This window comes from Oceanospirillum beijerinckii DSM 7166 (assembly GCF_000422425.1).
GTDB lineage: Bacteria > Pseudomonadota > Gammaproteobacteria > Pseudomonadales > Halomonadaceae > Oceanospirillum > Oceanospirillum beijerinckii.
This window is the reverse complement of sequence record NZ_AULT01000043.1, coordinates 1-57671: the sequence shown is the minus strand read 5'-3', so window position 1 is coordinate 57671 and position 57671 is coordinate 1. Positions and strand designations below refer to the sequence as shown.

The following is a 57671-nucleotide window of genomic DNA, read 5'->3' as shown; positions in this document are numbered from 1 at the left end:
CCGCTCGACGACCTTCGTTAAATTGCTGCGCAGGAGCAGGAGAGTAACCTTTTACATCATGAGACCAGGCAATGGATGGCGTCAGATTGACACCAGAGAATACATCACTGTAACGCAGGTTGGCACGTGCACGATAACCCCAGGCAAAGTCGGTGACAAAACCATCGCCCACCCCCGGTGCGGCAGTACCAAATACGGAGTTACGACCATAACGGTGCCCGCCTTCACTGGCATCATTAAAGTCATTGATATAAGTCATACCCGCTTCAGTCACCAATGTCAGACGACTGGCACCCAGCACCTGATCAAAAAATTTCAGCGCAGTGGCTTGTAGTTGCACCACATCGTATTTATCAAAACCTTCAACTTCATCACCAGGAGCAGCAACGGCCAAAAGATCATCTACGGCACCCGCACCAGTAATACCATCGGTCAGCAGACTATAAAGTAGGTCATTACCATTAATTTGAATCGGCATATCCGGGCGATAGCTCATCTCACCAGATACAGCCCAGGAACCCAGATTTGTTGCAGCAGTTAAGCCCAACACCTGAATATCTTCCGGGAAGGCGATCTGGTAGGAACCGTCAAAATCCAGATCCATATCCCCTGTTACGGCTAAAGAGTTAAACCCGGTATTCGAACGATAGCCATTAATATAAGGTGAACGGCTGTGATAATTCAGGTAGTAGGCGCCAAACTCGGTATCCACATCTTCTGCGTAATAACGCAGAGCAAAACCAAATTGACCAGAATCTTTAGGCGTATTATCCACCTGACGACTCAGTTTAGCGCCTGGCACCATCAGGCTCTGCGCATCCGGCAGGCTGGAGGCGAAGGTTACGCCGTTACAGCCATCAGCAGCAAAGTCGGCGGTAGAGAAGTAGGTTCCACAACCATCAATCTCGGTTTTTGCCCACTCCAGCTGATAGAAACCTTCCACACTCAGGTTATCGGTCAGCCCCATATTGGCAAACAGCATATTAACCGGCAGCAAACCTTCTTTAATCTCAGCACCAGGACGGCGGAAGGCAGAGACATCAACAGGGTTAATAGAATTTACACCACCTTGAATAAAGGTACTTTCACCCCAGCTGACCACCTGTTTACCCAGGCGTACGTCCAGCGGTTTATCACCGATTTCAAAGGAACCATACACAAAGGCATCCAGTAGCTCAGCCCCCGAGAATTTGGCAAAGTCACTGAAATTATCATCGTTCAGTGCGGTATTCGCTTCATAGTTGTTGCCTAAGTGGCCATGAGCACGTTTACCATCTTTCATCTCTGCATCGTACCAATACTTACCACGGATAAAGGCACCGTAGTTCTCATAGGTCAGCTCAAGATCATGTACCCCCTTGATAATCTGAGAAAAAGTTTCACCCTTTTCAAAGTTTTGAGTGGCATCATCTGAGGTATTACTACGGCCTGCCGTACCACCGTTACCGGGGGCATAGAGATCCTTAGACGCATCTTCCATTCGCCAGCTGGCACCTGCTGAGATTTGAGAAGTCAGAGTACCTTCCACTTCACCTAGAGTGAAGTCAAAAGCTTGTGCGGGAGCACTTACCAAAGTACTGCTAAACAGAACCGCAGCAATCGCGGCATTTAGCTTACTCTTCGTCATTCCGGCAGAGCGGGCATTCATGCCCTGAATATTGTTTTTATTATACTTCATAGATTGTCCTACCTAATAAGGCATTCAGCTCGTTGGTTTTGTTGATGCCAAAACAGACACCTTGCTCTATACCAGGCAGTGTAAAGCCTGCGTCAGATAAGGCTGTTTTGGTTGCTGTGCCAGCATGGTATGTCAGCTGAATGCGTAGACTGGAATCCCTGCGCGCCAACTTCGTATCATCAGAAATGGCGTAAAAAGATAAGACAATGCATCTAAAGAAAAACCACAACTTGCTTAGTTAATTGATAAATAAGATAAAAGCAACTTATCTTTAGCTGATCACAATAAGTTATCTGCTGTGATTTAAACTCTTCCACCCTCTATCACTGTCTGTTCAAAGATAACTAAACCGCTTTTACTTAAGTGGCTGATGGACACACCTCTCAGTACTCAAGTTCATTTAATCATCTGATCAATCAGGTCAGTACAAGAACCGAGCATCGCTTAACAAAAACAACAAGAGTGGAACCATGTCGATAGAGAACTATGACTACATCGTGGTAGGAGCAGGCTCAGCCGGTTGTGTAATAGCCAGCCGCCTATCGGAAGATCCCAATATCCGGGTGTGCTTACTGGAAGCCGGTAAAAAAGACAGCAATGTGCTGATTCATGCCCCAGCAGGCGTAGCCGCCATGTTGCCCACCCGCATCAATAACTGGGCCTTTGAGACAGTGCCACAAAAAGGTCTGAATGGACGCAGGGGTTATCAACCCAGAGGCAAAAGCCTGGGTGGCTCCAGCTCACTTAATGCCATGATGTATGCCCGAGGACACCGCTGGGACTATGATCACTGGTCTGAACTGGGTAACCCCGGTTGGAGTTACGATGAAATCTTGCCTTACTTTATCCGCGCCGAACATAACGAAGTCATTCAGGATGAGTACCACGGCAAAAACGGCCCACTTAATGTGACGAATCTGCAATGCCCCAGCCCACTCAATCAGATCTTTATTCAAGCCAGTGAAGAAAACGGCATTCCCTTTAACCCGGATGTGAATGGCGCAGAACAGTTCGGCGTGATGACCACTCAGGTAACACAGAAAAACGGTGAACGCTGCAGTGTCGCCAAGGCCTATCTAACACCGAATCTGGATCGCCCCAACCTTACTGTGATTACACGGGCATTAACTCATAAGGTTTTGTTTGATAAGGATCTCAGTCATGCCTCAGATAACGGCACACTACCAAAAGCGATCGGGATTGAATTCAGTAAAAAGGGGCAAACACGTCAGATATTCGCTCATAAAGAAGTGATTCTAAGCGCTGGAGCATTTGGCTCTCCACATATCTTAAAACTCTCCGGTATTGGCCCTTCAAAAGAGCTACAACAACATAATATCCCTCAAGTACATGATCTGCCTGGCGTGGGTGAAAACCTACAGGATCATATTGATCTGGTGCATGTTTACCGCGCCCGAAGCGACGGTAGTACTTTTGGTTACTCCTTGAACTGTTCTGTTTCAATGGCGAAAGCTATCCCGCAGTGGCAGCTAAAGCGCCAAGGTCGGGTGACCAGTAACTTTGCCGAAGGCATTGGTTTTGTAAAGTCAGAGCCTGAGCTAGAAGTACCGGATCTGGAGCTGGTATTTGTTGTAGGCATGGTCGATGACCATAACCGCAAGCTACGACTGGGCCATGGTTTTAGTAGCCATATCACTGTGTTACGCCCGAAAAGCCGAGGCAAGGTGACTCTGGCCAGTAATAGTCCCAATGACAGTTTATTAATTGATCCGAACTTCTTTGCCGATGAAAAAGATCTGCACCTGATGGTGAAAGGCTGGCACTTACAGAGAAATATTCTGGAAGCCAAAGCCTTTGATCGTTATCGCGGTAAACCTTTATACCCTGTCAATGCCAACGATCCTGAAGCCGTGATTGAAGATATCCGCAACCGGGCAGATACTCAGTATCACCCGGTTGGCACCTGCAAGATGGGGCCGGATTCAGATCCTCTGGCCGTGGTCGATCATCAACTCAGAGTAAAAGGCACAGAAGGCTTACGTGTTGTGGATGCCTCTATCATGCCAACCTTAATCGGTGGCAATACCAACGCCCCCACAGTGATGATTGCTGAAAAAGCGGCAGAACTCATCAGAACGAATACCCTAAAACACCGAATCTGAAGAGAAACAATATCAACCATGCTCTGTAGTAAGAATTGTGCTCACTGTGCAATTCTTACCCGCTCCCTTAGCCTGATACAGATGCTCATCCGCCTTAAGCAATATGTCGTGCAGTTCAAGAGACTTGATGATACTACCAAGAGGTGAAGAAAATGTAATTGCACCAACACTGATGGAAACGGACAGCTCCCCGTTATCAATGACTATAGGTTTATCAGCAATACACAACCGTAAGCGCTCAAAAGTATCCTGACCATTGAGCTGGTTACCACTGAAAGCGATTAGAAACTCCTCGCCCCCAATCCGAGCAACAATATCGTAACTGCGCATCAGCTCCTTCATTCTGCCCGCAATTTCCCGTAACACTATATCACCGGAGAAATGACCGTAGGTATCATTGATCGTTTTAAAGTTATCAACATCACAAATAGCCACATGTAGTTCATCTCCAGAGCGTTGCGCCCGGGCAAACTCTTTTTCCAGCATATCAAAAGCCGCTCTGCGGTTTAACAGCCCGGTCAGATCATCATAATTAGCCTGATGACTTAACCTTTGTCGTACAAGATTCAGCTCATGATGCAGATCCAATGTTCGCTTAGCCACCTTGATACGGGCAACCAACTCAGTCACCTTAAACGGCTTACAGATATAATCATCTGCACCTTGCTCCAGTCCCTCAACAATATCCTCCACATCATTACGCCCGGTAATCAAGATAGTATAAGGCGGTGTCATAAATTCCTGTTGCTGGATTCGCTGACAGAGCTCAATACCGTTTAAAACCGGCATCTCCCAATCGATCAGCATCAAACAGGAATCATCCTGCTCTAAGCTGCTTTGCAACAGCGCCCAGGCTTCCTCACCATCGGCAGCTAACAGCGGCTCATAACCTTGTTTAGATACGATCCCTGTCAATATCATCTGAGTGGTTGGATCATCATCCGCGATTATGACTTTCATGCATCTATCTCTTGCTGTTTTTTCTCTAAAGCCTCTGTCAGCTGCTGGAAACAGGATTCCATTTCAGCCAGCAAAGCACCTAATTGCGCAACGTCCGGTCGATCAGTTTTACTCAAGGTTTCAATCTCACAAGCCAGTTGATTCAGGCGCATTCCCCCAACGTTTGCCGAAGCGCCTTTAATTTTATGCGCCTGCTTACAGACCGTCGTATACCTCCCATCCTGAAAGGCTTGGTTCAACATATCAAAGTTATTGGGCATATCCGCCAGGAATGTCGTAATCACCTTATTAATCAAAACATGATCGTTCAGTAACAGACTGGTTAAGTGAGCTTCATCAAAGATCTGACAACCTTCTTTCGGATCCTTGGTATTGTCATCCTTCACCTCTCCCCCCATCTCGGCCTCAGAATCGGTCTCAATGCCAGACTCAGATGTCCCGTTTTCATCTGCTTCAGTAAATGCACTGTGTGAGTTCGTCGCACTGGAGTTCACTGTATCCGGCGCTTTCTCCTCTGATAGCCAACGTGCCAGCACCGTCTCAATAGCACTTAAAGTCACCGGTTTGGCGATATAATCATCCATGCCAACCGCCAGGCATTTCTCTTTATCTCCCGCCAGGGCATGTGCTGTCATTGCGACTATCGGCACCTCATGATTCAGTACTCTGCTCTGCTCACTTCGGATCAGTTGTGTTGCCTTATAACCATCCATGACGGGCATCTGGCAATCCATCAACACCAGATCAAAGTGCTCCTTGCTTAACCGGTCTAAGGCTTCCTGGCCATTGCCCGCTTCACAGGTCTCGACACCCAAGCGCGCCAGCATCTCCTGAGCCACTACCAAATTGGTTGGATTATCTTCCACCAGCAACACCCTGCACCGCCGATCAATACAGGTGCTCCTGACATCCTGCTTAGGCAGAGCTTCAACGGCTTGACTGGCCTGGTTCAGTACTGAATCCAGTTGCCTTAGGGAAATAGGTCGATATAACTGATGGTTAAACAGGTTCGATAGATCAGTCACCTCATTCTGTTGACTATAAGGCGTGATCAGGATGCGGCAGGTCACATCGCTCAACCATTGAGCCAGAAAATGAGGTTTTAAATACAAGGCTTCGGCGACACTGGTGTCAACCAACAGCACATTGAAACGATATTGCCGCTTTTCTATAGCGGCTAACTCCGCAAGCCCTGAGCACACCTGATAATCCACGTCGTTACCTTCAAACCACTGCTCAACCAGATCAGCAGAGGCACTCGGTGCCCTGAAGTACAATACAGACAAACCTGACAATCCGTTACCGCCCACCTGATCTTCCAGCAGCAGATCACTTACAGCAGGTAGCACCAGACGAACAACAAAGGATGAGCCATGCCCCTCCATACTGGAGACGGTCAGTGTACCGTCCATCATATTCACCAGCTGATGAGAGATCGCCAGCCCTAAACCTGTGCCACCATATTGTCGCGTGATCGATGTATCAGCCTGAGTAAAACGCTCAAACAGGTGGCTCTGCTGCTCCAGGCTCATACCGATCCCCGTGTCTGACACTTCAAAGCACAAATACATCAGATCATCTTTATGCTCTACAGTGCACGATACGCTGACCTGACCGTGATGGGTAAACTTAATCCCATTGCTGACAAGATTGCTCAGGATCTGCTTTAAACGATCTGGATCGCCATGAACCAGAGAGGAAGACAAAATATTAGCGGGGCATAGCAACTCTACCCCCTTCTCTTCGGCCGCCAGCACAAACTGGTTGCCCAAACCTTCCAGCAGATCCAGTAGATCAAAATCTGTGGTATTTAAATCCAGCTTACCCGCTTCAATTTTGGAGAAATCAAGAATATCGTTAATCACTGTCAGCAGACTATCAGCACTGTCTTTTGCCACGGTTAGCATCTGCCGATTTTCAGGGCTTTGCTGGTCATCCAGCATTAAATCCAGCATACCGATAACACCATTCAGCGGCGTTCGAATCTCATGGCTCATATTTGCCAGAAATTCGCTTTTCGCCTGACTCGCCTCCTCTGCCCGCAACTTCGCTTCCTGTTGTAACTGCTCAGATCGAATCAACTTTTCATTAGCCAGCGACAGATCCTGAGTGCGTACCGCGACCTGATGTTCAATTTCATGAGTATGACCGGCAATAATCAGCATAAACCAGCCCAGCAGACCGGAGAAAAGTACTCCTCCGGCCAATAGAATATGTACTCCCCAAGGCTGGTAAATATAGGCATTTGCACTGACCTGAACTAACCACCAGTGCCTTGCACCCACATTCACCCGGTGGATCTTATACATAGGGAAAGCATCCAGCTCTAAGGTATGCTGAGCCAAAATATCACCCTGAGAGCGCATCTGTTTGATCAATTCGTTACGTTGATCCGCTGTAAGGCCCTTGCTGTAGAGCAGTGCTTTTTCCTTATCGGCTTCAGGATCAATCAAAGCAATACCTGTATTGGGCAAAACCCACTCACCAAAAGCCAAATCAGCCAAATCATTAACCCTGATCACAGCAGTGGCATAACCTAATAGCTGATCATGCCCTAATGAAGCGACAGACTCTACAACCGGCAGGAACATGAGTACACCGGCCTGACGGCCTTGCTCCTGAATTAAAGAGATCGGTTCTGTCGGGTAAGCCTGGCGGCTCTGCCACGCCTTATCCAATGCAAAGCGGCGATCCTCCTGGGAGTACACGTCATAACCCAACGCCTTACGATTGTTGCCTAGAGGCTCAATAAAGCTGACCACTACGTGCTGATTACGCGGCGTTGCGGGTTGCAGGACCTTGTTCTGATTACGCTCGGTTACACCAAAATGTATATCGCTATCAAACGTCTGATACAGCTGGTTCATACGTGCTGAAAATGTCTCAAGCTGAGTACCCGGTACATTAAGATTCCACGACAAACCGTGCAGCGTTGGATTACGCTTCAGAATATCCTGAGTAAACACATGGAACTGTTGGGGCGTGAGACCCGGGGCACGGGTCTGTTGAGATATGGATGACTGAGCGTTTGAAGATAAGCCTTCTTCAGCAGAAGACTGAGTCTGTTGACTTAGGATAAAACCGGACATGCTGTATAGCACGTTGGACGCATCATGTAGCCGGGCCGTCAATGACTGCGCGAGCAAATCAGAGTTATTAACAAACTCATTGTGCTGCTTCTGCTTTTCCACCTGAGTGGCCAACACACTGAATAGAATGGTAAATAGTGCGATACCGCTTAAGACAGAAAGGATAAATCGCCCTTTCAGCAAAGGCGCCTTAGCATAACGGGCGAAAAGCACCAACAACCAAGGGATAACCAGAATAATGCCGATAGAATCGCCTGCCCACCAGCTGAGCCAATTAACCCATATGGCCTGGCCAGACAGGATGCCGAATTGCCATAGCACAAAGTTACTGAGCGACGCATTGACCAGTGTACTGACTAAGCCACCCAGCAATAGAAAACGGACAACTAACGCAGGCCTTTGATAAGCAAAAGGAAAGCCAATAAACCGACATATCAGCCAACGCCCGACCAGTGCCTGGAGCATGGCATTCAAACCAATTAATGCCGGTATCTCAAACAGCCACACACCTTGCTCAGGATCTGAGGCGATATAGATATTGATTAAGAAGGAGCCAAGAAACACCCCTGGTAACGCGCGCAGGCCAAACGCCAGCACGGCCCCTAGTGCCAGGCCCGAAGCAGGCCAGATCACAGTGGCAAAGCCAGGGGGGATGGCGATCAGCTGGCCGATATACCCCAGCAATCCATAACCAATGGCTGTCAGCAGAACCACCCGACCGGTGAAAATTTGGCTCATAAGTCACTCATCTTAATAGTTTTTAACTATAAAAATACCACATACACACAAAGAGCTTTTAGTCTTTTACGCTACGCCTTTAGGTGACCCTAAAGTCGCTTTTAGTGATCTCTATGGAGCATACAGATAATAAGTTGGCGTCTAAAGAGTCTTTGTACTGGTTTTGCCTCTTTATGATTAACACCATCGCCTAGCTGCTTCGGGCTATTACCCCTGCAGCCTGCAAAATAATGATAATAATTAGGTTATACCAGCATGATTAATCTCCGCCATTACTCTCTGGCTATCAGAGGGCTTACTGGGAAATGCGTGGATGCTCAATTGATAACACAAGGCTTATCAGAAACGGGCAGTCAAAGCATCGAAAAACAACAGCACTCATCATCTCTTCCTTTTAACCCTGAGAAACCTTTTTTTCTCCCCTTGATCCTTCAAGGTCAAATGATTCAAAGCTTTTTCCGGGCCGCGAGTCGGCCGGTATCAAAACTTACTTCCGCTTTGATACTCGCCAGCTCTTTGACCCTGCTTGCCAGTGGTTTAAGTCATACGCCCGGTTTATCCGATCTTGTGGGACTACACGCCCACGCCAGCACCGATCGTATTGGCCTCGCTTCCAGCCAATCCACTAAAGCTGAACGGGCGTTAATGCTGGACATTACCCTGGCAGGCGACGCTCTGATCGCGGCAGGAGATCGCGGTTATATCCTACGCTCTATGGATCAAGGCCAAAGCTGGCAGCAAATACCAACACCGGTCAGCGTGGCATTAACGGATCTGTTTTTTGTTGATGATCAATACGGCTGGGCTGTGGGTCATAGTGGTGTGATTCTGCATACTCAGAATGGCGGCCAAAGCTGGCAGTTGCAAACCGATGGTAAACGTACCAACCATCGTGTGGTGCGCTATTACCAGCAAAGCGTCGAAAAACTGGAAGAACAGATCAATCAACTGTCTGGCGATGCACAGGAGGAAGCAGAGATTGCCCTCGAAGCACTGCAATTTAAACTGGAAGATGCCGAAGTGGCGTTGGAAGATGGCCCGAGTACCCCTCTGTTAAGTGTCTGGTTTAATAACCGTCAACAGGGCTGGGCTGTGGGCGCCTACGGCATGATGCTATCCACTCAGGATGGCGGGACAAACTGGCAGGTACACAACCTGAAGGTGCCCAACCCGGATGGCTTCCACTATAACAAGATAGCGGCTCTGGATAGCCGAACCCTGTTAATGGTCGGCGAAGCAGGCACCCTGTATCGCTCTGATGATCAGGGACAAAGCTGGAAGGCACTGGACTCACCCTATGAAGGCTCCTTCTTTGGTTTTCAGCTTCTGCCCGATAATCACCTGGTGGCTTATGGTCTGAGAGGCAACGCCTTTATCTCATCGGATCGTGGCGATAGCTGGTCACAACTGATACTGCCCGGCCATGAATCTGTTATGGCCTCTCTGGTCCATAATCAACACCTGATTCTGTTAAGTGGCTCCGGTTCTCTCTGGCATACACCGATTTCAAACCTCACTGACTTATCGAACCTGGATGAGTCCTCAAACCAGTTTGCTAAATATCCTCTGTCACGGGCTCTGCCCATTAGTGCGGCCTATAGCAGTGGTCAGGATCAACTGACGCTGGTGGGTTTTGGTGGTATCCGCACCTTGGCGTTTGATCCCCTATCAGTTCAGAGCGGCAAGTCGGCTCAGAAACCTAAATCAACCACAGAGGAGAATCAGTGATGAGTAAACGTGACGATCTGATCGACCATCATATTATGCATCCTCTGGAAGATTCAGAGGCGATTGTTGAAAAAGCACTGTTTAGTGTGCGCCTGCCGATTCTTTTATTGTGTTTGGCTCTGACGGCATTTTTTGCCTATCAGGCCAGCCAGATGAAGGTAGCGGCTAGCTTTGAAAAGATGATTCCCGCTAATCATCCTTATATCGCCAACTTTCTTGAACACAAAAAAGACCTCAGTGGTTTAGGTAATTCCCTGCGTATCGTGGTAGAAACCACTGAAGGGGATATCTTTGATAAAGCGTTTCAGGAAACCCTGAAGCAGATCAACGATGAAGTTTTCTTTATTAATGGCGTTGATCGCTCAGGTCTGAAGTCGATCTGGAGCCCTAATGTCCGCTGGACTGAAGTGACAGAAGAAGGTTTTGTCGGCGGCACCGTCATTCCCAAAACCTACGACGGCTCTGAGGGTAGTCTGCAACAACTGAGAGACAATGTATTTAAATCTGGTACCGTGGGCTCTCTGGTCGCCAATAACCTGAAGTCCGCCATGATTCTGGCACCACTCTATAGTGTGGACCCAAAAACCGGCCAGAGCATCGACTATCAGCAACTTTCACAGGATATTGAACGTCTGGTGCGGGATAAATACCAGCACGGCAATATCCAGATCCATGTCACCGGTTTTGCCAAGGTGGTAGGGGATCTGATTGAGGGGGCGGTGCAAGTCGCCCTATTTTTTGTCGCGGCTATCGGTATCACTCTGGTGCTGCTGTATCTGTATGCCCGCTGCTGGCGCGGTACTTTGATTCCGCTGTTGTGTTCCATTGTGGCAGTGATCTGGCAACAAGGCCTGCTGCAAAGCCTGGGTTATGGCCTGGACCCTTACTCCATGCTGGTGCCTTTCCTGGTGTTTGCTATCGCGGTGAGTCACGGGGTGCAGGTGGTCAATGCCATTGCCCTGGAAACCGGTAAAGGCACCGATAAGGTCTGGGCGGCCCGTAAGGCTTTCCGTGCTTTATATATCCCTGGTTTTATCGCCCTATTCAGTGATGGCCTGGGTTTTGTCACCCTGATGATTATCGATATTGCAGTGATTCAAGACCTGGCTATTGCAGCGAGTGTGGGTGTGGCCACCATCGTGCTGACCAACCTGATTCTACTACCGATTCTGCTGTCTTATAGCGGTGTAAACGGTAAGAACGCACATAGAGATAGCCAAAAACAAGAGCAGCCTTGGGCTCTGTTAAATCAGTTTACCCAACCAAAACCAGCCGCCACTGCAGTACTTGTCGCCATTGCTGCTTTTGCCCTGGGTTCTTACTACAGTCAGGATCTGAAGATTGGTGATCTGGATGCCGGTGCGCCGGAGCTGCGTGCCGACTCTCGTTATAACCAAGATAACCACTTTATCACCAGCAACTACTCCACCAGTACCGATGTCTTTGTGGTGATGGCAAAAACCGCCGATGCTCAGTGTGTTAGCTATCAACCCCTGGCGGATATCGAACGCTTCCAGTGGCATATGGAAAGCACAAGCGGTGTCCAGTCTGTCGTGTCTATGGTGGATGTGGCCAAGCGCGGTATTGTCGGCATGAACGAGGGTAGCCTGAAATGGGCGACGCTGATTCCTAATCAATACGTACTGAATGCCGCCACCAGTGGTAAGCATGTACCACCGGGAATGATCAACGGAGCCTGTAATCTGGTTCCTGTAGTGATCTATCTGGACGATCACAAAGCAGAGACTTTAAGTGCCGTAGTTGCCAGCGCTGAGCAGTTTATCCAGCAAAATCCTGATATGGCCGTTGAGTTTAAGCTGGCCGCCGGTAGCGCAGGTATTGAAGCCGCAACCAATATGGTAATTGACAGCGCGCAATACGAGATGCTGGCCTGGGTTTATGGTGTCGTGAGTCTGCTGTGCTTTATCACCTTCCGTAGCTGGCGTACCGTGGTATGCATTATCGCACCGCTGGCCCTGACCTCTGTGCTGTGTCAGGCATTGATGACAGCTCTGGGTATCGGCGTAAAAGTCGCGACTCTGCCTGTGATCGCACTGGGCGTGGGTATCGGTGTGGATTACGGTATCTATATCTATACCCGTCTGGAGGAGTTTTTGAAACAAGGTTTACCCCTGAGTGATGCCTACTATCAGACTCTGAAGAGTACTGGTAAAGCCGTCGCGTTCACAGGTCTGACACTGGGTATCGGTGTCGCCACCTGGACACTGTCTCCCATCAAGTTCCAGGCCGATATGGGCATTCTGCTGACCTTTATGTTTGTCTGGAACATGCTGGGCGCACTGATTCTACTACCTGCACTGGCTCACTTACTGTTGAAAAAATCTGAACCGGTAAAAAAGCCACTGCTTGAGGCAGAGTACAGCGCTTCTTAATTTCAGAAGCGATCTTAGCCTCAAGCAAAGTGAAGTATTTATGACCATTATTCAAAAAAGGTCTGATCAGAATGGAATTACAACAGCATTAAAAAAGCGGAGGGTACGCCGATAGGTCGCCTTGTACCTAAAGACCTTGAGGCGAATTAGGGCGGTAGTAATACCGCTCTTTTTTTATCTTTAACCGCTAATTTTATCTTTAACCACTGGGCACCGCATGATTAACCAATAAAACCTGATAATTATCAATCAACACAGACCGTATGCTTAATAGCAAACATTGCACTGTTGTGACTAATCCCGCACTATTTCTTTAGCAATTTCTAAAAACAATAAAAGAAATAAAGGCTTATTTATGATCAAAACCGCCACTACCGTTTGCGGCTGGGTAATTGCCATCTCCAGAGCACTGGAAGAGTATGGTGTCGACAGCACGCCTCTATTTCAACAGGCTGGTCTTGATCAGGAAAAGCTGCAAGACCCTAATACTCGCTTTGAGGTAACAAAAACCTCCAGGCTGTTCCAGCTTGCTGCCGAAGCCAGTAACGACCCGCTATTCGGCTTGAATGTCGGACGTATGATGCGTCCGACATCATGGCATGCGTTGGGCTTTTCCATCTGGGCCGGTAACAATATTGAAGAAGGTTTGCTCAGGGTTGAGAAGTACTTCAAGGTTTTTACCAACTGTGCTTACGCTCGTTGTACCCGCTACGAGGATAAAATTCGTCTGTGGGGAAAAACCTATCCTGCCTATACACCGATCCTGGGCGATCAACAATACGAAGCCTTCTTAGCGACAGTCGTTCTGACCTGCCGCCATATTTACCCCGGTCGCTTTAAACCCATGGGCATTGGCCTGCCACGTAAAGAGCCGCTGGAAGATATGGGGGCCTTTGAACGTATGTTTAAATGTCCCATAGAGCTGAACCAGGAAACTATCTGGCTGGATATTGATCTGCAAACAGCGCTGGAACCCCTGCCTACTGCAAACCCGGAGCTGGCTCAGAAAAACGACCAGATCTGTGCGGAGTATATCGCCCGCTTTGACCGCAGTGATATCGTTAACCGGGTTTACTATCGTCTGCTGGAAGTATTACCTGAAGGTGAGCCGGATATGGAATCCGTTGCCCGTTCACTCAATCTCAGCACCCGCACATTACAGCGCAAACTAAAGGAACAGGGCAGTAGTTATAAGCAACTGGTGGATGATGTTAGAAAGGAACTGGCACTGCTCTATATCCGTCAGTCCCATATTCCCATTGCCGAAATCAGTTACCGCCTGGGGTTTTCCCATGTCAGTAACTTCTCCCGTGCTTTTAAACGCTGGACCCAGATGGCACCGGCAGAATGTCGGGCACAGTACGAAACCACCGCAAACAGCACACTATAACGCCTTGGAAAGTTTTTGATAATCAACTATGACGCTCAGTCAGTCACTGGTTCAAAATGATTGAAAATAAAAACCTCCAATTCATCCAGAGGTAAGGGACGGGAAAACAGGTAGCCCTGAAAACGATCACAACCGAAGCGACGTAGCATCTCAGCCTGATGCTCCGTCTCAACCCCTTCAGCCAACACAGTCATGCCATAGTTTTTACCAATTGCGATAATATTCTGTACTAACTTTTGATCTGCTTCATTCGCACACAGGGTATCGACAAAACTTTTATCAATTTTCAGTTCATCCATCGGCAGGGTGCGTAACATACTCAGTGATGAGAAGCCGGTACCAAAATCGTCCATCGAGATATGACACCCCATCTCATGTACCTGGGACAATAGCGGCAAAATATAACCCAGATCTTCAATAAACAGGCTTTCGGTAATTTCCAGAGTGATCCGGTCAGGACTCATATCCGTTTCAGCCAGGCAATCCTGTAACTGAGTCAGAAAGTTAGGCTGCATAAACTGACGCAGTGAGATATTAATAGAAAGATCCAGCTTACAATCCAGCTTTTGCTGCAGTGCCTTTATTTCCCTTAATGCTGTCAGAGTAATGAACTCACCCAACGCAGGCATCAGGCCTGCATTCTCTGCAACGGAGATAAACTCGTCCGGCGGAACAAAACCCAGGCGCTTATTATTCCAACGCACTAAGGCTTCTACACCAAATACCTGGCCATCCTGTGTCACCTGAGGTTGATACACCATATGCAGCTCATTAGACTCCAGCCCCTGACGCAGCTCCTGCTCCATAACAACCTTATGCAGATAATCATCTTGCATGGTACAAGCAAAGAAACAGACACTGTTCCTGTATTTTTTCGCCTCGTACATCGCAATATCGGCTGCTCGTAGTAGCTGATCCAGGTTATCACCGTGTTCAGGATACTGAGCGATGCCTATACTCACCCCCAGAGTAAAGCTAATACCATTCACCTCGTAGGGGCGGGAGAGAGAATCAATGATCATCTGGGACTGTTCCTGCAGATGCGCATCATTGATACAGGGGTTTAGCGCAATAAACTCATCACCACCTTGACGTACCAGAACCACATCATCGGGAGTAACCGCCGTTAAACGACGTGTCAGCTCTTTTAGTACATGATCACCAAAGCCATGACCAAGGCTGTCATTGACACTTTTAAAGTGATCCATATCGATATAGAGCACACTAAAAGCAGGTGCGTCAGGTCTAATCCACTGATCGATATTTTGTTGCAGGTAGCCCCGATTGGGTAAGCCGGTCAGCTCATCATGGGTTGCCTGATAGATCAGCGCCTGACGTCTTTTCTTCTCCGCGTTAGCAATAATGCGAAATAATAGATAAAGCACAAACTGCGAGGAGATAAACAAGACCAGATAGATCAGCACGACCTTGGTAAAATCAGCCACGACCTGAGACTGCTCTATCTCAGACAATACCCAAAGCTCATAACGACTATCATACTTAGCAACGCCCTGACTCACCTTGTCATTGTAAAAGACCTCAAAGTCATAGGCCTGCTCACTGGCCTTAATCTGCTCAGGCGTTAAACCATAGTTTTGTTCCAGTTGCTGCAACACTTTTTTATAGATAGGTTCAACAGAGAGTGAATAAAGACGTTGGAAGTCATCCTGATCAGTGGATCGAAACTGGATATAACGGTCAAATCCCCGAATCAGCGATACCTGGTTGTATTCTCCCAAATGGAGTTTGTCGCTAAAGAAGCGGCTCGACCCCTTTATGCGAAAGCCTGCGGCAACCACTGCGATTACCTCTCCCGTTTCATCCCGTATCGCCTTACGGACAGGAATCAGCCACTCATTTAAGCCTGACATAAAGTAAGTTCGGCCTAACACCATTTTGTCGCTATTCACAGCGTGAATAAAAGAGTCTCGAGTAGTTTCCTGTTCCAACATATTAGGTAACAGGTGCAGAGGGGTATCCGTACTGATATAGGTTATCTCGCCCTGCGGTGTCAGTAACCCCACACCCACCAAATCAGGATTTAGATGTAAGATTTTCTTAAAGGCTTGATCGTCTGCCCGGTTAATGGCAGATCCATCAGGTCGGATCAACTCCCTACCCAAAATATCCAGCACCATCTCCTGATGGACAAACAGTGAATAACTGGCACTGGACACCAGCTCAACCAGATTATGTTGTTGCTTACGGTAATCATCATTCAGGGACTGCCATTTTAGATAAGACACCAGTAGCAAAAAACCAAAGCCACCCAGAATCAGCATCCCGAATAGTGTCCAGATATTTTTCCGTAGCAGGCTCATAGCAGCTATCCATCCTCATAATCGCCCTGAACTAACGTCCACTGCTCTGCTTTTTATATTCCTTCTACCCATAGGTAGGTCACAGGCTAACTTACTGAAGGAAAAAAGCTTAGTCCAGACTAAAGAGCAAAAAACCTAAACTTTCTCCGGCTTACCCCATGTACCAGTGTTTTCCTTCATCTTATTATCACCTTTATCTGACTAATCACTAAGCTGTCACATTATGCAAAGAAAATACAGCTTTAGTAATAATTGAGTAACAAACACTTGTACCTTCCGCTCTTTATTAGTAGTTTCAAAGATAGAGTCACCTGATTTAAATCGGCCATATTTAAGGAGAAAATGATGACGGATCCCGCTGAAGCAAAAGTCGACCCAATTGCCGAACAGCAGCAGGCACAGCCCGTGGTCAAGCCCAGCAATCACCCTCTGGATGAGGTTTCTGAGATGCTGACACCACCGCCACCTCTGGGTAATACGACCAAGCGTCCCCGCAAACGCAATCTGCCTCTTGTGAGTAGCTATCCCTACAGCAAGAGAATGGGGCGTGCTGAGTACGAAGCCCGTAAGCAAGAGCTGCAGATCGAGCTGCTGAAAATGCAGAACTGGGTGAAAGAAACCGGCCAGCGCGTTGTCATTTTGTTTGAAGGCCGTGATGCCGCCGGTAAAGGTGGCACCATCAAGCGTATTATGGAGCACATCAACCCCCGTGGTGCGCGTATTGTCGCTCTGGAAAAACCCTCTGAGCAGGAAGCCGGTCAGTGGTATTTCCAACGCTATATCAACCATCTGCCAACACAGGGCGAGATCGTACTGTTTGACCGATCCTGGTATAACCGCGCAGGTGTCGAACGTGTGATGAACTTCTGTTCTTCCACCGACTATCTTGAATTTATGCGTCAGGCACCGGATCTGGAACGCATGTTGGTGCGTGACGGTATCCATCTGTTTAAATTCTGGTTCTCTGTCAGCCGTCAGGAACAGCTGCGCCGCTTCCAGGCTCGCCGTCTCGACCCTCTGAAACAGTGGAAATTGAGCCCTATCGATTTGGCCTCTCTGGATAAATGGGATGCCTATACTGAAGCCAAAGAAGCGATGTTCTTCTACACTGATACGGCTGATGCCCCTTGGACGACCATCAAATCTGATGATAAGAAACGAGCCCGTATCAATGCCATGCTGCACATCCTGAACAGTATGCCTTACCCGAACAAAAACCTAGATGTGGTATGTCCTCCTGACCCTCTATTGGTAGGACGCGCAACTGATGTCCATGAAGTGGATGAGAAGGTTCTGAAGAAAGAACCGAAAGTCCCGGTTATTAATGAACCGATTACTGATAAGACAGTACCGGAAGTTGAAGAAAAGGCTGGGGCTGAATCATGAGCCAGGAATTACAGCAGAAAGCCCAGGATGTCGTCTCAGCCTTCAAACAGCAGTTGAGCAAAAGTGGGATTGAGCATGTGGGTCAGCACCATTTCTCAGAGCTGCAGCTCTTGATTGAGTCCGCTCTGACCAGTGTGAGCCTGCAACAGATGGAGCACACGGCAGATCGTGTTCAGAGTCTGGCTCAGCAACTGAGGCAAGAGGTCCAACACAGTAAACAGTTCTGATCCTTTCAGACACACGCGTGATACCCAATGCCCAGGGAGCCTTGCTCCGTGGGCATTTTCGCAGTATCAACGGGAAGATGCCTGCCAATGCTTTAAAGTTCATTAAAAGCGCATTGAAGACCTGTTAACAGCAGCTGCTAAAGCGTCACCACTCTCACAGCCAGAGCGATAAAAATCACCCCACTGACTTTATCAATCAAAGCTGACTTGCGTTGCAGCACACCGATCCACTTGGAGTGTGACAGTACCATCGCCACAATGCAGTACCACAGACCATCAATACCCGCTGCCGTAGCCAACATAATCAGCTGATCGGTCAAGGTTTGACCACTGGAGACAAACTGCGAGAACAGCGCGATAAAGAATACTGCCAGCTTAGGGTTCAGCAAAGAGATCGAAATACCATCACGAGCCGCATCCATTAATGGAGCCTGTTGTTTATCCAGTGCCAACTCACCACCCCCACTGGAGCGAATCGCCTTAAACCCCATCCAGGCCAGATAAGCCGCCCCGGCATAAGTGATGACCTGGTACAGTACCGGTGTTTTTGTCACCAGAATTGCTAAGCCCCATATCGTTAACACAGCCCAGATCCCCACACCTACCGCATGGGATAATGCTGCAAAAATGCCGTGCAAACGGCTGTTTACAATCGTATGGCGTAAAACCACTGCCAGGCTGGGTCCAGGAGACATTGCCCCTAAACAGCAGATCGCAACCAGTGACAGCCAAACCGTAAATGTCATTGTCAGTCCCTCAAATCAAACCTGAATACACAAAACACGTTGTAATGATCGTCAGTGTAATCCCTCTCCAACCATGCGAGAAATGCAATATCACACTGCAACACATGAAATTAATGCATACCCAAATCAGTCATCTTCCTGGATAAAAACACTTGACCCAATAATCTGAGCTTATCGGCCCGTATTGACTCAGACCAAAAACCAAGTGATCTATTTATCCATCGCCTGAGGTGAAAAGATCGACTGCCGGATCTGTTCAGCAATGCACAAACGCACCCACTGGTGAGCAGGGTCCTGATGATGAACCCCATGCCAGCAAAAGTGATAGTGATTCTCGGGAGAAACCATCGGCAGATTACAGTAAGTCACCGAAAAAAAGCGTCTGGCGTTATGGGCGATATGTTCCGGCAATATCAACAAGGCCTGGCTATCAGAAACCACCTGAAATGCAGCAGAGAAGAAAGGTACCTCAAACAGAATACGGCGACTCAATCCCTGCTGAGACAAGGTGCGATCAAAGAAAGAGTCCTTATCACCACCGCTGTTAATATGTACGAAGGGATAATCTAACAGCTCAGCTAAGTTTAAATCCTGCTTTTGTGCCAAGGGATGATCCTCAGCCATTAAACACACAGACCGGTCCTGCCCTAAAGCGATACCATGCAGGTTTTCCGGTACCGCAGGTATCATCGTCGAGATAAAATCCAGTGGTAACTGCCCCAATTGTTCCAAATCCTGACTTTGCAGAACCTGATAGATAATGTCTACACCGGGTGCTTGCTGCTGCAGACGTTGTAACACTTCTGGAAAGATAAATTGAGCCACGTAGTCAGTACAGGCAAAGCGAAATCGTCTCTGACAAGAACTGGGGTCAAAGCCTTCTGAGTCAGATAAGCTACCCACATCAGCCAGAATACGCTGCACTTTGGGCAGCAAGACCTGAGCACGGGCACTGAGCAGATAATCATTGCCTTCACGGATCAACAGCGCATCATTGAAGAAGTCCCTTAATTGCCCCAATTGACGACTCATAGCCGATTGAGTCAGATGCAAACGGTTGGCAGCCTGCGTCACATTTCGGCTCTCCAGTAACACTACCAACGCCCTGAGTAAATTAAGATTTAACCGTTCCACTTTTCAACTCGACCTGTTTCAATCTGATTAGACCTCTCTATAACATAATGCCAGCATTATACGACAACAGCATGCAACACCGGATGAGCACCATAACCTGCTAAAAACAGAAAAGAAATTGAGCAATATCAGCTTTAAAAGAAAAAGCTAAAACAATCGATTCAAATACATCTATGTTAGGTTTAATATATCCAGCCAAGCGATTAATTAAGATCAAAAACAATCAAAACATAGCCCCTGGTGATTGATTATGCGTGTTGTACTCTGCTGTCTGTTTTCGGTCCTGATACTGCCCTTTTCACTGCTTTTAGCTGACAATAGTTATGCAGAGGAAAAAGCACTGATCGCTTTTGCCCAGGATACCCTGAAGAATGATTTTCGGCGGGCTCAGGTAATGGAAGCCAAACAAGCCGCTCAGGCGCATAACAATATGCGTTTTACCTATTCCGACGCTCAGGGACGTACCTCACTGCTGATTCACCAGATTGAGCAGTTTATTTCCCGTCAAGTCGATATTCTTATTGTCGGCACTAATGACGCTCAGGCCGTCGTGCCCGTAATTAATAAAGCCCATAGCGCTGGCATCAAGGTCATTATTCTGGACCGGGGTGTCGATACAGATCAGTACACGACCTTTATCAACTCCGATAACCGGGAAATAGGTGCTATCGCCGGTCGTTATATCGCTGAACAACTGGAAGGCAAAGGGCGCGCTTTGCTGTTAGAAGGTATCTTAACCGCTGATGTAACCCAGCAACGTAGTGAAGGTTTTCTTAAGGTGATGCAGGATTATCCTGATATTAAAGTGATTCGTCGTACCGGTAACTATTTACGTAAGGATGCGCTCATCGAAATGGAAAAGCTACTGGCAGAAGGAATTCAGGTTGATGCGATCTTTTCTGAAAGTGACAGTATGCTAAGCGGTGTACGTGCCGTACTGACTAAACACCAGATTGATCCAGGCTCCATTATAATGATCGGCTGTGACTATATCTCTGAAGCACAAGCGGCTATTCGAGCCGGTAGCCAAACCGGCTCTGTCTATTTTCCTTTAGGAGGAAAAGCCGCCATTGATGCTGCTGCCCGACTTTTAGCAGGAGAAACACTCCCAAAACACCTGCAAATACCCGCCGACCTATTGGTCACCCGTCAGAATGTCAATCACGTTCAGCCCGTGTTTTGATACCCCTATTAATCATCTGGTTTGATGATAAAAGGATATACAGATGGGATAAGTAACGTAGGCCCGATAATGAATCTTAGTTTTAAGGCACAACGTGATTTCTCCATTCTGCCATAATGTTACAGAGCAGGCATGAGCTTACAGAACATGAAAACAATAAAACTGAATAAGCGTATTAAAAGCCTCTCCACCCGCGTTGCTGTATTAGTTACTCTGGGTGGTACCTTGGTGCTGTCCGCTCTTGGCTTCTACTTTGATCAGTTTTTACAGCACAGTTTTAAAGATAATGCTCAAAGTCGGGTACAACACGCCTTTGAACGCCTGGCCTTTAATATCAGTCAGGTAGAGTTTAACCTGCAGGAGGGCATCAGCTTTATCCGCAACCATGAACCCACCCTGGCTTCCATCGCATTAATCAACAACTACGAAGATAAAAACACCTATAACACCTTCCTATTGGATGAAGAGAAAAAGGCTCTCGCTGAAGAACTCCTAAAACGGGTCAAACTCTCTTTTAACGACACCATCGCCCTGTATAACCAGAACAGCGAATTGATCGCCTATGTCGCCCGGGATCATCAGGATTATCATCTGAACTTTATCTCCTACGACAATAGCCAGATACAGTTGATGCGCCGCTGGGAATACCAGTCTGAGTATCAAAAAACGCCTTTGGATAAATTAGAAAAAGATGTCATGGCACTCCGGCACCAGATGTTTTATGACAATAAAGAGGTCGAGGAGAAAATTCTGGTCACCTACCAGAAGCGTGAACATGCACTGGATATGCGCTCTCATATGAGTATTCGCTTATCGCCCAATCAGCCTCAAACCGCTCATATCGAAATGTCCCGTATCCTGGACGAGGACTTCTTCCGCCAGTTGTCAGAAAACCTGAATGTCAACCTGACACTGTCACAAGCACTGACATCTGGCAGTTTAATCTCTGGTGACCTGTTTCCTGACAGTGGCTCACAAGGCCCTTCTCGACCACTGCGAATACAGGAAAGTTCAGAGGCCTATCATGCCAGCCTGAAGATCGATAGCCTGGATGGGCCTGTCTACCTCACTGCCAGTTTGGCGCGAGGCGATATTAAACAGATTCTGGAAGCCAGCCAGCAACAGTTTTTACTGTTGTTACTGTTGGCTGCTGTCTTTAGCCTGTTGTTTATCTACCTGATTATTCACCGAAGTCTGCAGCGCCCTCTACATGCTCTAATGGAGCAGATTGAGCATATTGAGCACAGGGACTACCGTCATGCAAAGCAACTCACAACCGGTGATGAACTTGAAACAGTATCGGCCAAACTGAATCAGCTGGCGCGCAGCGTACAGGAGCGGGAACAGGACCTGGTTAACTCCAAAGCCAAACTGGAATACATGTCCAACCATGATGTACTCACCAACCTGCCCAACCGACGTTTTTTTGCCCATCGCTTGGAGTATTCCCTCAAACAGGCACAGAGCAAACAGACCCAGCTGGCGGTTATGTTTATCGACCTGGATCAGTTTAAACAGGTGAATGATACCCAAGGCCACCATATTGGTGACTTATTATTAACCCAGGTCGCTGAGCGCCTGCGCAGTTATGTTGGCCGACAAGATACCCTCGCCCGAATCGGCGGAGACGAGTTTAATATTCTGATAGAAGACCTGACCAGCTGCCAACAACTGGCCATCATTGCACAAAAATATATTCAGATGTTCTCTGAACCCTTCACAGTACAAGGACAGGAGATCACCATCTCCTCCAGTATCGGTATCGCACTTTATCCTCGGGATGGCACAGACTCTGTTGACCTGATCAAAAACGCTGATCTGGCGATGTATCAGGCCAAAGAGCAGGGACGTAATAACTTCTGCTTTTTCTCCGATGATCTGTTCGAACAGTTAAGCGAAAAAACCGAGATGACTTACGAACTGCGCCAGGCGATTCAGGCCGGTGACCAGTTCGTGCTGCATTATCAGCCCAAAGTGTGCGCCGGTAGTGGTCGAGTTGCCTCAATGGAAGCCCTGATCCGCTGGATCAGTCCTAAATTTGGTTTTGTACCACCGGATAAGTTTATCTCCCTGGCCGAAGAGTCCGGTATGATTCACACTATCGGCAAATGGGTACTGGAGCAGGGTTGTCACGACTACATGCGTTTACAAGAGCATAATATTACCCTGGAACATGTGGGCATCAATGTATCCAACATTCAGCTGCAAAATGAGCCGTTTATTCCCGAGCTGATGCGAGTGATGAAAGAGAGTGGTATTCAGGCAAAACAACTTGAGCTGGAGATCACCGAGAGCTATATCGCCACCGATGCTGATTCTGCCATCAAAACCCTGCAAACCTTCCGTGATATGGGTTTAGGTATTGCCATTGATGATTTTGGAACCGGTTACTCTTCTATGAGTTATCTGCAAAAGTTACCTATTTCACGCTTAAAGATCGATAAATCTTTTGTGGATGGCCTACCTCATGACAGTGACAGTATCGCAATCGTAAACGCTATTATGAGCCTGACGGAAAACTTTAAGCTGGAAGTCACAGCAGAAGGCGTGGAATATCAGGAGCAGCTCGAGTTCCTGGCTCAAGCGGGTTGTGATGAGATTCAGGGTTATTACTTCTCCAAACCACTCCCCTTTGATCAGCTGGTTGAGTTTTGCCAGGCACGCAATCCTGGCAATCTTCGCGCCTTGTAAATTCTCATTATGATTTTAAAAGGCTCCCAAACGGGCATTTCGGGAACCTTGTTATAAATATAAATGGCTACACCTTAAACTTATTTAACTCACTGTCTTGCTGCGCGGTTAGCTTCGCCATCGCTTGGCAAATATTCGCCTGCTCATGGGCTCCCTCTGCAACGGACTGACTGATATCACGGATATTCGAGGTGTTGCGATTGATCTCCTCTGCCGTGGCACTTTGCTGCTCCGCAGCCGTTGCGATCTGTACAGTCATCTGACTGATATTAAAAATACTGCTGCGAATCTGCTCTAAAGCATCATTGGCCTGACTGGATACCTGTTGAGTATCGTGCGCTTTTTGCCGACTCTCAGTAATAATCGCCTGCGCTCTTTTCACCCCACTTTGCAGCTGATTGATCATACTCTGAATCTCTTCTGTAGATTCCTGTGTCCGGGATGCCAAGGCTCGTACCTCATCGGCAACCACGGCAAAGCCTCGCCCCATCTCCCCCGCCCGTGCGGCCTCAATAGCCGCATTCAACGCCAGCAGATTGGTCTGATCCGCAATATCGGTAATCACCGTCAAAATAGATGCGATATTATCACTGTAGGTAGATAGCTCACCGATAGTAGATACCACCTTATCCATGTCCTCAGCCAGACCTGCAACTGAATGCGTGGTTTGTTCGACAATCTTACTGCCGTCAGCCGTTGCACTATCCGCCTGTTGTACCGCATCGGCAGCCCCCTGGGCATTTTGCGCAACCTCATTGGCCGTCGCAGACATCTGATGCATCGCTGTCGCCAACTGATCCAGCTCATGCAGCTGTACACTCAGGTTACTGGAGGCATCCTGAGCAGAACATGCCGACATATCGCTATTACTGCGCACATCATGAGAGATCTGCTTAATCTGATTGATCAAACTCTGCAGGTAGTCCAAAAACTGATTAAATTCACTGGAGACTTTACCAAACTCATCTTTACTCTCGATGGCTAAACGCTTAGTCAAATCACCGTTACCACTGTTGATCTCTGATAGAGAGCCATACAAATGCTTCAGCGGTAACAGTTGGCGAGTCACCGCAATATAGAGAGCAGTACTGCAGATCAAAGCACTGATAATAGTGGCTATCACCGCCATCATCCCCAAGTCATTAGCTTCCGCCATCACCTTGCGCTTATCCAGTACAACACCAATCAACCAATCGCTACCGTAGAGGTTTTGCAACTTATAAAAGCTGGTCAATACGGTAATATCCTCCGACCGGGCCTCCTGAAACGATCCTGTAAGCCCTGGCGCATTGCCATCAAATAGCTTACTGATCTGTTCACCGTTCAGCTTATCATTGGGATGGCTGATAATATTACCGTTGGCATTCACCAAAAAGGCATAACCTGTACCATTAAAACTTAGTGTATTTAAAGCATCTGAAACCGTTTTAAGGCTCAAGTCGCCACCAAATGCGCCCTTGAATACACCTTTATCGTAGAAATTTGCAACAGCTGAAATTAAAATTTCCTTAGTCGCTGCATCTGCATAAGGATCGGTAAGTACTGCCCGCTTATGGCTTTTAGCATAGGGATACCAGGGACGTTTACGAGCATCCCACCCCTCTGGATTCCACGTGGGATCATTGGTGATTCTCTTACCATCCGTATCCAGCCCACCAAAGATCAGAAGAAACTCCTCCTTCAGTAGCGGCGTATCAAAAGTGGTTTGAATGGTATTGGCATTAAAGTCAGCGTCTATGGTCTGAGCCATCATATCGATTAAACGAAGTTTGCCGTTTAACCAGTTGGTAATTTGGAAGGACATTACACTGGCAGCATCTTTTGTGCTCTGCTGTGTTTTCTCCATCAGAGTATCTCTGACCGAGTGATATTGTAGCCAGGAATAAGCGGCAAAAGTGACTACAATTATACAGGATGCCAGTAACGCGACCTTATGAGAAACCTTCATGGGCATCGCCTCTTTGCTAAGTCTGAAAATCTCATCCTTGCTTTATCTATTCATCCCTATCTTCCTGATAACCACCATCCTAAAACGCTGAATATCTCTCCTATCTCCTTGAGATTCAGAACTATTTGTTATTTTTTCAGTTGCTAACCTGGGAGACATTATCACCATGCAAAAAAGCATCTTTTTTGCGATAGCTTAAACCAAGAATAGAGCAAGATTAGGCATTCTTCCTTACGACAGCATCAGTCTAAATTTACATTATGATTAACACAAAAAGAGATATCCCAAACTTACAGCCAGATAACATGATTAGACGACTGCAAGTTTCGCAAGCAAAGTGATGAAAAATTCACACATACATCAGGCTTGCTCAAATGAGCAACAGGCGATATAAATTTGTCCCTTAGAGTGTTTTATCTAAAGCAATCACTCATCAAGGGCAAAGAGGGAGGCGTTCCTCCCAATCACAGGAGATCACACATGGAAGACAAGATAGTGCCTGTAACACCGTATAGTACCGAGGACACTATGTTACCCTGGCATGATACAAATCCCCTGCCAGAAACTCTGGCCAAAATAACCCGACATATTTCTGACAATCTACACATGGAGATGGATCATCACAGTTTAGCTGACCGCTATGATATGAATGTCACTCAGTTGGAAGCGATGTTCCAAGACCATCTATCTCAGACTCCTACAGAGTTTCAAAAGAGGGTCAGGCTGAATAAGGCACAGTATTTACTGGAGCAAACGCTGTTAAGCTTGGAAACTGTCGCAGATAAATCAGGATTCGGTGACATTCCCAGCTTACAGGATGCTTTTTTACAAAACCTGAATATGTTTCCTTCACGCTATAAATAAACCGAATAAGTCAGCTAAGGACAATTTAGCCGCAAAAAGAGGACCAACAGATAAAGAGGGATAATTACGACAATCACCCGTACAACATACTGACTAGGGCTAAAGCATTCCCCCCCACTTAGCCCAAGCTAATTCATGTACTCAAGCATGATCTTTTTATTTAGGCCCGCACCCGATACCAGAGCTGTTCCAATAAACGGTTGACCTGAGCGGCCTGCTGTAGACCATTGAGAAAGTCTGCCTCACTGAATTGTTTAAACGCAGGTAAGGTCATCAGAATACTACTGTCGAGGGCGCAACTGTTATGCAGCATCGCTGCATCCAACCAGGGATTTCCCAGGGCAGCATACTCCCAATCAATAATTCTGAGCTGCTCATCTTGCCAGCAGAGATTACCAGGATGCAGATCATGATGGGTCAAACAAGATTGGACTGCAGGCAACGCCTGAAAAACCTCTACCAGACAACTTAATTTTTCCAACCAAGGGGCGGCATCTGACAATCGATTCAGGGCTTTTTGGTAGCGCTCAAACAGATCAGGATAACTGATGGCCGGTGGCGACATAATACTCTGACAATCTGCTACAGCGTTTAGCAATTGCAGTTTCATCACACATGTCAGCACGGAGCCCTCTAAGCCTACGCCGTGATGCTTCATCACACACCAGCCGGATTTCGGCTCGTTGGCAATGACCTGAACAGACCAAGGGAAGGGCTGAATAGTAGATAACACTGCCTGTTCACAAGTACGATCAACACCAAATACCAGATCATCTCTGGCATTTACCCTTAAAATCAAAGGCTGTTGATGATCTGAGCCTTGATAGAGCCAGTTACTAGTGCCCTTACTGGCTAAAGGTAACCAATGCACTGGATATTCCAGCCTCTGATTAACCTGAGCAAAAATAGACTCATGCATGGCGAGCCCCCGCTGTTTCAGCTAATATCACGCCCTAAAATTGGCGAACCCTGTACAATCAGTTACCAATCCCCTGAGCAGTAGTTGGGCGGTATCCCTCAAAGACCGTCACCACCTATTGATCTGGCGGATCATATATAAGCACTCAAAGAAAAAGTTTCTCGAATAAAAAGACACTGCTCTCTTGCACCCTACAACGGCAGACCGAAGAAGATCTAAATATTCTTGTTTGCGTATGTGCTTGAGCAATACTTTTCGGTATGCCTACATAACACCTTGAGCAATAAAACAAAGTGAGTCAAATCATGAACCTTATTCACTCCCGGCTACAAACACTATTTGCAGGTTTTGTCACAGCAATTCTGGCTTTGTTTAGCTTTCAGGCTCAAGCTCAGTCCCAAAATCAAAATGACATATTAACTGTCTATACCTACGACTCCTTTGTTTCTGAATGGGGACCGGGTCCACAACTGAAAAAAATATTTGAGCAACAGTGTCAGTGTGAGCTGAAATTTGTCGCGGTAGAAGATGGGGTCAGTATTCTGAATCGGGTACGCATTGAAGGTAAAAAGACTAAAGCAGATGTGTTGCTGGGCTTGGATAATGGACTGATTGAAGAAGCTCGTCAGCTGAAGTTAGTACGACCTCATAAGCTAACAACCGATCACCTGACTCCAGTACTAAACTGGCAAGATGACAGCTTTATGCCATTTGATTACGGTTATTTTGCCTTTATCTATGACAACCGAAAGATTGAGCGACCCGCGACATCACTGAGTGAGCTGATCCAATCTGATGCACAGGTGATCTACCAGGATCCTCGTACCAGCACCCCTGGTCAAGGTCTGATGACCTGGATGAAAGCGGTGTATGGTGATCAAAGCACACAACAGTGGCAACAGCTGGCTCAACATACCGTTACAGTCACTAAGGGTTGGTGGGAAGCTTACAGTATGTTTTTGGAAGGAGGCAGCGATTACGTCCTGAGTTACGCCACTTCACCCGCTTATCATGCCGTTGCTGAAGGTCATGAACATTATCAAGCGGCACTGTTTAGTGAAGGTCATGTGACTCAGATTGAAGTCGCTGGAATCACTAACAATAGTAAAAACCCTGAACTAGCGCGGGATTTCCTTGAGTTTCTGACATCAGCTGAAGCCCAGAAGATTATTCCAGTGACCAACTGGATGCTGCCAGTGATCGATGGTGTTGAACTGCCCCAGGCATTCTCTAAGTTGATTCAACCCAAAACAATTGGCTTTACACCCAAAGAGATCAGTCAACAGCGTAAAGCCTGGTTACGGGAATGGCGCAGTGCGGCCAGCCAGTAAGCCAGGATTGATTAAACATCCGTGAAATTATTTCTGTTCAAGCGATCTTTATTCAAACGATCACTCAACACATTCTCAGTATCCAAAGCCGCCATGCTGGCCTATGCCGTTGTAATATTTATGACGGCATTAGCCTTTTATGGCCTGATTGGCTTTGATCAGGCCCAGTTTGATGCCCGCCTGTTACGGGATAGCTATATCCAACAGATCCTGATGTTCTCTATTCAACAGTCCGGACTGAGTGCTCTGCTGTCCATCCTATTCGCTATACCCATTGCCCGCACCATACATTTTATGCCTCAGTTACCGGGACGCCTGGTTTTCCTACGCCTATGTCTGCTGAGCTTTATTATGCCAACACTCGTGCTAGTGACAGGCTTAGTCGCACTGCTGGGGCGCTCCGGTTATATCACACCATTACTGAGTGAGGATTGGAATCTCTATGGCCTGAACGGCATTTTACTCGCCCATATCTATCTGAATATGCCGTTAGCCGTACGAGTACTGAGCCAACAACTCGGCCATATTCCCGATACCGGCTGGCGTCTGGCCCAACAGTTAAAATTGTCTCCATGGCAAAGTTTTCTCAAGGTGGAGTGGCCTGCAATAAAAAGTAGCCTGCTGATGCTATCTGCTTTTATCTTTGTCCTATGTTTTAACAGCTTTGCTGTGGTTCTGGCTCTGGGGGGAGGCCCTGGTTCGACCACGCTGGAAGTGGCGATTTATCAGGCATTGAAATATGACTTTAACCTCAGCGAAGCGTTGACTCTCGCTTGGCTACAGTTTGCCCTGGCCGGTAGTATATTCTTATTAATGGCAAAGCTGGGCAAACTAAACTGGCTCAGTGCCGATACCGGTCATCAGCGCTGGTTGCCCACCTGGCCGAAATATCAACAACATGCTTATCGCATTCTGTATTGTCTGGTCTGGCTACTTCTCCTATCACCAGTATTGGCATTATTGCCGACAATACTCAGCGTTAATTGGGAGACTTTTAACTGGATAACTCTCTTTACATCAGCACTACGCTCTCTGGCCCTGGCTTTAACCAGTGCGCTGCTTGCACTATTACTGACCTGGTATTTACTGCAACCGATTCGAAGCACTTATCGGCATCAACAAGAGAAATTTAGAGTCATTCTTCAGTGGTTAGCGACCCACACCTTAGTGGCTCCGGCAATGGTGCTATCCACAGGGCTATATATCTACCTACTACCCAGAACCGATCTGGATAGCAGCGGTATTTTCTGGTTGATCACACTCAACGCACTACTCCTAATACCCTTTATTTTCGGCCAGCTCAAACCTCGTCTGATTCAGTTTGATCAACAATACGCTTTATTGAGCGAGAATCTTAAGCTCACCCCCAAACAACGCCTGTATATTTTATGGCCTTTTATCCGCCCAGCGCTGATTAGCAGCTTTTCTCTGGCCGTATTGCTGGCCTTAGGAGATGTAGCCGTGTTCTCTATTTTTGGTGATAGCGACTGGTCTACTCTACCCTGGTTAATCTACGGTTATGCAGGCAGTTATCGCATGGCTGAAGCGGCTCTGGCATCTTTACTATTATTACTACTGTGTATCGCGTTGATCTACCTGTTTGAGCACACGCCAGGCGGACATTTTCGGGATAGCGGTTCACGTAAATCAAAAGTAAAAAACGGGTCAGGTAAATAGGTCAAATGGATTTAGATACAGGAGATTTAACTCATGAGCTATCCTGAACGCACTAATACAACGACCCCAGATACAACGACCCCAGATACAAGGAGTTCAGATATAAAAAGTATGCACAGTCAGAACATAACGATTCAGAATATTGGGAGTCATAGTATCAATAAAAAAAGACAAGCCAGCCACAAACACGGACTAGAGATCCAACAGCTGAACGTTCAGCTAGAGCAACTGACTCTCAGCTATAACCTAAGTGTGACAACCGGCGAAATTCTGGCAATTCAGGGCACCAGCGGTGTGGGTAAAACCACATTACTGAATACGATTGCCGGCTTTCAGCACGCCAAAAGCGGGACCTTGCTCTGGCAAGGGAGTGAACTGTTGGGACTACCGGCCGATAAACGTCCGGTGAGTATGCTATTTCAGGAATACAACCTGTTTGAACATATTTCCGTACTGGATAACTTAACGCTCGGCTTTACGGGTCTGATACCTAAACAAGCCTTAATCGCAGCTGCTGAGCATTTAGGCTTAGCCGACCAGATCAGTAAGATGCCAACGGAGCTGTCAGGAGGGCAAAGACAACGCGTAGGGTTGATACGTACCCTGCTACGTCCGGAGCCTATTATCTTGCTTGACGAACCCTTCGCAGAGTTAGATCAGAATACCCGCCTACAAGCCGCTCAATGGACAAGAGAGGTCGCCAAACAACAGGGTAAAACCCTTTTACTGGTCACCCATCAGCAAGAAGACGTTGAAGTCGTGGCCGATAGCACTTTAGTTTTGCAACAAAGTAAAAGTGCGGACTAACAGTGTAGTGATTATATACAGTTAGTGGTTACACCACTGCACTCTGTAGAGCGATCAACTGACAGCATACCTCTTATAATCAGGCATAGAGGAGAACAGAGGGGCACGTTTACCGATAATTTCAATATAAAGCACTGCAAAATTATAAAATTTAGTGTTTTTATAAATGCCAGAAAGTTTTTGTACCGATCGTTACTTGTACTATTTTCCTTAGCGGAGAAGGCCAGGCGCAAATTGGGCAAGACAGAGAGGCACCCTGTCTTTAACACTAAATCACCTCAGGATTTGGTTCACTAAACAGATAACCTTGTGAATAGCGAATATCCAATGCTTCTACTATAGCTTGTACCGACTCTGAGTGCACAAACTCAGCCACTACAGGAATACCTGCATTCTGGGCAAAGAAGACGATCGCTCGGGTAATTTCATAACTGGTACGATCTGTATCGATATTTTTGATGTACTTGGCGTCGATCTTGATGCTATCCACATCCAGCTCAAGAATGCGTTCAAAATTGGAGTATTCTGTACCAAAATCATCAATCGCCAGTTTAAAGCCCAGGCTCTTCAGCTCAATCAACTGAGTGACATTATTGGCCTTACCGGATGCACTGACGCCTTCCAGAATCTCAAGTGTCACGCGTTCTGGTGAAATATTGTATTGCTCGGCCTTTTTCGTCAGATACTCCACCAGGAACTGCTGACTCAAATCATCTTCGGTAATATTGATCGAGAAAGTACACTGATGATGCTCCATCACCGCAAAACTGCGATCAATCATCAAACGGGTCAGAGCAGGCAACAAACCAGAGAGTTTAGCGGCATTCAGGAATTGGAAAGGACCGTAAACCTCACCATCAATATGCATACGAATCAGGGTTTCGTAATGATTGATCTCACCGGCATGATTATCACGAATTCCCTGAAAGTAAGGCACCAAACAGCTTTCATTTAATGCCCTGTGCAGCAAAGCATTCCAATGCATATATTCAAGACGACGGGTTTGCTCCACTTCATCGTTTTCACCAGAATAAAGATGGAAACGGCCACGGCCCTCTTTCTTCGCCTTTTTGATCGCCAACAGGGATTTGCGCATCAGGTCCTGTCGATCTATCGCTCCACCAAACGTAAAGCTGATATTAAAGCTCAGGTCGTCCACTTTAATCTGATTCAGGAAAAAATACTGACGTACTCGTTTAAAGATACTATCCAGATCAACTTTCGACGGGTAATGTGCGGCAAACTCATCCGCATTCAGGCGATACAGTTGTGCACCAATGAGTAACGCCTTGAGCTGTGCAGTGATCGCAATCAGCAAACGATCAGCAAAATCCAAACCGTAAGCGGAGTTGATCAAACTGAAGTTATTCACATTCATAACAAGCAGAGAGCAGCCCTCACTGCAAGGAGCACACTCGGCTTCACAGACACTGAGTGCCTCTTGCAAACGAGTTTTATTGGGCAAACCCGTTAAAGGGTCATGCTCCAGCGCCTGAATACGGCGGTCGCGCTCTTTTTTCAGTTCGGACAGATCATTAAATACCGCAACAAAGTTCTGGATATCACCCGCAGTATTGCGCATTACATTCAGGCTGAGCCATTGAGGCAGCAAGGTGCCATCTTTGCGCCGATTAACAATCTCGCCATTCCAGCAACCATCTTCCAGCAACTGTTGCCACATTGTGTGATAAAAGTTTCGATCCTGCAGGCCAGAGGCCAGAAAACTGGGGTTTTTGCCCTGTACTTCTGCCAAGGTGTAGCCGGTGGCCTGTTCGAAGTAACGGTTCACTTCGATAATGCAGTTTTCTGCATCGGTAATCACAACACCTTCCGAAGCGTTCTCAATCGCCGTACCGAACAACTGTAAACGCTTCTTCTGCTTCTTATAGGCCTGTATCTGTTCCTGACGTGACAGCACAATACTGATGATATCGGCACCGACCTGTAAAACCCGGGTGTGGAAAGGCGTGGGTTTACGATGTTCAAATGAAGACAGGGCAAAAGAACCGATCGGTTGGTTTTCCGCATCCTGAATAGGGTTAGACCAGCATGAACAGAGGTTAAAGTCATAAGCCACCTGGCGCAGATCCAGCCAACGCTTGTCTTCAAACGTATCAGTGACATAAACCGGCTGGTTATGATAAACCGCATTACCACAGGAACCTGCCTGAGGCCCTGGAATCAAGCCATTCAACACCTGATGACCGTTTGCCGGTATACTGGGCGCAGCCAACACATTCAGCTGCCCCATCTCGTCTAATAACATGACCGAAGCCACCGAATTAGGCAGTAACTTCTCAGCCATCAGACATAACTGGTTAATCACATCCAGATAGCCCTCATTACGTGCCACCATGCCAAAAATGGTCTGCTGGATCTCCATGATCTGTTCCTGTTGATCAACGGTCACAGGCACACTTTGCCCTGCCGATGTCATGGCCTCCGTGGTAGAGCGCTTAGCTTGAGAGCCGGAATCAGATGTCATGGTTAACCTTAAACTTGAAAAGCCAGAAGCAAATAAAGAATATTGCAGAATGATAACATCTTAACGCGACGTCTAGGGTATCAAAATGCGTTCTTTTGCCACATATTGCTAATAAAATAAGTGAGAAAAGCGAATGGGGCTGCCGCTATTCATATCATAACGCCCTTGGATCTTTAAATTGTCTTTTTGGTATCTAAAGATTGGTTTTTCTGGTTGATCTGATATTTGGCTGAATCTGAGCCGATACAAACGGTCAAAAGGGTGGTTAAATGACAGCAGGATTGCAAAACCATTACAAAAGCTCAGGATAAGGAAAACATCCCCCCATGATACGTAAACTGGTTCTTCCCTCGATATTTATTTTTTTGGCTTACGGTTTCTGGATAAGCTCTGATTTTAAAGAGATTGCTGCCGGTGTGGCGATTTTTCTGTTTGGTATGCTGGCGCTTGAAGAAGGCTTTAAAGCCTTTACCGGGGGGTTACTGGAGAAAATTCTGCAGCGCACTACCGACAAGCTTTGGAAAAGCCTGAGCTTTGGCGTTATCAGTACGACGGTAATGCAATCCAGCTCTCTGGTCTCCGTGATTACGATCTCATTTCTATCTGCAGGGTTGATCTCTCTGGCTGCAGGTGTTGGTATTATCTTTGGTGCAAACCTCGGCACGACAACCGGAGCCTGGCTGGTAGCAGGTTTGGGTTTAAAGGTGAAGATATCCACCTATGCTATGCCGATGCTAGTATTTGGCATCATTCTGGTATTCCAGAAGAGTAAAGAGCTTAAAGGCATAGGCTATGTTCTGGCCGGTCTGGGTTTCCTTTTCCTGGGCATCCATCATATGAAAGAAGGCTTTGAAGCCTTTAAAGACACCATAGATCTGACCGCCTACGCCGTTGATGGCTATACCGGCGTCTTCCTCTTTACCCTGATTGGCCTGGCAGCCACCGTCGTGATGCAATCCAGTCATGCCACACTGGTGTTGATCATTACCGCTTTGAGCGCTCAGCAAATTACTTATGAAAATGCCTTGGCACTAGCCATCGGCGCTAATGTCGGCACCACGATCACCGCTGTTATCGGCTCCTTAAGCGCCAATATTCAGGGTAAACGCCTGGCGGGTGCCCATTTAATTTTTAATGCCATCACCGGCCTGATCGCGATAGTATTTATCTATCAGCTTACTCATCTGGTCGATACGACCAGTGCATTCTTAGGCATTGACGACGATAACTACACGCTGAAACTAGCGGTATTTCATACCATCTTTAATGCCATTGGCGTTATCGTAATGCTGCCCTTTATTAGCCAACTGGTGGACTTTCTGCAGCAATACCTGAAAGCGGAGGCCGCATCCGGCCCTTCTAAACCCCGTTATCTGAATAAGGCTGCGTCTGAGCTACCAGATACCGCAATTGCCGCAGTACGCCAGGAAACCCTGCATCTGTATGACAATGCGGCCAAGATTATTGCCGGAGGGCTAAGCCTTCATCTGAAAGATATCCACAGCGAGATGCCTCTGGATGAGATAATCCATAGATCCCGCAAAGTACTACCCACCGATATTGACCGCCTGTATCAGGACAGCGTGAAAGGGCTCTATGCAGACATAGTGGACTATATCAGCCTGGCTCAGGGTGAGATGTCTCCTGAACAAACCGAGGAACTGTTCCTGCTGAGAGCCGCTGGACGGGATATCGTCGAAGCTATTAAAGATACCAAGCACCTGCAAAAGAACCTGTCGACCTATATCAATGCTGACAACCCCTATATTCAGCACGAATACGACAATCTGAGAAAGCGTCTGGCCTCAGTGCTCAGAACCCTGCATGAGGTTCGAAATCATGGTCATAATTCTGCCATCATTTTGTCACTGGACAGTCTCAAGATTGACATGAAAGAACATGATCAAAGCCTGAATAATAGCCTCAATACTCTGATTCGTAATAAGCAACTCAATCCGGCAATGTCTGTTTCTTTAATGAACGACAGCAGTTATGCCTACGACGTCACCCGTAATCTGGTTCAGATGGGTGAAGTTTTATTCTCACGGGCAGAACTGCAATTAAAAGAAGCCGAGCGGAGTCTGTCACTGGATGACGATGAGGTAAACGCCATGGTTGAACAGCACAAGGATAAGCCGTTATGAATATTAAAAAACTGATGCGCCGGGCCGAGGAATATCTCAGCTCAGATGAGCGTAAACGCAAAGAAAAACGCCGCTACCTTAAACAAGTGGTACGTAAATTACGCCAACATGAGAAAGCGTTAAAACAAACCTTGGAAGAGTGCAGTGACCGCGATCAATGCCGACAGCTGAAAAGAGAAATTGTGTTGGCCCACAGCCAGCGCAAAAAAGGTGTGACTCAGTTAAAAGCCCTGAAAAAGAAAAAATAGCATCTGAAGCACGGGTTAAGACCAGCGGCATCAATCAGGATAGCGGCTTTAAAGCCGCTATCTTCTGTCCAAAGCCTATCTGTTAGCACTGAGACTGCCAAAAACTGGCAAGCTGGATCACCCACATACAACAGCCCCGAACTTTAAGAAAACTCTTTCTCATGTAACCAAGCGGCATGCTTAGGCGCACGTTTGGTAACCGACCACTCTTCCAGCATCAGTGGCGCGACCTCTTTCAGCTTTTTCATCTGCTCATCGCTTCCATCACGGTAAGTCAGCTCCAAACGATGACCATTGGGGTCGAAGAAATAGATAGAGTGAATAATTTCATGGTTAGTCACCCCCAGTACATCAATACCTTTTGCTTCTAATTCAGCTTTTGCTTCCAGCAGAGCTTCACGGTCAGCCACTTCAAAGGCGATATGCTGACACCAGGCTGGCGTATTGGGGTCTTTGCCCATTTCCGGCTGAGTCGGCAGCTCAAAAAATGCCAGAATATTACCGTTACCCGCATCCAGGAAAACGTGCATATAAGGGTCTGGCTCTTTGGTAGAAGGCACCTGATCTTCTGCGATAGCCACCAGAAAATCCATACTCAGCACATCCTGATAGAACTCTACGGTTTCTTTTGCATCTTTACAGCGATAAGCCACGTGGTGTATCTGCTTGATATCAATCATGTTCTCTACCTTTATCTCTGAGCTTTCTTCCTGGGTTACCGTTGTACCCTACTCAGCAGGTACCGCCGCCCATCAAGCCGTTTTTATTGTGGAATTCAGTATAGACGAGCTAACCAGATGCCTGATTAGCCTTAATTAAGTCTACGCATTTAGTAACAAATGTTACCAAATCAGATTAGTATCATTTGTTACTATTGTCAATTCGATTTATCATCAGCCAGGCTCTATGATTACGACCCGATAAGAACGCATACCATCCGATAAAAAACAGCCAATAGAAACAACTCAAAAATATAAGACAGTCATTGTGATATGAGTACCGATAACGCTGATCAACACCTGAATAATGTGATGGACCTGAACACCTTTTTCCCGTTTCGCTTATCCATTCTGGAAAAAAGAGTCAGTGAGTCCATCGCACAACACTATGCAGACCGTTTTAACCTCACCCGCTACGAATGGCGGGTGATGGCGACTCTGGCAATGCATCACACTATGTCGGCTAAACAGGTGGCCAATTTTACCCGCCTGGATAAGATGCAGGTCAGCCGTGCGATCAGTGGTTTAAAAAGCGCTGAACTAATCAATCAGAGTAAGAGCGAACAGGACAAACGCACCTCCGTACTGACCCTGACCGATCAAGGTTTGGCTCTGTACAATCAGATCGTGCCTCTGGTTATGGCCCAGGAGGAAAAGATCCTGCAGGCATTGAGTGACGAGGAACAGCAAACGCTGCACAAACTAATGCAAACACTCAGTAGCCATGCGGAAGATCTGATTCAGCCCGAATAAACAACAAAAAGAGCTATGGGATAAGCAAAGATTAAAAGGATGTAGTAACCGGCTATTACCCACCCCTTCGCCGATTTACCTACACTGCTGTGACACTCTGGCCTGTTATCAAAAAGCCAGTAAAACAACAATAAGTGCACAGGAGTACACACATGTCTGCAAGCAAGAAAATTCTGATGTTGGTAGGAGACTTTGTTGAAGACTACGAGATCATGGTGCCATTTCAGGCCCTGACCATGCTGGGCTATCAGGTCGATGCGGTCTGCCCGGACAAAACAGCCGGAGAGCAGATTCGCACCGCCATACATGACTTCGAAGGTGATCAGACCTACACCGAGAAGCCTGGGCATAACTTCACGCTGAACGCGACCTTTGCTGATATTGACCCGGCCAGTTATATCGGTCTGGTGGTTCCCGGTGGCCGCGCCCCGGAGTATCTGCGCCTCAACCAGGATGTACTGGCCGCAACCCGTCATTTTGCAGAGCACAACAAGCCCATTGCAGCAATCTGTCATGGCGCTCAGTTACTGGCGGCAGCAGGCATTCTGGAAGGTAAAAAGGTTTCAGCCTACCCAGCCTGTGCACCAGAAGTTCAGTTTGCAGGCGGCCATTATCAGGAGATTGATGTCGATCAGGCCATCACAGATCAGAACCTGATTACCGCACCGGCCTGGCCTGCCCACCCCGCTTGGCTGGCGCAGTTTGCCCAGGCTCTGGGGGCAGAAATTAAGCTTTAGCCCTGATTTCCTCCAAGCTTTAAACAATTAACACCGCCATAAACAGTGGTTTTAACAATAAACGACAGCAGGCTATGAGCGCACTCATAGCCTGCTGTCGTTTGACTACGGCGTCGTTGACTGAAGCTTAGCAAAGCCATTACTCTGTTTTGATCATGCCCCAAAAGCAGAATAAAGCCAAAGCAAGACGCTTACCTCTCAAGGGGGCTGGTCGTAATCTGCCAAAACCGCCACTCAGTCATCGTTAGGTCAAACCATGTGTGATATCTATGCCAGCACCGATCCTGCCCTTTATGAAACCATCACCCGCTCCATTCGAATTGATGGCGTTGTGACCAGTATTCGCTTAGAACAGAGGTTTTGGGATATTCTGGACGAAATTGCCCGCAGCGAAGACCGCAGTACGCCACAGTTTATTAATACGCTCTATCGGGAAGTGATGGAAAGACGAGGTGAGACCGGCAATTTCACCTCGTTATTACGTGTCGTCTGCACGGTATATCTGGATAACCAAAAGCTGGCGTAACTCGTCACCAAAGCGTGCTCAATCCGGAACTTTCAATGTAGCTCTGTGTGCTGCCTACTGAATGCGGGCAACCTACTTAGTTTCGTTTGCCTGTTCCAGTGACACGGCGCTACGTACCGGCGCTGTAATCAATAGTGCGCCTAACGCTAATAGTGCAAAAGCGATAAAAAGCGGATATAGCGTGCCGTTATACGCCTGACCAATCAGGCCACCAAAAATCATCGACACAAAAGTGGATAAAGCACCAATCACCGAAGAGGCGATCCCCGCGATATGGCCCAGTGGCTGCATCGCCAAAGCGTTCATATTGCCAAACAGCAGACCAATACAAGCGAAAATCAGTGCTGTGAATACCATAAACAACCACAGAGGTACTTCACCGCCGCTCAGCCAAAGTAACGCGACAAAGCCGCTGGAGAGTGTCACCATGCCCTGCATGGCTCGTGTCGCCAACTGCTCCATACCAAACTTCATCACCAAGCGACCATTAACCAATGAGGCCACTCCAACAAACAATGCCAAAATCGCAAAGAACAGCGGGAATAAAACGTCGACCTGGAAGATATCTTTAAACAGCAGCTGTGCGGTACTGAGATAGCAGACAAACGCACCAAAGATTAAACCTGCCGCAAAAGTATAGGCCCGGGCGATAGGGTTGGACAGTGTCTCTTTACTTCCCCGCCAGATATTCCTCAATGACAAAGGAATACGCTTCTCCTTTGCTAAAGTCTCTGGCTGACGCAGTGCAAACCACAGGAAGATCACCGCTGTCAGTAAGACGAAAGAGCCGAAAATCTCTCTCCAACCTGCAATATAAAGAATGCCTGCGCCAAGGCTGGGAGCAATGGCAGGCACAACAATAAAGACCGCCATGACAAAGGACATCACACGGGCCATCTCCCGGCCCTGAAATTGATCCCTTACCAAGGCGACAGCAACGACTTTAGGACCTGAAACCCCAACCCCCTGAATAAACCGCCCCAGAAGCATGGTGTTATAGTCATCCGCAAACACAGATATCAAAGAACCTACCAGAAAGGTCAACAAACCCAGATAGATAGCAGGTTTACGCCCGGCACTATCAGAAATAGGGCCATAGATCAGCTGACCAATCGCCAAACCAGCAAAGAGCACCCCGACCAGCAACTGCAGGTCATTAACATTTTCCACCTGATATGCGTGTCCGATCTGCCCCATAGCAGGCAGTACCGCATCAATCGCCATTGCAACTAACGACATCAGAAATGCCAGAAGCGCAATAAACTCGCCAAAAGGGAGTGTTTTTTGTGAATTATCTGAAGACATAGTTTTGCCTGTAGTCACATCAGAGTGGAGCACTCTGACAGAAAAATAGTCCAAGAAACCAACCGGAGCAGTCAATTATAACACCACCAATTAATTAGCATGTTAATTAATTATTCAGAAGAGAGAAAAGGATTAAATTACACTTGATAATTATTATCATTTGCATAATATTCAAGGACAGCTCACATTCATCTTCAGGCCGGTTAAGTCATACAGTGAGACTCAACCATAGATAAGGCAATTTACAGACAGGAGTACGCATATGGTTGCCAAACTTTTCTCGGGAGTGGCCGGAGGCTTATCTCTGGCGATTGCCGCCAGTTGCTGGCTGTCGTTGTATTTACCGGCAGGAGATCAGGCCCGATGGTTTATCGCCGGTCTGATCATCTTTCCTTTTGCTTTAGGCGGTTGTTTATCCCTCTACCTGGAGAATCCGCGTCACAGTCTGAGTAGCCTGGCAATCAATACCGTTTTTGCGACGATAGCCCTGAATCATCATCTATCCACAACCTATTCACTCAGCTAAGCCTTATACTATGGCCCAGAGCCCCCAGAGCCCCCAGAGCCCCCAGAGCCCCCAGAGCCCCCAGTGTTTACAAAGGGTGGGCACTGGGGAGAAACAGGAATTCATTCAGCTTCTATAAATCTCAGTCTACTATCATCTCCATCCGCTGCTATCACAGCACCCATCACTTTTCCTGATTCACCTGAGTTTCTGATTTATCTGGAGTCGGGTTCGGACATAAGCTTTTTATACCACTCAAAAGCTTTGTAGCGCGTACCACATAGCCTGCATCAAGTATGTTCACTGGCAATTAGAGCTTGAAATCTATTATAATCGTGGCTTATTAGATGATATGAATCAAAAAAACTACAAAAAATCACACCCCATCAACACCATTGCCTTACATCGACCGGAAAATGATTTAAAGAGCCTTTCCGGCGTTTAAACTCACTGACTTCACACCGGTACATATATGGCGATAGCAGACCTTTTTGTGCTTAACGACCTGTCCCCATCGATGTTATTAATTGGGCAGTATGATAATCGGCTGGTTGGACTGTCTCTGATAATTGCCATCATCAGCTCCTATATGGCGCTGACACTCTCGGCCATTGCCCAACGCAGCGCTTCAAAAACAGCCAAGCAGATTCATCTGACCTCAGGCTCTTTGTCGCTGGGCATCGGCATCTGGTCGATGCACTTTATCGGCATGCTGGCATTTTCTCTCTGCACCGAGGTCAATTACGATCTGTTTACCACAATAGCCTCGCTGCTACCCTCTTTTATCGCATCATTAGCGGCACTCAGTATTCTCTCTCACAGCACGATATCGCTACGACACATCGGCCTGGGAGGCCTGGCGGTCGGCGCAGGTATCGGTGCTATGCACTATACCGGCATGGCGGCAATGGTCATGGCACCGGAGTTGAAATATGATTTGCCGATGTTCTTACTGTCGATTGTAGTGGCAGTAGCCCTGGCCTCTCTGGCCTTATGGGTCAGCTTTGGTTTACGCCAGCATCTGCATTGGCGGGGTTATAAACTCAGAGCAATTGCCAGCCTGGTGATGGGGCTGGCCATTGCCGGAATGCACTACATCGGAATGGCTTCAGCACGGTTTATTGGCACACCCATGGCCGATTTTGATCCAGTGCAGGAAAGCCACTACACACTGGCGCTGATCATAGGGGCGGTCACCATTGTGATCAGCCTGATGGTTGTCACCATCAATGCACTGGGGCGCTACCGCTCGATGCTCAGGCAAAGTGAAGATATCAGCTCCGAGCTACAGGCGATGTTTGATACTGCAGTGGATGGCATTATCAAGATGTCCGCAACCGGTATTGTGCAATCCTACAATCGCTCTGCGGAACAGATTCTGGGTTACAAAGCCGAAGAAGTGATTGGTAATAATATCAATATGCTGATGCCGGAACCCCACAGAAGCGCCCATGATGGCTATCTGGCCCATTACCTGAAAACCGGTGAACGTAAGATTATCGGTGTTGGCCGGGAGGTCAGTGCTCGTCATAAAGAGGGCCATGAGATTCATATCCGGCTGTCTGTCGCAGAGATGACTCAGAGCGGTAAGACCTATTTTTGTGGCTTTATCACCGATATCAGTCAACAGAAAAAAATCACCCGTGAACTGAAAGAGCGGGAAAATCAGCTACGTACATTGATCCGCAATATTCCCGGTGCATCGTTTCGCTGTCTATGGGACGAGCAATGGAGCATGCTGTTTATCAGTGACCGGGTTAAAGAGATCACCGGTTATCCGGCTAAAGAGTTTTTAGACAGTACTGTCAATTTTGCAGATCTGATCGACCCCGATGATAATCTAACCGTCAGCCAGGCATTGGCTATGGCAGCAGAAAAGCAGGAAGCTTATGTGGTCGAGTATCGCATTACCCATAAAAATGGTGCCGTACGCTGGCTGGAAGAGTTTGGCACGCCGGTACTGGATGAGCAGGGTAACGTCAAATGGATCGACGGCATTTTACTGGATATCTCCAGCCGCAAGGTGCTGGAGCTTCAGCTGCTGGCAGCCAAAAATGAGGCTATCGCTTCAGCGAAAGCCAAAGGTGCCTTCCTGGCCAATATGAGCCATGAAATCCGCACCCCGATGAACTCCATTATCGGCTTTACCGATCTGCTGCTGGACACCCCACTGAATGAGCGCCAGCAGAAGAAACTGAATATTGTTCGTTCATCCGCCCGGTCCTTACTTTCCCCGCTGAATGGCGTACTGGATACCGCTAAGCTGGAAAGTGGCTCGCTGGAACTGGAAGAGCGTATCTTCTCTTTAAATGCCCTGTGCGAGCAGTTGATCGCCACAATGTCTCTGACGGCGGCCAGAAAGAAACTGGATCTGACACTGCACTACTCACCGGAGCTGGATGAATATTTCTGCGGTGACAGTCTGAGAATACAGCAAGTCATCCTCAACCTGCTGAGTAACGCCGTAAAATTTACGGAGCAGGGCGGCGTCACGCTGACATTATCTCCAGGTCAGTCCGGCGAGGTCTGTTTTGAAGTACGTGATACAGGTATCGGTATTGCAGAGGATCGTCTGGAAGGTATATTTGAACCCTTTGCACAGGCCGACTCCAGTATGACGCGCCGTTTTGGCGGTACAGGTCTGGGCACCACCATATCCAAACAGCTGATAGACCTGATGGGTGGCCGCATTCATGTCACCAGCACTCTGGGACAAGGCTCCGTCTTTACAGTGACCCTGCCTCTGCAAGCGACAACCCCTGACCAGGCAGCACTGGACGAGGCTCAGAGAAGGGTCCCCATTGTTAAATTGCCTCCGTTGAAGGTGCTGGTAGCCGACGACGTTGAACAGAATATTGAACTGATCACCACCATTCTTGAAAATCACGGCCATACCGTTATTCCGGCCAGTAACGGTCTGGAAGCCATTGAATATTATCTCTCTGAGCATCCTGATGTTATTTTAATGGATGTGCAGATGCCTGAACTCAACGGCCACGAAGCTACGCAGCGTATCCGTACCATAGAGAAAGCCGAACGGAAAAAAGTGACGCCAGTGATCGCTCTGACCGCCAGTGTGATGGAAGAGGATCGCAGACTGGCTTTAGCTGCCGGAATGAATGGTTTTGCCACCAAACCGCTGGAGGTGGAAAAGCTTCTGATGGAGATCGCCCATGTTCTGGGGCTGTGTCAAAACAGCGATGCTGATGATCAGACTATCACTACAGCTATAGAGGCAGAAACCGAAATAGCATTACCCGCTGAAACCATCAATGAGCACAAGGGGATCACCCTGTGGGGTTCACAGGTGCAGCACTATAAAGCTATCGCAAAGTTTCTGCGTGATCCAAGCAATCAGATCGGTTATCTGTCAGAGCGATTATCACAAAGCCAGACAATCCGCCTGATGGAGCTGCACCGCATTAAAGGTGCCGCCGGGAATCTTTGCCCACCGGATCTTGCCCTCTGGGCTACGCAACAGGAACGTTTTTTTAAAGAAAATGCAGCCTGGGACAAAGACACACAAGAGACTTTATTACAGCAATATCAACGTTTGATCGATCAGATCAAGGATGCTATGCCACTACAAGAGATGGACACAGAAGCCGCAAGCAGTGATAAGGAACCTACTGCCACCGTCGATGTCACTCAACTGCAGGCGCTGATTTCAGTACTACAGACCGGGGAAATACCTGAAACACTTTTCCAGCAGATCAGCCACCAGCTGCCTGACACTCTGGCATCGGATGTTGAACTCTGCCTGGAAAACTTTGAACCGGATAATGCCGCCCGTCTGCTTAATGAATACCTTCAGGAGATGAAGACTCATGCAACCTCATAATGATCAGGCCACTCTGCTTCTGGTCGATGATGAAGCCAATAATCTGCAGGTTCTGAAAAATATTCTTCAGTCCCACTATCGCCTGATCTACGCCAGAGATGGAGAACGTGCGCTCTTACTGGCCGAAAAAGAGCACCCGGATCTGATTCTGCTCGATATTATGATGCCTGGACTATCAGGCTATGATGTCTGTCAACGACTGAAAGAAGCCGCTGATACGCGACATATTCCTGTGATCTTTATCTCTGCACTGTCGGAAAGTGACGATGAAGCCAAAGGGCTGGAACTGGGTGCGGTGGATTATATTTCCAAGCCGGTGAACCCTGCCATCGTCAGAGCACGAGTCAAAAATCACCTGTCTTTGGTTCGGGTGGATGAGCTGGTATCAACCCGACTGTCCATTGTGCAGCGTCTGGGCCGTGCGGCAGAATATAAAGACAATGAAACTGGTCTGCATGTGATCCGTATGAGCCATTACGCTCAGGTCCTGGCACGGGCTGCCGGGTATTCTGAACGTCAGGCGGAAAACCTGCTGCACGCCGCTCCCATGCACGATATCGGAAAAATCGGTATTCCTGATGCGATACTGCAAAAACCGGGCAAACTGGATGCAGATGAATGGAACATCATGCAGCAACATGCTGAAATTGGCGCATTGATCCTGGGTCAGGAAGATACCTCAGACCTGATGGTGACGGCGCGGGAGATCGCTCTGAGTCACCATGAGAAGTGGGATGGTAGCGGCTACCCCAGTGGTTTAGCCGGTGAAGAGATTCCTGTGTCCGCCCGTATTGTCGCGATTGCCGATGTATTTGATGCACTGACCAGTGTCAGGCCTTATAAAAAAGCCTGGTCTGAAGAAGCAGCGATTGATCTGATCAAAGAGGAAGCTGGCAAACACTTCGATCCAAAACTGGTCGAACTTTTCCTGACACATCTGGATGCAATACGTCAGATTAAAGAACAGTTTCGGGAACATACCCCTGAGTAAGTGCCAGATAAAAACCGGTAGCAAGCTTGTTGGATTACAGCGTACACTATTTGGACTGTCTTCTGGTCGTTAATCTGTAGAGATAAAAAGGTCAAATATGGACCCTAAGTTTAAAAACCAAATGATTCTGGTCGTTGTCTCACTCACCCTATTGGGTGCTATGGTCGTGCGCTACATTGAGTTCTGAGCACTTAAGAAACCAGCGCCTGTGAATCAGCTTTAACTTAAAAGCTAATTCACACTAGGCGGATGTATAAACGCAATAGCCCCTAAACCCTACAGCCACCACCGGAACATCCGCCACCGCTCATACACGGAGGCACACCGGGGTTTTTCAGCGCGGCACTGCTAACCACGCCCGCCGTGGTCAATACCTTATTCACTTCCGCTTTTGGGTCGATCCCCTGCAGATCCAGGTTACCCACTTCGCACAGCTCACCCCAGGTTTTAATAGTCAGTGCCATCGGGTGACGTACTTCATAAACTTCACCATTGGCTTCGCAACGGTAATCATAGGTTGGCATAAAAAAACCTCTTAACTATCCCAGAACCAGAAGCCCAGCGGCTCCCGTAAAACCTCAAACGAGCAAAGGTTATAGCGGATAGTAAGAGGTGATATCAAGTACCATCACTCACTTAGTTGGAAAACGTTTTTTCAGTAGATGATCCACCGACAGTGCACCAGGCCCAAAGATCGCCGTCATCAGGAACATCAAGCCCCACAGCTGGTGGTCATAGAACCCCTGATCCCATAACACAGGGTAAGAGATTACCGCCATGATATTGAATACGAACAGTGCAGAAGCGACGCCGCGGCTCATCAGACCAATAATCAACAACGGAGGCAAAATCAGTTCTGCTGCGGTGCCCAGATAAGCCGCCATCTCCCATGGTAACAGCGGTACCTGATACTCTTCTTCGAATAAATATAGAGTGCTGTCCCAGCTCTGGATTTTGACCAAACCGGATTGCAAAAAAGCTTTGGCCGCCCAGATGCGTACAAACAGCAATACCAGAGGCGTAGCCAACTTTTCCAAGCATTCAAAAAAACGGCTATATAGTGTTATCAATGTCGTCATTACTGTATTCCTTATACTCCAGACTCAGAGCGCAGGATAAAACCTGTAATCAGGCCCGAGCTGATGCCTTGCTGCAGTAAAGCTTCGGCATCATCATGTTCAAACTGGTTAAATAATTGCGATTGTTGGCAGTGTTCCAATAGGACAAAGATACCGCTATCAACCACCTGATATTCTACTTCTGCCAATCCCGTGGTTGCGATATAACCCTGCTGAGGTTGATCCAGCTGCAAACCTGCTAACGGATCATCTTCTGTCTGTTCGCTATCACTTTTATAACCAGCAGCATTAGCTGCACTCTCCCTACTACTGTTAACAGTACAACAAGCTTCTCTTTGTACCAGCCAGTTTTTTAAACGCTGGAACAGTTCAATAATGGCCCATTGGGATTGAAATAGCGTCAGATCAGGATTGACGCTAAAGCTCATACGCTCATAGTCGTCTTCACTGAGTTCAGCCAGCGCCTGATAAGGAAACGGCTCTGCCTGGGGCATGCGATTAATCCGTACCGAGTAGGCCCATTCAAAACGCGCCAAATCCACCAGATATGACATTTCGCTGAGCTGTTCCAAATTGGCCATAAATTCTGGCAGCAGATCACCAAACTCAGCCACTGCGGCCTTTTCCATCGGAACCTGGCAGATAAAGGCTTTCGCCAGTTGGGCGAAAAACTCCTCACCCACCATCACCCGTAATACAGGAAAGGTGATTTCCAGAGATTCTGTCAGACTCAGCACAAAGTTATTGCGATAGATCTGCAGCAGCTGATCCGCATCGAAATGGCTGTCCTGTATTTGTTGGCTGTCCTGAATCTGTTGATAGAGCTCTGGCTGCTCACCGGGTGTGATTAACGCCTGGGCAAACTGCAGTTGCAGATTTTTCAGGTCTTGAGGCATTGCTGCTGTAGCTGCCATATCGGACATGGCTTGATCAGTTATAGTTTGATCAGACACGGCTTGATCAGACATGGCTCGCCTCCTGTGCCACAGTGAAACCCGTTCCAGCAGATACATCATCAGCCAGTTTGGTTATATCGACCTGTTCTATATCTTTCGCTTGCTGAATAGCTTCAGCTTTACCCACTTCTTCAAGCAGCACGGACATTTCAGGAATATCCGTATCCCACTCAACCAGGGCAGGTGCCTGACAATTCAGCTGATGACGTACCTGAGCAAACAGCTGCCACACAGGATCACTAACACGATTACCATGGGTATCAATCAGCATTCGCCCCTGGTCATATTCATTGACCGAGAACCCTGCCAGATGCAGCTCGCCCACCGCATCCAGATTGATATTGTCCAGATAGTCCTGGCAGTCAAAGCTGTGATTGACCGAATTGACATAGATATTGTTCAGATCCAACAGTAGACCACAGCCGGTTTGCTCAACAATCTGATTCAGAAAATCCCACTCGGAAAAGATAGAATCTTTGTAGTTCAGATACGCGGTTGGGTTTTCCACCAGAATCTGACGTCCCAGCACTTGCTGGGCCTGATCCACTTGACGACAGAAGTGCTCAAGGCTCTCCTGGGTATAAGGAATGGGTAATAGATCATTAAAGTAACGACCGGATACTGAACTCCAGCTCAGGTGTTCAGAGAGTAATGCCGGTTGAAACTCGTCGATCAGTTTTTTTAGTGCCGTCAGATGTTCAGGATTCAGTGGATCACTGGAACCCAGCGATAAACCAACTCCGTGAAAGCTTAATGGATAGTGTTGCGCGACCTGACGCAGGATATAACGCTGTACGCCCTGTTCATCCAGATAGTTTTCGCTGTGAACCTCCAGCCAGGACACCTCAGGCAGCTCCGTCAGCAGATCATTAAAGTGTGGCGCACGCAGCCCCATACCAACACTGGCTGCGGGAATAGCCAGACTTGAACCTGTTTGAGACGCAGAGAGATCCTGTGCAGCATCCATAGCGAATACTCCATTTGGTTAACCATGAAGAAGATAGAGTTGACTCAGAAGATCCAAGTCTCTCAGAAGCCAGAGGGGAAACTGACTTCTGAGGTCAGACTTAGTAAGTCGGGAGGTAGGTTTAGCCTTTTGGCGTCAGGCTACCACCGGACAGTTTGGAGCACATACCTTTAGGCACTGCCAGAAATGCATCGCCTTGGTTATCGGTTTTAGAGGTACCCGCACAAGAACTGTTATTGGTTGCGCAATCGTTATGACCTGCTTTGGCTACGCCGTAGCATTTCTCTTTACCACCTGCCAGTGCAGGGGTCGCAGTCGCCGCGCCCAGTGCGATAATGCCAGTCATTACAGAGGCCATAGCCAGTTTAGATTTAGTCATGATAGTCACCTTGAGTAATGTACACCTAAGCTGTTGCTCTCTACTTAAATGGCTCTATTGTTCAGCGCCTTGCTGAATCACTTTTGGGCCGATAGCAGACTATTTTTGTTTAGGTGTCACGTTTTATTGCTGAGTTTTAAATTTTGTTTTAAGCGCGCTCAATAACATTTACGCGGGTGACTATTCAGTGGATGCAAAAAAATTACGTTTTTTTGAAAAAAGATTCAATAAATTAAAAAAACTTATTTTTCAGTGGTTTGTATCGATATTAAATTCCTTTAATTTCCGATAAAGGGTGCGTTCACTAACCTCCAGCAGACGAGCCATCGCCGGTTTATCGCCTTTTAGCTGTTGCCACAGCCACTGTAGATAGAGTTTTTCCACCTGATACAGCGGCATCGGCTGCAGCACACCCATTTCCGATAACTGTTGCTGTTGAATATCCTGATTGCCCTGCCAACGGCTTGCTAACAGACAGTGTTTTGGCAAATGCTCTGGTTCAATCACCTGGTCATCGACCAATAAACAGGCACGTTCTAAGATATTGCGTAGCTCACGCACATTACCGGGAAAGTGATATTGCTGTAGACAGGCGATCGCTTCAGGACTTACTTTCAGCTGACGATCCCCGGCAAAGTGCGGTAACAGATTCTCGATTAGTAACGGCAGATCATCGCTTCGTTCTCTTAACGCAGGCAGGTCTACCGGAAAGGCGTTGATACGGTAGTAGAGATCCATACGGAATTCACCATCTTTTACCTGCTGTTCCAGATGTCTGTGGGTCGCACATACCAAACGAAAATCCGCTTTCAGGGTTTCTACCCCACCGACACGACGATAGGTGCCGGTTTCCAGCAGGCGTAACAATTTTACCTGCTGTGGCAGCGGAATATCACCGATCTCATCCAGAAATAGGGTGCCACCAGCAGCTGATTCCACCAGTCCTATCTTGCGATTGTTTGCGCCGGTAAAAGAACCTTTCTCATGACCGAACAACTCACTTTCAAACAGAGTTTCGGTCAAACCGGAGCACTCCACCGGCACAAAAGGCCCCTGATTGCGGTTACTGCCCTTATGCACCGCCTGAGCCATTAGCTCCTTACCCGTACCGGATTCACCCAATAACAACACCGTGGTTTCACTGGGTGCCACCCGCTCAATCAAACCCAGGGTTTCATTAAAACGTGCCGAACGCCCAACCAAGGGCGTGCCGCCAGGACGAGGGCTGGCCAGCTTGCTATAGCGCATCACTTCGAGAAAGTATTCCGGCTCGCCAGTCTCTGATGCGACAGGATACAGCTCAACATCCACATGCTCTTCACCCTGACTGGTATGGTGCAGATGAAACACCCGCTGCACCTTACCGGTTTCAATACAGCGTTTCATGGGACAGGACTCTCCCATCAGATCACAGGGCTGATCATAATGGTGAGACACTTCATAACAGTGCCGCTTGGTAACACTGGCATCGCCATAAGCCTGGCGGTAAGCCTCATTGGTCGCCAGAATACGATAATCCAACGACAGCAATACCGCTGGATCAGGGTAACTCTCCAACATGGACAGTATTCCTGGTGGCAGCGTTACGTCAAAAGTGTCAATGCGTTTTGTGTCAGCTTCCATAGCGTCATGCCCTACTCAAATGCCTAAGCCAATAATTTAAAAACATCTTATATAAAAAATTGCTCACTGTCATTTATGTCAAAAAACAACTCCCAATACAGACATTACTGTCAAAAACAGACAGAAAATCTGAGACGACAGAAATAAAACCTATAAAAATCAATGAACTAACAAAAAATGACAGATAGGCATAACCTTTGCTCTATACAAGAAGTACTCGCAGCGAGTGCTATAAAACCGATAACAAACCGCCGCCAGCACAACACATCGAAACAAAACAGGCATGATCACTTAACGAATCAGCCCATGGTTTCGGTACTTATTTTTCACTGTGTTTACTCTGCCCATCACCTCGACAGGCATAGGATAGAAGATGAGAACACCGTCTATTTTTCAACACCCACTGATAAGAGAGATCAGCCTGGTACTACTGATCAAGCTGGTTCTGCTGTATGGCCTGATTAACTTTGTTGTTCCGGCTAAAACAAGTGTTGATGCTCAACGTATGAGCCAGCTCTTGCTGATCACTCCTACCGAGAAGAATCTGGTGTCGCCCTCATCTGACCTGCGCCTGAAAGAATCTCAACCCCAAAGCACCGGGGAACCTGCCACTCATCTCACCCGGCTGTAATGCAGAGTCGTCTTAAAACAGAGGCAATCTATGATCACTGAAGAAGTTGTTGATCTATCCCGGCTGCAGTTTGCCATCACTGCACTCTATCACTTTATATTTGTCCCCTTGACCCTGGGTTTAGCCTTTTTACTGGTCATTATGGAGTCTATCTATGTGATGACCCGTAAACAGATCTACAAGGATATGACTCAGTTCTGGGGCAAACTGTTTGGTATCAACTTTGCGCTGGGTGTGACGACCGGCCTGACCATGGAGTTTCAGTTTGGCACCAACTGGGCCTACTACTCACATTATGTAGGCGATATTTTTGGCGCCCCCCTGGCCATTGAAGGTCTGATGGCCTTCTTTCTGGAGTCGACCTTTATTGGCCTGTTCTTCTTTGGCTGGGACCGCCTTTCGCCCAGACGCCATTTAATGGTGACATTCTTTATGGCTCTGGGCTCCAATCTGTCAGCACTGTGGATTCTGATCGCCAATGGCTGGATGCAAAATCCTGTCGGTGCCGAATTCAGTTACGAAACTATGCGTATGGAGATGACCAGCTTTGCCGAGTTGGTCTTCAACCCGGTAGCCCAGGTGAAGTTTGTCCATACCGTGGCTGCGGGTTATGTCACAGGCTCAATGTTTGTTCTCGGTATCAGTGCTTTTTACCTGCTAAAGGGACGCGACCTGCCTTTTGCCCGTCGCTCCTTCGCCGTGGCATCGGCCTTTGGTCTGGCATCTATTCTGTCGGTTATTATTCTGGGTGACGAGTCCGGCTATGAGCTGGGTGATGTTCAGAAAACCAAATTAGCGGCGATTGAAGCGGAATGGGATACCCACCCGGCTCCGGCATCCTTCACGCTGTTTGGCATTCCTAATCAGGAAACCATGACCACGGATTATGCCATTAAGATCCCCTATGCCCTGGGCATTATTGCAACCCGCTCATTGGATGAGGAGGTCACCGGCATTAAGGATCTGATCGCCGAACATGAACATAAAGTCCGTAACGGTATGATCGCCTATGACCTGCTAACCAAACTCAGAGCGGGGCAAACCGATGAACAGACGATCGCCCGTTTTGAGCAGGTCAAACAAGACCTCGGTTATGGCCTGCTACTGAAACGCTATACCCCGGATGTGATTGATGCCACCGAAGAAGAGATCAAAGCTGCTGCCCGGGATACGATCCCCAATGTGGCACCGCTGTTTTGGAGTTTCAGGGTGATGGTGGCTTGTGGTTTTACCATGCTGGCGATTTTTATTCTGGCCTTCTACTTCAATGCAACCCGCCAGCTGGAGCGCCGCCGCACCTTCCTGAAGATTGTACTCTGGAGCATACCTCTGCCCTGGGTCGCTGCTGAAACCGGCTGGATTGTAGCCGAATACGGACGCCAGCCCTGGTCGATCGGCGGCATACTGCCAACTCATCTGAGCACCTCGTCACTGGATGCCAGCAGCCTGTACACCAGTATTATTGCCTTGGTTGCGTTTTATACCCTGCTACTGATCGCTGAGATGTATCTGATGTTTAAATATGCCCGCCTGGGTCCCAGTGCACTGCATACCGGCCGTTATCATTTTGAGCAAGCCCATCAGACCAAGAATACCGGTGCCTCTGAACACGCATCGGTGAATGTTTGAGCCCACAGGAGATAAACTATGATTCTCGATTATGAAACACTGAAGCTGGCCTGGTGGGTTCTGGTCGGTGTGCTGCTGGTGGGCTTTATGGTCACCGACGGCTTTGATATGGGCGCGGGTATCCTGCTGCCCTTTCTGGGTAAAAACGATGCCGAACGCCGGGTTATCATTAATACGGTTGGCCCACACTGGGACGGCAATCAGGTATGGTTTATTACCGCAGGCGGTGCGCTGTTTGCCGCCTGGCCCGCGGTCTACGCTGTCGCGTTTTCCAGTTTCTACTTTGCTATGATGCTGGTGCTGTTTGCGCTCTTTTTCCGCCCGGTCGGTTTCGACTACCGTAGCAAGATTGCAGACCCACGCTGGCGCAGCACTTGGGACTGGGGGCTGTTTATCAGCGGTACGGTTCCATCACTGGTGTTTGGCGTTGCCTTTGGCAACCTGCTGCTGGGAGTGGATTTCTATCTGGATGATCTGCTGCGCCCACACTATCAGGGCAGCTTCTTTGACCTGTTTCACCCCTTTGCTCTGCTGTGTGGTGTAGTCAGCCTGATGATGCTGACGACTCATGGCGCTATCTGGTTACAGATGCGGGCCGAACAGCAGATCGCTGACCGGGCACGCCAGGCCGGACAGATCAGCCTGATCCTTATGATGACCGCTTTTGCTGCGGCAGGACTCTGGTTACTCATCAGCAATATGCCAGGACTGCATATCGATCACATGCCGGCACCGGATGCACTGCCTAATCCGTTAGCAAAAGAGGTGGTTACCGTGCCCGGCGCTTGGCTGACGAACTATCAGCTTTATCCCTGGATGCAGGCAGCACCTGTCGCCGGTTTTGTGACGGCGCTGATCAGCCTGTTCCTGATACGCAATCACCGGGCAGGGCTGGCCTTTGTCAGCCACAGCCTGACGATGACCGCAGTGGTGTGTACCGCAGCCTTCTCGCTGTTCCCCTTTGTACTGCCATCTCGGGTTGACCCTAACAGCAGCCTGACCCTTTGGGATGCGGCATCCAGCCACCTGACGCTGAATATTATGTTTATCGCGGCGATGATTTTTGTCCCCATCATTCTGCTCTACACCCTTTGGACCTACCGGGTAATGTGGGGACGAGTGACCGCGAAACAGGTTGAGAGCAATCCGCTGTCATACTGAAACAGAACCTGCAATGAGGATAAGACAATGTGGTACTTCGCCTGGATTTTAGGTGTGTTACTGGCCGTTTCTTTCGGCATTATCAACGCCATGTGGTTAGAAGCTGATCCAGCATTTGATCTGGACAGTCAAGCCCCTCAGTAAAAGCCTTTCACCCTGTTTAGCTGCTGGCCGTTTCCTCTCGGTCGGCGGCTTTTTTTGCCAGATAGGTTTTTATCGGTGTTTTTTGTCGTGGCATCTGGTGAGTTGAATCATCAAGACTTCATCTGTCTTTTTAAACGGAGCTGATCTATATGAAACGCGCCTTTCCTGTTATCCCCTACCCTGAATCCGGCTGGAGCCGATTCATCTCTTTACTCAGCGCAGTAATCATCAGCGGGGTTATCACCCTATACCCTGAGATCATCGCGACCGATGTCCATCAGATCAATCACAACCTGTTCAGCCTGTTTATGCTGGCCATCAGCGCGGGATTTATTCACGGTGTCGGGTTTGTACCAGGCTATCCACTCTGGCGCTTACTGTTTCATCCACTGATCAGCTGGGGCGTGATTCTTTATGCCTTATTCTATTATCTGCTCTAGCACCAGCCCATTAACCAATCGGCTAGCCCCCCTGATATGGAAATAAGATATGGAAACAAGATATCAAAGCGAGATATAAGAACAAAATACTCGCCATGCTAACGCTTTAGTCTAATCAGGGCACCTTCACCTTTACCTTGCGCCAATTGCTTCTAAGCTGAAAGCAAACTCATAACTTCGAGGATTCAAGGATGGATTCGCCAACATCAGGCAAACAATTGGGATCTCGCCTACTCCCTCTGCTAGGCACTGGCCTGTGCCTGCTACCCGGACTACACATATCACCGATCTATGCTCTGGAATCCAGCCCGGTTATGCTGGCCAGTCAGTATCAACAGCAAAATGATTTAGCAGATTATTGGATCAGTGAAAAACTGGATGGCGTCAGGGCTTATTGGGATGGACAACATTTACGCACCCGACAAGGGCTGGTGATTCAGGCTCCCGAATGGTTTACCGAGCCATTACCCAATATCCCCCTGGATGGTGAACTCTGGATTGACCGGGGACGCTTTGCCGAACTATCAGGGATTGTGCGCCAGCAGCAACCCAACGATCAGGCCTGGCGAAAAGTACGTTATGTGCTGTTTGATCTGCCTGCAGAGCCTGCTGTTTTCAGTCTGCGCAAAGAAAAACTGGCCCATCTGATACAGCAAACAGGCACGCCCTGGATCAGCAAGGTTGAACACTTTCAGCTATCCGACCCGCAGGCACTGCATATTTATCTGCAGAAGATCAGCCATTCAGGTGCCGAGGGGTTAATGCTAAATCACAAAAATGCCCTATATCAAATCGGCCGCAGCGACTACCTGATGAAATATAAACTCTACGAAGATGCCGAAGCCGTGGTACTCGGTTACACCCAAGGCAAAGGCCAGTTTACCGGCCAGATGGGGGCATTAATAGTACAACTGGACAATGGCCGACAGATGAAAATTGGCTCAGGTTTTAGCAAGCTGGAGCGGGAAAACCCGCCCCCGGTAGGTAGTATCATTACCTATCGCTATAATGGCATGACAAGCACAGGGCTGCCGCGCTTTGCCCGCTTTATACGGATGAATTAAACCGCCGCAAAACGATCTTCAATTACCAACTCCTGTAATGGTAACTGACCGGCTTTTGGCCAGGGGGCTTTAGTACCCTTGCCAATAGCAACCATAGGACCAATAACATAGCCTTCAGGCAGATTGATAGCATCTGCCAGGCGTTCAATATCAAAGCCAATCATAGGACAGGATTGATAGCCCATCGCCTGCGCTGCCAACATAAGAGTCTGCATCGCCATACCGATTGAGCGCTGGGCTTCATCTCTTTGCAGCCACTCCCGTCCCTGATGAAAATCCTGCATCATACCGACCATCATGGCCTGAATCTCTTCTGGCACTTCAGCCCAGTAACGCTCCGGCTGTTTTTGCCAGGCTTGAGTATCTGCTGTAAACAGAATCAGCAACGAGGCATCGGTAATCTGTGTTTGATCAAAACCCAAATCACTGCGAATTGCGGCTCTGTGTTCAGGATCACGCAGCACGACAAAACGCCAGTGCTGCACATTGTAACTGGTCGGCGACTGTATCACTGCCTGAAGTAGTTTTTGCTCATCCTCAGCGCTGATTTTATGCTCTGGATCAAAGTGTTTAATGGCGCGACGACCGTAGATCGCATCAAAAGTATTCATAGCTGGACTCTCTATTATTCTCAGTAAGGCGCTAATTTCTTCAATGCGTGTGCATTGGATGGAGTAAGCTTACGAGTCCAATCAAAGCCTGTACTTAACTTAGGTTTAGAGGTTTGTAATCTGAGGGGGACTGCTGAACATTTTACCTGAGCAACTCAGACACAGGGAACTCCCCCTCTTAGACAGACATCTCTAAGGAATCAAGCCCAATCAATACCAGAGCAATTTAATAAGCTTTGTCTTAATTTCAAAAATATATGTCGCCTAACACGGAGAAGACAAAATCATAAGTGGGTTAACATAATTATCACAGCAAAAACACACAATGACCTGTACCCCCGAATACTGAGGCCGGCGCCATGAAAGACACTCAATTTGAAACCCTGAAAGAGATGGGTATCGACAACGTCAGAGATATTGAGAAATACACCTCACGTATTGAGGGTGACATCGATATTCTGAAGATATACTTCCATCGCCATCAGGGTGACTGGTTTGCCAAGAGCAAAAAATTTAAATTCCAGCGCGTACACAAAGACCTGCGTGTTAACGAAGGCACCACAACCTATCGTCATACCACAGAGCCTTCGCCATTCTATCTGCGTGCAGTCGACGAACTGGATAAACTCGTTGCACAAGACAAACAGGCCGAAGATAAGAAGGCGATTCTGCTGGAAGAGATCGATCATCTGGAAAAGGTGATGCAACGCAAAATTGAAGATATACGTCGCCAGATTGAAGAGCTTTAACTCTCATTCACCGATAACTAGCGTGTAAGCTTAAGCACCCCTTATCACTTGGAGAGCTTATAGAAATACGACTATTTATTGGAGCTTAGCCCGGCAAAAAGTGGGCAGATAGTGTTTAACCAAAGCATCTCTGGAGAAACACAATTCGCTCACTTTGCTCTGTCCAGATCAGGCACCTGTATCAATTTCAGCAGTATTATCTAATCTATTACAACTCGCTACAGCGGTAATACAAGCAACCAGAACGAAAGGGCATTTCACTTGAGCTTTCATCTTGGTCTACCACTCTATTGACATCCTCCCTCCGCTAAATCAGGCAAGCTGATTATAGCGGGGGATTCCTACAGCTAGACGGCCATGTCCGACCGCAAGAATGTTCCTGGCCGCATTCACATCGCGGTCGTGCGTGACACCACACGCACTGCAGATCCACTCTCTTATTCCAAGCCCTGCGATACCTTTCGGCCTCGAATCGGGCAAACTGCCACAACTCGAACAGGTTTGGGTGGTGTACGACTCATCAACTTCTTTGAAAACAATACCTGCGTGAGCGCATTTATAATCCAGCATCGTTTTCAGCATGGCCCAACCTGCATCCAGCACAGACTTCGCCATCTTGGTTTTGGCTAATGAGGAGGATTTCACGTTGCC

General features: G+C 47.8%; 46 protein-coding genes (1 of these 46 running past the window's edge). 27 read left to right on the top strand and 19 right to left on the bottom strand.

Translation table 11 applies throughout. The features are described 5' to 3' along the window. A protein-coding gene (locus tag H579_RS0113335; protein WP_245583272.1) for a DUF1302 domain-containing protein crosses the window boundary here: on the bottom strand, window positions 1-1678 show its 5' portion. 134 nt of this gene lie to the left of the window's left edge; 1678 of the gene's 1812 nt are visible here — the first part of the coding sequence; the start codon lies at window positions 1676-1678; the stop codon falls past the left edge of the window. Window positions 1679-2148: 470 nt separating this feature from the next. Between H579_RS0113335 and H579_RS0113325 the strand changes: the two genes are divergently transcribed. Beyond that, on the top strand, window positions 2149-3801 hold the full coding sequence (locus H579_RS0113325; protein ID WP_211224718.1) for a GMC family oxidoreductase: 1653 nt from the start codon (window positions 2149-2151) through the stop codon (window positions 3799-3801). 12 nt (window positions 3802-3813) lie between these two features. Here H579_RS0113325 and H579_RS0113320 read toward each other — a convergent pair whose 3' ends face one another. Together H579_RS0113320 and H579_RS27940 are read right to left on the bottom strand one after the other, a co-directional pair. Continuing rightward, window positions 3814-4761 (bottom strand): GGDEF domain-containing response regulator, encoded by a 948-nt coding sequence (locus tag H579_RS0113320; protein ID WP_028301094.1) that lies wholly within the window; start codon window positions 4759-4761, stop codon window positions 3814-3816. Further along, the gene (locus H579_RS27940; protein ID WP_051227618.1) at window positions 4758-8588 is read right to left on the bottom strand and encodes a CHASE domain-containing protein; all 3831 of its coding nucleotides are present in this window, start codon (window positions 8586-8588) and stop codon (window positions 4758-4760) included. The genes H579_RS0113320 and H579_RS27940 overlap by 4 nt, the downstream gene beginning before the upstream one ends. A 255-nt stretch (window positions 8589-8843) precedes the next feature. Here H579_RS27940 and H579_RS27935 point away from each other — a divergent pair, with 255 nt between their 5' ends. From H579_RS27935 to H579_RS0113300, 3 genes are all read left to right on the top strand, one after another. Continuing rightward, window positions 8844-10316 (top strand): WD40/YVTN/BNR-like repeat-containing protein, encoded by a 1473-nt coding sequence (locus tag H579_RS27935; RefSeq protein ID WP_084624120.1) that lies wholly within the window; start codon window positions 8844-8846, stop codon window positions 10314-10316. Then, window positions 10316-12709 carry an efflux RND transporter permease subunit gene (locus H579_RS0113305; protein WP_028301093.1) on the top strand — a complete coding sequence of 798 codons (2394 nt, stop codon included), beginning with the start codon at window positions 10316-10318 and terminating at the stop codon, window positions 12707-12709. The genes H579_RS27935 and H579_RS0113305 overlap by 1 nt, the downstream gene beginning before the upstream one ends. A 355-nt stretch (window positions 12710-13064) precedes the next feature. Continuing rightward, window positions 13065-14099, top strand: a complete 1035-nt coding sequence (locus tag H579_RS0113300) for an AraC family transcriptional regulator (RefSeq protein WP_028301092.1) — start codon at window positions 13065-13067, stop codon at window positions 14097-14099. Window positions 14100-14134: 35 nt separating this feature from the next. On the opposite strand, the gene H579_RS0113295 is transcribed toward H579_RS0113300, so the two are convergent. Next, window positions 14135-16420: a bifunctional diguanylate cyclase/phosphodiesterase gene (locus H579_RS0113295; protein ID WP_028301091.1), complete on the bottom strand. Its 2286-nt coding sequence runs from the start codon at window positions 16418-16420 to the stop codon at window positions 14135-14137. A gap of 345 nt (window positions 16421-16765) precedes the next feature. Between H579_RS0113295 and ppk2 the strand changes: the two genes are divergently transcribed. Both ppk2 and H579_RS0113285 read left to right on the top strand, forming a co-directional pair. After that, window positions 16766-17806: a polyphosphate kinase 2 gene (gene ppk2 / locus H579_RS25600; RefSeq protein WP_245583271.1), complete on the top strand. Its 1041-nt coding sequence runs from the start codon at window positions 16766-16768 to the stop codon at window positions 17804-17806. Continuing rightward, complete coding sequence (locus tag H579_RS0113285) at window positions 17803-18033, top strand: hypothetical protein (RefSeq protein WP_028301090.1); 231 nt, start codon at window positions 17803-17805, stop codon at window positions 18031-18033. The genes ppk2 and H579_RS0113285 overlap by 4 nt, the downstream gene beginning before the upstream one ends. A 137-nt stretch (window positions 18034-18170) precedes the next feature. Here the strand turns inward: H579_RS0113285 and H579_RS0113280 are convergent, their stop codons facing one another. Both H579_RS0113280 and H579_RS0113275 read right to left on the bottom strand, forming a co-directional pair. Then, window positions 18171-18779: a LysE family translocator gene (locus H579_RS0113280; RefSeq protein WP_028301089.1), complete on the bottom strand. Its 609-nt coding sequence runs from the start codon at window positions 18777-18779 to the stop codon at window positions 18171-18173. A 210-nt stretch (window positions 18780-18989) separates the two neighbouring features. Then, window positions 18990-19913: a LysR family transcriptional regulator gene (locus tag H579_RS0113275; RefSeq protein WP_028301088.1), complete on the bottom strand. Its 924-nt coding sequence runs from the start codon at window positions 19911-19913 to the stop codon at window positions 18990-18992. Window positions 19914-20163: 250 nt separating this feature from the next. Here H579_RS0113275 and H579_RS0113270 point away from each other — a divergent pair, with 250 nt between their 5' ends. After that, window positions 20164-21096 carry a substrate-binding domain-containing protein gene (locus H579_RS0113270; protein WP_028301087.1) on the top strand — a complete coding sequence of 311 codons (933 nt, stop codon included), beginning with the start codon at window positions 20164-20166 and terminating at the stop codon, window positions 21094-21096. A gap of 147 nt (window positions 21097-21243) precedes the next feature. Further along, window positions 21244-23787: a putative bifunctional diguanylate cyclase/phosphodiesterase gene (locus H579_RS25595; protein ID WP_051227615.1), complete on the top strand. Its 2544-nt coding sequence runs from the start codon at window positions 21244-21246 to the stop codon at window positions 23785-23787. A gap of 67 nt (window positions 23788-23854) precedes the next feature. Here H579_RS25595 and H579_RS0113260 read toward each other — a convergent pair whose 3' ends face one another. Next, the gene (locus H579_RS0113260) at window positions 23855-25735 is read right to left on the bottom strand and encodes a methyl-accepting chemotaxis protein (RefSeq protein ID WP_028301086.1); all 1881 of its coding nucleotides are present in this window, start codon (window positions 25733-25735) and stop codon (window positions 23855-23857) included. A 480-nt stretch (window positions 25736-26215) separates the two neighbouring features. Here H579_RS0113260 and H579_RS0113255 point away from each other — a divergent pair, with 480 nt between their 5' ends. Continuing rightward, window positions 26216-26599 (top strand): helix-turn-helix domain-containing protein, encoded by a 384-nt coding sequence (locus H579_RS0113255; RefSeq protein WP_028301085.1) that lies wholly within the window; start codon window positions 26216-26218, stop codon window positions 26597-26599. 160 nt (window positions 26600-26759) lie between these two features. Here H579_RS0113255 and H579_RS0113250 read toward each other — a convergent pair whose 3' ends face one another. Next, entirely contained in the window at window positions 26760-27518 is a 759-nt protein-coding gene (locus tag H579_RS0113250; RefSeq protein ID WP_028301084.1) for a phosphotransferase, read from the bottom strand. A gap of 305 nt (window positions 27519-27823) precedes the next feature. Between H579_RS0113250 and thiB the strand changes: the two genes are divergently transcribed. The 3 genes from thiB (at window position 27824) to H579_RS0113235 (ending at window position 31333) form a co-directional block, all read left to right on the top strand. Continuing rightward, a complete protein-coding gene (gene thiB / locus H579_RS0113245; RefSeq protein WP_051227614.1) occupies window positions 27824-28849 on the top strand; it encodes a thiamine ABC transporter substrate binding subunit in 1026 nt (341 codons plus the stop codon). A 120-nt stretch (window positions 28850-28969) separates the two neighbouring features. Next, window positions 28970-30526: an ABC transporter permease subunit gene (locus H579_RS25590; protein ID WP_245583269.1), complete on the top strand. Its 1557-nt coding sequence runs from the start codon at window positions 28970-28972 to the stop codon at window positions 30524-30526. A 111-nt stretch (window positions 30527-30637) separates the two neighbouring features. Further along, on the top strand, window positions 30638-31333 hold the full coding sequence (locus H579_RS0113235) for an ATP-binding cassette domain-containing protein (RefSeq protein ID WP_084624117.1): 696 nt from the start codon (window positions 30638-30640) through the stop codon (window positions 31331-31333). A gap of 268 nt (window positions 31334-31601) precedes the next feature. On the opposite strand, the gene H579_RS0113230 is transcribed toward H579_RS0113235, so the two are convergent. Next, window positions 31602-33818 (bottom strand): sensor domain-containing diguanylate cyclase, encoded by a 2217-nt coding sequence (locus H579_RS0113230; protein WP_051227612.1) that lies wholly within the window; start codon window positions 33816-33818, stop codon window positions 31602-31604. Window positions 33819-34144: 326 nt separating this feature from the next. On the opposite strand from H579_RS0113230, the gene H579_RS0113225 reads away from it, so the two are divergent. Together H579_RS0113225 and H579_RS0113220 are read left to right on the top strand one after the other, a co-directional pair. Then, window positions 34145-35962: a Na/Pi cotransporter family protein gene (locus H579_RS0113225; RefSeq protein ID WP_028301080.1), complete on the top strand. Its 1818-nt coding sequence runs from the start codon at window positions 34145-34147 to the stop codon at window positions 35960-35962. After that, the gene (locus H579_RS0113220; protein WP_028301079.1) at window positions 35959-36210 is read left to right on the top strand and encodes a hypothetical protein; all 252 of its coding nucleotides are present in this window, start codon (window positions 35959-35961) and stop codon (window positions 36208-36210) included. The genes H579_RS0113225 and H579_RS0113220 overlap by 4 nt, the downstream gene beginning before the upstream one ends. 143 nt (window positions 36211-36353) lie before the next feature. Here the strand turns inward: H579_RS0113220 and H579_RS0113215 are convergent, their stop codons facing one another. Beyond that, complete coding sequence (locus tag H579_RS0113215; RefSeq protein ID WP_028301078.1) at window positions 36354-36890, bottom strand: VOC family protein; 537 nt, start codon at window positions 36888-36890, stop codon at window positions 36354-36356. A gap of 312 nt (window positions 36891-37202) precedes the next feature. On the opposite strand from H579_RS0113215, the gene H579_RS0113210 reads away from it, so the two are divergent. The 3 genes from H579_RS0113210 (at window position 37203) to H579_RS0113200 (ending at window position 38945) form a co-directional block, all read left to right on the top strand. Further along, complete coding sequence (locus tag H579_RS0113210; protein ID WP_051227611.1) at window positions 37203-37682, top strand: MarR family winged helix-turn-helix transcriptional regulator; 480 nt, start codon at window positions 37203-37205, stop codon at window positions 37680-37682. A gap of 152 nt (window positions 37683-37834) precedes the next feature. Continuing rightward, window positions 37835-38419 carry a DJ-1/PfpI family protein gene (locus H579_RS0113205; RefSeq protein ID WP_036566285.1) on the top strand — a complete coding sequence of 195 codons (585 nt, stop codon included), beginning with the start codon at window positions 37835-37837 and terminating at the stop codon, window positions 38417-38419. A 256-nt stretch (window positions 38420-38675) separates the two neighbouring features. Beyond that, window positions 38676-38945: a ribbon-helix-helix domain-containing protein gene (locus tag H579_RS0113200; RefSeq protein ID WP_028301075.1), complete on the top strand. Its 270-nt coding sequence runs from the start codon at window positions 38676-38678 to the stop codon at window positions 38943-38945. A 72-nt stretch (window positions 38946-39017) separates the two neighbouring features. Here the strand turns inward: H579_RS0113200 and H579_RS0113195 are convergent, their stop codons facing one another. Beyond that, window positions 39018-40250, bottom strand: coding sequence for a multidrug effflux MFS transporter (locus tag H579_RS0113195; RefSeq protein ID WP_028301074.1), 1233 nt, complete (start codon window positions 40248-40250; stop codon window positions 39018-39020). 262 nt (window positions 40251-40512) lie between these two features. On the opposite strand from H579_RS0113195, the gene H579_RS0113190 reads away from it, so the two are divergent. The 3 genes from H579_RS0113190 to H579_RS0113180 all read left to right on the top strand — a co-directional run bounded on the left by H579_RS0113190 (window position 40513) and on the right by H579_RS0113180 (window position 45587). After that, window positions 40513-40776 carry a hypothetical protein gene (locus H579_RS0113190; protein ID WP_028301073.1) on the top strand — a complete coding sequence of 88 codons (264 nt, stop codon included), beginning with the start codon at window positions 40513-40515 and terminating at the stop codon, window positions 40774-40776. Window positions 40777-41227: 451 nt separating this feature from the next. Then, window positions 41228-44596, top strand: a complete 3369-nt coding sequence (locus H579_RS25585; RefSeq protein ID WP_084624116.1) for an MHYT domain-containing protein — start codon at window positions 41228-41230, stop codon at window positions 44594-44596. Next, window positions 44583-45587, top strand: a complete 1005-nt coding sequence (locus H579_RS0113180) for an HD-GYP domain-containing protein (RefSeq protein WP_028301072.1) — start codon at window positions 44583-44585, stop codon at window positions 45585-45587. Before H579_RS25585 ends, H579_RS0113180 begins: the two co-directional genes overlap by 14 nt. 269 nt (window positions 45588-45856) lie before the next feature. Here the strand turns inward: H579_RS0113180 and H579_RS0113170 are convergent, their stop codons facing one another. From H579_RS0113170 to H579_RS0113145, 6 genes are all read right to left on the bottom strand, one after another. Then, window positions 45857-46111, bottom strand: coding sequence for an FmdB family zinc ribbon protein (locus tag H579_RS0113170; RefSeq protein ID WP_028301071.1), 255 nt, complete (start codon window positions 46109-46111; stop codon window positions 45857-45859). A 108-nt stretch (window positions 46112-46219) separates the two neighbouring features. Further along, window positions 46220-46666, bottom strand: a complete 447-nt coding sequence (locus H579_RS0113165) for a DoxX family protein (RefSeq protein WP_084624115.1) — start codon at window positions 46664-46666, stop codon at window positions 46220-46222. Window positions 46667-46677: 11 nt separating this feature from the next. After that, a complete protein-coding gene (locus tag H579_RS27930) occupies window positions 46678-47634 on the bottom strand; it encodes an HvfC/BufC N-terminal domain-containing protein (RefSeq protein WP_051227609.1) in 957 nt (318 codons plus the stop codon). Beyond that, complete coding sequence (bufB, locus tag H579_RS25575) at window positions 47627-48589, bottom strand: MNIO family bufferin maturase (RefSeq protein ID WP_084624113.1); 963 nt, start codon at window positions 48587-48589, stop codon at window positions 47627-47629. The genes H579_RS27930 and bufB overlap by 8 nt, the downstream gene beginning before the upstream one ends. Before the next feature lie 121 nt (window positions 48590-48710). Continuing rightward, window positions 48711-48968, bottom strand: coding sequence for a BufA1 family periplasmic bufferin-type metallophore (locus tag H579_RS0113150; RefSeq protein ID WP_028301069.1), 258 nt, complete (start codon window positions 48966-48968; stop codon window positions 48711-48713). Window positions 48969-49217: 249 nt separating this feature from the next. Continuing rightward, window positions 49218-50591, bottom strand: a complete 1374-nt coding sequence (locus tag H579_RS0113145) for a sigma-54 interaction domain-containing protein (RefSeq protein ID WP_084624112.1) — start codon at window positions 50589-50591, stop codon at window positions 49218-49220. 373 nt (window positions 50592-50964) lie between these two features. Here H579_RS0113145 and H579_RS0113140 point away from each other — a divergent pair, with 373 nt between their 5' ends. From H579_RS0113140 to H579_RS0113115, 6 genes are all read left to right on the top strand, one after another. Continuing rightward, window positions 50965-51222, top strand: coding sequence for a hypothetical protein (locus tag H579_RS0113140; protein ID WP_028301067.1), 258 nt, complete (start codon window positions 50965-50967; stop codon window positions 51220-51222). 30 nt (window positions 51223-51252) lie between these two features. Next, window positions 51253-52851: a cytochrome ubiquinol oxidase subunit I gene (locus tag H579_RS0113135; protein ID WP_028301066.1), complete on the top strand. Its 1599-nt coding sequence runs from the start codon at window positions 51253-51255 to the stop codon at window positions 52849-52851. A gap of 18 nt (window positions 52852-52869) precedes the next feature. Next, on the top strand, window positions 52870-54012 hold the full coding sequence (cydB, locus tag H579_RS0113130; RefSeq protein ID WP_036566284.1) for a cytochrome d ubiquinol oxidase subunit II: 1143 nt from the start codon (window positions 52870-52872) through the stop codon (window positions 54010-54012). Window positions 54013-54039: 27 nt separating this feature from the next. Beyond that, on the top strand, window positions 54040-54156 hold the full coding sequence (gene cydX / locus H579_RS28625; protein ID WP_028301064.1) for a cytochrome bd-I oxidase subunit CydX: 117 nt from the start codon (window positions 54040-54042) through the stop codon (window positions 54154-54156). A 149-nt stretch (window positions 54157-54305) separates the two neighbouring features. Beyond that, a complete protein-coding gene (locus H579_RS0113120; RefSeq protein ID WP_051227607.1) occupies window positions 54306-54596 on the top strand; it encodes a cyd operon YbgE family protein in 291 nt (96 codons plus the stop codon). A 191-nt stretch (window positions 54597-54787) separates the two neighbouring features. After that, a complete protein-coding gene (locus tag H579_RS0113115) occupies window positions 54788-55660 on the top strand; it encodes a DNA ligase (protein ID WP_051227606.1) in 873 nt (290 codons plus the stop codon). On the opposite strand, the gene H579_RS0113110 is transcribed toward H579_RS0113115, so the two are convergent. Then, a complete protein-coding gene (locus H579_RS0113110) occupies window positions 55657-56271 on the bottom strand; it encodes a nitroreductase family protein (RefSeq protein WP_028301061.1) in 615 nt (204 codons plus the stop codon). The genes H579_RS0113115 and H579_RS0113110 overlap by 4 nt on opposite strands. A 359-nt stretch (window positions 56272-56630) precedes the next feature. Here H579_RS0113110 and H579_RS0113105 point away from each other — a divergent pair, with 359 nt between their 5' ends. Beyond that, complete coding sequence (locus H579_RS0113105; protein ID WP_028301060.1) at window positions 56631-57020, top strand: DUF3461 family protein; 390 nt, start codon at window positions 56631-56633, stop codon at window positions 57018-57020. 312 nt (window positions 57021-57332) lie between these two features. On the opposite strand, the gene H579_RS25570 is transcribed toward H579_RS0113105, so the two are convergent. Continuing rightward, the coding region (locus H579_RS25570) for an RNA-guided endonuclease InsQ/TnpB family protein (RefSeq protein WP_036566282.1) at window positions 57333-57671 on the bottom strand (339 nt) is incomplete at its 5' end.

What these genes read in the sequence shown, in the direction of transcription:
- H579_RS0113325 (WP_211224718.1), top strand. Translation starts at nt 2,149, where the DNA reads ATGTCGATAGAGAACTATGACTACATCGTGGTAGGAGCAGGCTCAGCC.
- H579_RS0113320 (WP_028301094.1), bottom strand. Translation starts at nt 4,761, where the DNA reads ATGAAAGTCATAATCGCGGATGATGATCCAACCACTCAGATGATATTG.
- H579_RS27940 (WP_051227618.1), bottom strand. Translation starts at nt 8,588, where the DNA reads ATGAGCCAAATTTTCACCGGTCGGGTGGTTCTGCTGACAGCCATTGGT.
- H579_RS27935 (WP_084624120.1), top strand. Translation starts at nt 8,844, where the DNA reads ATGATTAATCTCCGCCATTACTCTCTGGCTATCAGAGGGCTTACTGGG.
- H579_RS0113305 (WP_028301093.1), top strand. Translation starts at nt 10,316, where the DNA reads ATGAGTAAACGTGACGATCTGATCGACCATCATATTATGCATCCTCTG.
- H579_RS0113300 (WP_028301092.1), top strand. Translation starts at nt 13,065, where the DNA reads ATGATCAAAACCGCCACTACCGTTTGCGGCTGGGTAATTGCCATCTCC.
- H579_RS0113295 (WP_028301091.1), bottom strand. Translation starts at nt 16,420, where the DNA reads ATGAGCCTGCTACGGAAAAATATCTGGACACTATTCGGGATGCTGATT.
- ppk2 (WP_245583271.1), top strand. Translation starts at nt 16,766, where the DNA reads ATGACGGATCCCGCTGAAGCAAAAGTCGACCCAATTGCCGAACAGCAG.
- H579_RS0113285 (WP_028301090.1), top strand. Translation starts at nt 17,803, where the DNA reads ATGAGCCAGGAATTACAGCAGAAAGCCCAGGATGTCGTCTCAGCCTTC.
- H579_RS0113280 (WP_028301089.1), bottom strand. Translation starts at nt 18,779, where the DNA reads ATGACATTTACGGTTTGGCTGTCACTGGTTGCGATCTGCTGTTTAGGG.
- H579_RS0113270 (WP_028301087.1), top strand. Translation starts at nt 20,164, where the DNA reads ATGCGTGTTGTACTCTGCTGTCTGTTTTCGGTCCTGATACTGCCCTTT.
- H579_RS25595 (WP_051227615.1), top strand. Translation starts at nt 21,244, where the DNA reads ATGAAAACAATAAAACTGAATAAGCGTATTAAAAGCCTCTCCACCCGC.
- H579_RS0113260 (WP_028301086.1), bottom strand. Translation starts at nt 25,735, where the DNA reads ATGAAGGTTTCTCATAAGGTCGCGTTACTGGCATCCTGTATAATTGTA.
- H579_RS0113255 (WP_028301085.1), top strand. Translation starts at nt 26,216, where the DNA reads ATGGAAGACAAGATAGTGCCTGTAACACCGTATAGTACCGAGGACACT.
- H579_RS0113250 (WP_028301084.1), bottom strand. Translation starts at nt 27,518, where the DNA reads ATGCATGAGTCTATTTTTGCTCAGGTTAATCAGAGGCTGGAATATCCA.
- thiB (WP_051227614.1), top strand. Translation starts at nt 27,824, where the DNA reads ATGAACCTTATTCACTCCCGGCTACAAACACTATTTGCAGGTTTTGTC.
- H579_RS25590 (WP_245583269.1), top strand. Translation starts at nt 28,970, where the DNA reads ATGACGGCATTAGCCTTTTATGGCCTGATTGGCTTTGATCAGGCCCAG.
- H579_RS0113235 (WP_084624117.1), top strand. Translation starts at nt 30,638, where the DNA reads ATGCACAGTCAGAACATAACGATTCAGAATATTGGGAGTCATAGTATC.
- H579_RS0113230 (WP_051227612.1), bottom strand. Translation starts at nt 33,818, where the DNA reads ATGACATCTGATTCCGGCTCTCAAGCTAAGCGCTCTACCACGGAGGCC.
- H579_RS0113225 (WP_028301080.1), top strand. Translation starts at nt 34,145, where the DNA reads ATGATACGTAAACTGGTTCTTCCCTCGATATTTATTTTTTTGGCTTAC.
- H579_RS0113220 (WP_028301079.1), top strand. Translation starts at nt 35,959, where the DNA reads ATGAATATTAAAAAACTGATGCGCCGGGCCGAGGAATATCTCAGCTCA.
- H579_RS0113215 (WP_028301078.1), bottom strand. Translation starts at nt 36,890, where the DNA reads ATGATTGATATCAAGCAGATACACCACGTGGCTTATCGCTGTAAAGAT.
- H579_RS0113210 (WP_051227611.1), top strand. Translation starts at nt 37,203, where the DNA reads ATGAGTACCGATAACGCTGATCAACACCTGAATAATGTGATGGACCTG.
- H579_RS0113205 (WP_036566285.1), top strand. Translation starts at nt 37,835, where the DNA reads ATGTCTGCAAGCAAGAAAATTCTGATGTTGGTAGGAGACTTTGTTGAA.
- H579_RS0113200 (WP_028301075.1), top strand. Translation starts at nt 38,676, where the DNA reads ATGTGTGATATCTATGCCAGCACCGATCCTGCCCTTTATGAAACCATC.
- H579_RS0113195 (WP_028301074.1), bottom strand. Translation starts at nt 40,250, where the DNA reads ATGTCTTCAGATAATTCACAAAAAACACTCCCTTTTGGCGAGTTTATT.
- H579_RS0113190 (WP_028301073.1), top strand. Translation starts at nt 40,513, where the DNA reads ATGGTTGCCAAACTTTTCTCGGGAGTGGCCGGAGGCTTATCTCTGGCG.
- H579_RS25585 (WP_084624116.1), top strand. Translation starts at nt 41,228, where the DNA reads ATGGCGATAGCAGACCTTTTTGTGCTTAACGACCTGTCCCCATCGATG.
- H579_RS0113180 (WP_028301072.1), top strand. Translation starts at nt 44,583, where the DNA reads ATGCAACCTCATAATGATCAGGCCACTCTGCTTCTGGTCGATGATGAA.
- H579_RS0113170 (WP_028301071.1), bottom strand. Translation starts at nt 46,111, where the DNA reads ATGCCAACCTATGATTACCGTTGCGAAGCCAATGGTGAAGTTTATGAA.
- H579_RS0113165 (WP_084624115.1), bottom strand. Translation starts at nt 46,666, where the DNA reads ATGACGACATTGATAACACTATATAGCCGTTTTTTTGAATGCTTGGAA.
- H579_RS27930 (WP_051227609.1), bottom strand. Translation starts at nt 47,634, where the DNA reads ATGTCTGATCAAGCCGTGTCTGATCAAACTATAACTGATCAAGCCATG.
- bufB (WP_084624113.1), bottom strand. Translation starts at nt 48,589, where the DNA reads ATGGATGCTGCACAGGATCTCTCTGCGTCTCAAACAGGTTCAAGTCTG.
- H579_RS0113150 (WP_028301069.1), bottom strand. Translation starts at nt 48,968, where the DNA reads ATGACTAAATCTAAACTGGCTATGGCCTCTGTAATGACTGGCATTATC.
- H579_RS0113145 (WP_084624112.1), bottom strand. Translation starts at nt 50,591, where the DNA reads ATGGAAGCTGACACAAAACGCATTGACACTTTTGACGTAACGCTGCCA.
- H579_RS0113140 (WP_028301067.1), top strand. Translation starts at nt 50,965, where the DNA reads ATGAGAACACCGTCTATTTTTCAACACCCACTGATAAGAGAGATCAGC.
- H579_RS0113135 (WP_028301066.1), top strand. Translation starts at nt 51,253, where the DNA reads ATGATCACTGAAGAAGTTGTTGATCTATCCCGGCTGCAGTTTGCCATC.
- cydB (WP_036566284.1), top strand. Translation starts at nt 52,870, where the DNA reads ATGATTCTCGATTATGAAACACTGAAGCTGGCCTGGTGGGTTCTGGTC.
- cydX (WP_028301064.1), top strand. Translation starts at nt 54,040, where the DNA reads ATGTGGTACTTCGCCTGGATTTTAGGTGTGTTACTGGCCGTTTCTTTC.
- H579_RS0113120 (WP_051227607.1), top strand. Translation starts at nt 54,306, where the DNA reads ATGAAACGCGCCTTTCCTGTTATCCCCTACCCTGAATCCGGCTGGAGC.
- H579_RS0113115 (WP_051227606.1), top strand. Translation starts at nt 54,788, where the DNA reads ATGGATTCGCCAACATCAGGCAAACAATTGGGATCTCGCCTACTCCCT.
- H579_RS0113110 (WP_028301061.1), bottom strand. Translation starts at nt 56,271, where the DNA reads ATGAATACTTTTGATGCGATCTACGGTCGTCGCGCCATTAAACACTTT.
- H579_RS0113105 (WP_028301060.1), top strand. Translation starts at nt 56,631, where the DNA reads ATGAAAGACACTCAATTTGAAACCCTGAAAGAGATGGGTATCGACAAC.